This is a genomic window from Comamonas sp. MYb21, assembly GCF_037479395.1.
Classification (GTDB): Bacteria; Pseudomonadota; Gammaproteobacteria; order Burkholderiales; family Burkholderiaceae_C; genus Comamonas.
Window position 1 is genome coordinate 115,344 of the sequence record NZ_JBBGZC010000010.1, and the last position, 57,671, is coordinate 173,014.

51 protein-coding genes and 1 pseudogene (2 of these 52 cut by a window edge) are annotated in these 57,671 nt (G+C 60.0%); 25 read left to right on the forward strand and 27 right to left on the reverse strand.

Features of this window, described 5'->3' with window-relative positions; genetic code table 11:
* Positions 1-768, reverse strand: the 5' portion of a protein-coding gene (locus WH367_RS15900; protein ID WP_339536837.1) for an IclR family transcriptional regulator. It extends 72 nt beyond the left edge of the window; 768 of the gene's 840 nt are visible here — the first part of the coding sequence; its start codon is at positions 766-768; its stop codon lies beyond the left edge, outside the window.
* Positions 769-895: 127 nt separating this feature from the next.
* Here WH367_RS15900 and WH367_RS15905 point away from each other — a divergent pair, with 127 nt between their 5' ends.
* The 3 genes from WH367_RS15905 (at position 896) to WH367_RS15915 (ending at position 3,740) form a co-directional block, all read left to right on the forward strand.
* A complete protein-coding gene (locus WH367_RS15905) occupies positions 896-2,113 on the forward strand; it encodes a CaiB/BaiF CoA transferase family protein (RefSeq protein ID WP_339536838.1) in 1,218 nt (405 codons plus the stop codon).
* 163 nt (positions 2,114-2,276) lie between these two features.
* Positions 2,277-3,278, forward strand: coding sequence for a YhdH/YhfP family quinone oxidoreductase (locus WH367_RS15910; RefSeq protein ID WP_339536839.1), 1,002 nt, complete (start codon positions 2,277-2,279; stop codon positions 3,276-3,278).
* Between the two features lie 54 nt (positions 3,279-3,332).
* Positions 3,333-3,740 (forward strand): hypothetical protein, encoded by a 408-nt coding sequence (locus tag WH367_RS15915; protein WP_339536840.1) that lies wholly within the window; start codon positions 3,333-3,335, stop codon positions 3,738-3,740.
* Here the strand turns inward: WH367_RS15915 and WH367_RS15920 are convergent.
* Entirely contained in the window at positions 3,733-5,340 is a 1,608-nt protein-coding gene (locus WH367_RS15920) for a hypothetical protein (protein ID WP_339536841.1), read from the reverse strand. The two genes, WH367_RS15915 and WH367_RS15920, sit on opposite strands and share 8 nt — an antisense overlap.
* Between WH367_RS15920 and WH367_RS15925 the strand changes: the two genes are divergently transcribed.
* On the forward strand, positions 5,307-5,714 hold the full coding sequence (locus WH367_RS15925; RefSeq protein ID WP_339519241.1) for a hypothetical protein: 408 nt from the start codon (positions 5,307-5,309) through the stop codon (positions 5,712-5,714). The genes WH367_RS15920 and WH367_RS15925 overlap by 34 nt on opposite strands.
* Before the next feature lie 121 nt (positions 5,715-5,835).
* On the opposite strand, the gene WH367_RS15930 is transcribed toward WH367_RS15925, so the two are convergent.
* From WH367_RS15930 to WH367_RS15940, 3 genes are all read right to left on the reverse strand, one after another.
* Positions 5,836-6,792 carry a FecR family protein gene (locus tag WH367_RS15930; RefSeq protein ID WP_339536842.1) on the reverse strand — a complete coding sequence of 319 codons (957 nt, stop codon included), beginning with the start codon at positions 6,790-6,792 and terminating at the stop codon, positions 5,836-5,838.
* The gene (locus WH367_RS15935; RefSeq protein ID WP_339536843.1) at positions 6,792-7,295 is read right to left on the reverse strand and encodes a sigma-70 family RNA polymerase sigma factor; all 504 of its coding nucleotides are present in this window, start codon (positions 7,293-7,295) and stop codon (positions 6,792-6,794) included. The genes WH367_RS15930 and WH367_RS15935 overlap by 1 nt, the downstream gene beginning before the upstream one ends.
* Before the next feature lie 123 nt (positions 7,296-7,418).
* Positions 7,419-8,081 carry a TetR/AcrR family transcriptional regulator gene (locus tag WH367_RS15940; protein WP_021025560.1) on the reverse strand — a complete coding sequence of 221 codons (663 nt, stop codon included), beginning with the start codon at positions 8,079-8,081 and terminating at the stop codon, positions 7,419-7,421.
* A gap of 258 nt (positions 8,082-8,339) precedes the next feature.
* Between WH367_RS15940 and WH367_RS15945 the strand changes: the two genes are divergently transcribed.
* From WH367_RS15945 to WH367_RS15995, 11 genes are all read left to right on the forward strand, one after another.
* Positions 8,340-9,416, forward strand: coding sequence for an alcohol dehydrogenase (locus tag WH367_RS15945; protein ID WP_133858358.1), 1,077 nt, complete (start codon positions 8,340-8,342; stop codon positions 9,414-9,416).
* Between the two features lie 25 nt (positions 9,417-9,441).
* A complete protein-coding gene (locus WH367_RS15950; protein ID WP_339536844.1) occupies positions 9,442-10,872 on the forward strand; it encodes an NAD-dependent succinate-semialdehyde dehydrogenase in 1,431 nt (476 codons plus the stop codon).
* 67 nt (positions 10,873-10,939) lie between these two features.
* Positions 10,940-14,221: a carboxyl transferase domain-containing protein gene (locus tag WH367_RS15955; protein WP_339536845.1), complete on the forward strand. Its 3,282-nt coding sequence runs from the start codon at positions 10,940-10,942 to the stop codon at positions 14,219-14,221.
* Positions 14,222-14,292: 71 nt separating this feature from the next.
* Positions 14,293-15,918 (forward strand): AMP-binding protein, encoded by a 1,626-nt coding sequence (locus WH367_RS15960; protein ID WP_339536846.1) that lies wholly within the window; start codon positions 14,293-14,295, stop codon positions 15,916-15,918.
* Positions 15,915-17,729, forward strand: coding sequence for a class I adenylate-forming enzyme family protein (locus WH367_RS15965; protein WP_339536847.1), 1,815 nt, complete (start codon positions 15,915-15,917; stop codon positions 17,727-17,729). Before WH367_RS15960 ends, WH367_RS15965 begins: the two co-directional genes overlap by 4 nt.
* Before the next feature lie 155 nt (positions 17,730-17,884).
* Complete coding sequence (locus tag WH367_RS15970) at positions 17,885-19,096, forward strand: ABC transporter substrate-binding protein (RefSeq protein WP_339536848.1); 1,212 nt, start codon at positions 17,885-17,887, stop codon at positions 19,094-19,096.
* Positions 19,097-19,619: 523 nt separating this feature from the next.
* Complete coding sequence (locus WH367_RS15975) at positions 19,620-21,416, forward strand: hypothetical protein (protein ID WP_339536849.1); 1,797 nt, start codon at positions 19,620-19,622, stop codon at positions 21,414-21,416.
* A gap of 189 nt (positions 21,417-21,605) precedes the next feature.
* Positions 21,606-22,094 (forward strand): hypothetical protein, encoded by a 489-nt coding sequence (locus WH367_RS15980; protein WP_339536850.1) that lies wholly within the window; start codon positions 21,606-21,608, stop codon positions 22,092-22,094.
* A gap of 283 nt (positions 22,095-22,377) precedes the next feature.
* Positions 22,378-22,956, forward strand: coding sequence for an IPTL-CTERM sorting domain-containing protein (locus WH367_RS15985; RefSeq protein ID WP_339536851.1), 579 nt, complete (start codon positions 22,378-22,380; stop codon positions 22,954-22,956).
* A gap of 164 nt (positions 22,957-23,120) precedes the next feature.
* The gene (locus WH367_RS15990) at positions 23,121-23,981 is read left to right on the forward strand and encodes a hypothetical protein (protein ID WP_339536852.1); all 861 of its coding nucleotides are present in this window, start codon (positions 23,121-23,123) and stop codon (positions 23,979-23,981) included.
* A 180-nt stretch (positions 23,982-24,161) separates the two neighbouring features.
* Positions 24,162-24,770 (forward strand): hypothetical protein, encoded by a 609-nt coding sequence (locus WH367_RS15995; RefSeq protein WP_339536853.1) that lies wholly within the window; start codon positions 24,162-24,164, stop codon positions 24,768-24,770.
* A gap of 39 nt (positions 24,771-24,809) precedes the next feature.
* Here WH367_RS15995 and WH367_RS16000 read toward each other — a convergent pair whose 3' ends face one another.
* The 3 genes from WH367_RS16000 to WH367_RS16010 are packed head-to-tail and all read right to left on the reverse strand — an operon-like array spanning position 24,810 to position 29,400.
* Positions 24,810-25,910: a siderophore-interacting protein gene (locus WH367_RS16000; RefSeq protein ID WP_339536854.1), complete on the reverse strand. Its 1,101-nt coding sequence runs from the start codon at positions 25,908-25,910 to the stop codon at positions 24,810-24,812.
* The gene (locus tag WH367_RS16005) at positions 25,907-27,193 is read right to left on the reverse strand and encodes an MFS transporter (RefSeq protein ID WP_339536855.1); all 1,287 of its coding nucleotides are present in this window, start codon (positions 27,191-27,193) and stop codon (positions 25,907-25,909) included. Before WH367_RS16005 ends, WH367_RS16000 begins: the two co-directional genes overlap by 4 nt.
* Complete coding sequence (locus WH367_RS16010) at positions 27,193-29,400, reverse strand: TonB-dependent receptor (protein WP_339536856.1); 2,208 nt, start codon at positions 29,398-29,400, stop codon at positions 27,193-27,195. The genes WH367_RS16005 and WH367_RS16010 overlap by 1 nt, the downstream gene beginning before the upstream one ends.
* Before the next feature lie 152 nt (positions 29,401-29,552).
* Between WH367_RS16010 and WH367_RS16015 the strand changes: the two genes are divergently transcribed.
* From WH367_RS16015 to WH367_RS16030, 4 genes are all read left to right on the forward strand, one after another.
* Entirely contained in the window at positions 29,553-30,260 is a 708-nt protein-coding gene (locus WH367_RS16015) for a Crp/Fnr family transcriptional regulator (RefSeq protein WP_339536857.1), read from the forward strand.
* 788 nt (positions 30,261-31,048) lie between these two features.
* Positions 31,049-32,638, forward strand: coding sequence for a YfjI family protein (locus WH367_RS16020; protein WP_339536858.1), 1,590 nt, complete (start codon positions 31,049-31,051; stop codon positions 32,636-32,638).
* 324 nt (positions 32,639-32,962) lie between these two features.
* A complete protein-coding gene (locus tag WH367_RS16025) occupies positions 32,963-33,154 on the forward strand; it encodes a helix-turn-helix transcriptional regulator (protein WP_339536859.1) in 192 nt (63 codons plus the stop codon).
* Between the two features lie 251 nt (positions 33,155-33,405).
* A complete protein-coding gene (locus tag WH367_RS16030) occupies positions 33,406-34,059 on the forward strand; it encodes an inovirus Gp2 family protein (RefSeq protein ID WP_339536860.1) in 654 nt (217 codons plus the stop codon).
* A gap of 745 nt (positions 34,060-34,804) precedes the next feature.
* Here WH367_RS16030 and WH367_RS16035 read toward each other — a convergent pair.
* The 8 genes and pseudogenes from WH367_RS16035 to WH367_RS16070 form a co-directional block, all read right to left on the reverse strand.
* Positions 34,805-36,343, reverse strand: a complete 1,539-nt coding sequence (locus tag WH367_RS16035; protein ID WP_339536861.1) for an IS3 family transposase — start codon at positions 36,341-36,343, stop codon at positions 34,805-34,807.
* A 138-nt stretch (positions 36,344-36,481) separates the two neighbouring features.
* Positions 36,482-36,852: pseudogene (locus WH367_RS16040) on the reverse strand (transposase family protein); the annotation flags it as partial.
* Positions 36,853-37,018: 166 nt separating this feature from the next.
* Positions 37,019-37,699 carry an SDR family oxidoreductase gene (locus tag WH367_RS16045; protein WP_339536862.1) on the reverse strand — a complete coding sequence of 227 codons (681 nt, stop codon included), beginning with the start codon at positions 37,697-37,699 and terminating at the stop codon, positions 37,019-37,021.
* Positions 37,700-37,775: 76 nt separating this feature from the next.
* Positions 37,776-38,075, reverse strand: coding sequence for a putative quinol monooxygenase (locus WH367_RS16050; protein WP_339536863.1), 300 nt, complete (start codon positions 38,073-38,075; stop codon positions 37,776-37,778).
* A 3-nt stretch (positions 38,076-38,078) separates the two neighbouring features.
* Positions 38,079-39,098, reverse strand: a complete 1,020-nt coding sequence (locus WH367_RS16055; protein WP_339536864.1) for a zinc-binding alcohol dehydrogenase family protein — start codon at positions 39,096-39,098, stop codon at positions 38,079-38,081.
* Between the two features lie 43 nt (positions 39,099-39,141).
* A complete protein-coding gene (locus WH367_RS16060; protein WP_339536865.1) occupies positions 39,142-40,248 on the reverse strand; it encodes an alkene reductase in 1,107 nt (368 codons plus the stop codon).
* Between the two features lie 41 nt (positions 40,249-40,289).
* On the reverse strand, positions 40,290-40,793 hold the full coding sequence (locus tag WH367_RS16065) for a hypothetical protein (protein WP_339536866.1): 504 nt from the start codon (positions 40,791-40,793) through the stop codon (positions 40,290-40,292).
* Positions 40,794-40,831: 38 nt separating this feature from the next.
* Positions 40,832-41,260 (reverse strand): hypothetical protein, encoded by a 429-nt coding sequence (locus WH367_RS16070; RefSeq protein WP_339536867.1) that lies wholly within the window; start codon positions 41,258-41,260, stop codon positions 40,832-40,834.
* A gap of 20 nt (positions 41,261-41,280) precedes the next feature.
* Between WH367_RS16070 and WH367_RS16075 the strand changes: the two genes are divergently transcribed.
* The gene (locus tag WH367_RS16075; RefSeq protein ID WP_339536868.1) at positions 41,281-42,210 is read left to right on the forward strand and encodes a LysR family transcriptional regulator; all 930 of its coding nucleotides are present in this window, start codon (positions 41,281-41,283) and stop codon (positions 42,208-42,210) included.
* A 484-nt stretch (positions 42,211-42,694) separates the two neighbouring features.
* Here WH367_RS16075 and WH367_RS16080 read toward each other — a convergent pair whose 3' ends face one another.
* Both WH367_RS16080 and WH367_RS16085 read right to left on the reverse strand, forming a co-directional pair.
* Entirely contained in the window at positions 42,695-43,144 is a 450-nt protein-coding gene (locus WH367_RS16080; RefSeq protein ID WP_182343896.1) for a DUF7919 family protein, read from the reverse strand.
* Positions 43,145-43,793: 649 nt separating this feature from the next.
* A complete protein-coding gene (locus WH367_RS16085; RefSeq protein WP_339536869.1) occupies positions 43,794-44,180 on the reverse strand; it encodes a MerR family transcriptional regulator in 387 nt (128 codons plus the stop codon).
* Between the two features lie 68 nt (positions 44,181-44,248).
* On the opposite strand from WH367_RS16085, the gene WH367_RS16090 reads away from it, so the two are divergent.
* The 3 genes from WH367_RS16090 to WH367_RS16100 all read left to right on the forward strand — a co-directional run bounded on the left by WH367_RS16090 (position 44,249) and on the right by WH367_RS16100 (position 47,037).
* Positions 44,249-45,232 carry an aldo/keto reductase gene (locus WH367_RS16090; protein WP_339536870.1) on the forward strand — a complete coding sequence of 328 codons (984 nt, stop codon included), beginning with the start codon at positions 44,249-44,251 and terminating at the stop codon, positions 45,230-45,232.
* Between the two features lie 81 nt (positions 45,233-45,313).
* Positions 45,314-45,901, forward strand: coding sequence for a TetR/AcrR family transcriptional regulator (locus WH367_RS16095; RefSeq protein ID WP_339536871.1), 588 nt, complete (start codon positions 45,314-45,316; stop codon positions 45,899-45,901).
* 83 nt (positions 45,902-45,984) lie between these two features.
* Entirely contained in the window at positions 45,985-47,037 is a 1,053-nt protein-coding gene (locus WH367_RS16100) for an NAD-dependent epimerase/dehydratase family protein (RefSeq protein ID WP_339536872.1), read from the forward strand.
* 380 nt (positions 47,038-47,417) lie between these two features.
* On the opposite strand, the gene WH367_RS16105 is transcribed toward WH367_RS16100, so the two are convergent.
* Genes WH367_RS16105 through WH367_RS16115 form a run of 3 tightly spaced genes read right to left on the reverse strand, consistent with a single transcriptional unit; the run spans position 47,418 to position 51,540 of the window.
* Positions 47,418-48,950, reverse strand: a complete 1,533-nt coding sequence (locus WH367_RS16105; RefSeq protein WP_339536873.1) for an MFS transporter — start codon at positions 48,948-48,950, stop codon at positions 47,418-47,420.
* 11 nt (positions 48,951-48,961) lie between these two features.
* Entirely contained in the window at positions 48,962-50,098 is a 1,137-nt protein-coding gene (locus tag WH367_RS16110; protein WP_339536874.1) for an HlyD family secretion protein, read from the reverse strand.
* 2 nt (positions 50,099-50,100) lie between these two features.
* A complete protein-coding gene (locus WH367_RS16115) occupies positions 50,101-51,540 on the reverse strand; it encodes an efflux transporter outer membrane subunit (protein WP_339536875.1) in 1,440 nt (479 codons plus the stop codon).
* Between the two features lie 76 nt (positions 51,541-51,616).
* Here WH367_RS16115 and WH367_RS16120 point away from each other — a divergent pair, with 76 nt between their 5' ends.
* A complete protein-coding gene (locus WH367_RS16120) occupies positions 51,617-52,267 on the forward strand; it encodes a TetR/AcrR family transcriptional regulator C-terminal domain-containing protein (protein WP_339536876.1) in 651 nt (216 codons plus the stop codon).
* Positions 52,268-52,734: 467 nt separating this feature from the next.
* On the opposite strand, the gene WH367_RS16125 is transcribed toward WH367_RS16120, so the two are convergent.
* From WH367_RS16125 to WH367_RS16140, 4 genes are all read right to left on the reverse strand, one after another.
* On the reverse strand, positions 52,735-53,568 hold the full coding sequence (locus WH367_RS16125; RefSeq protein ID WP_339536877.1) for a hypothetical protein: 834 nt from the start codon (positions 53,566-53,568) through the stop codon (positions 52,735-52,737).
* Between the two features lie 92 nt (positions 53,569-53,660).
* Positions 53,661-54,689: a hypothetical protein gene (locus WH367_RS16130; RefSeq protein WP_339536878.1), complete on the reverse strand. Its 1,029-nt coding sequence runs from the start codon at positions 54,687-54,689 to the stop codon at positions 53,661-53,663.
* Between the two features lie 134 nt (positions 54,690-54,823).
* Entirely contained in the window at positions 54,824-55,750 is a 927-nt protein-coding gene (locus WH367_RS16135) for a DUF2628 domain-containing protein (protein WP_339536879.1), read from the reverse strand.
* A gap of 282 nt (positions 55,751-56,032) precedes the next feature.
* The gene (locus WH367_RS16140) at positions 56,033-56,338 is read right to left on the reverse strand and encodes a hypothetical protein (protein WP_339536880.1); all 306 of its coding nucleotides are present in this window, start codon (positions 56,336-56,338) and stop codon (positions 56,033-56,035) included.
* A 129-nt stretch (positions 56,339-56,467) separates the two neighbouring features.
* Between WH367_RS16140 and WH367_RS16145 the strand changes: the two genes are divergently transcribed.
* Positions 56,468-56,731, forward strand: a complete 264-nt coding sequence (locus tag WH367_RS16145; RefSeq protein WP_021027136.1) for a helix-turn-helix domain-containing protein — start codon at positions 56,468-56,470, stop codon at positions 56,729-56,731.
* Between the two features lie 86 nt (positions 56,732-56,817).
* On the opposite strand, the gene WH367_RS16150 is transcribed toward WH367_RS16145, so the two are convergent.
* Entirely contained in the window at positions 56,818-57,501 is a 684-nt protein-coding gene (locus WH367_RS16150; protein WP_339536881.1) for a hypothetical protein, read from the reverse strand.
* On the reverse strand, positions 57,494-57,671 hold the 3' end of the coding sequence (locus WH367_RS16155; RefSeq protein ID WP_339536882.1) for a recombination directionality factor. 1,010 nt of this gene lie beyond the right edge of the window; only the last 178 of its 1,188 coding nucleotides appear in the window; its start codon lies beyond the right edge, outside the window; it ends in the stop codon at positions 57,494-57,496. The genes WH367_RS16150 and WH367_RS16155 overlap by 8 nt, the downstream gene beginning before the upstream one ends.

Here is a 57,671-nt window from a genome sequence, read left to right on the forward strand (position 1 = left end):
CAGGTTCCTGGACGCCCGGTGGGTGGACAAGGTGCAGTTCAGCGCGACGGGCAAGCCGCCCAGGTGGGTGCGCACCGGCACGGCAATCGCATGGATCTCCTTGCGCCAGTCGCCCTTGGAGTGGCAGTAGCCCTCTTCTTGGAAACGCACTACATCGGCCTGCCAGTGGGGCAGTTGGGCGTCATACTCGGCACGGTCCTTGACCCGAAGGTAATTGACGATGGCGCGCTGCTCGGCCGCCGGGCAGGCCAGGATCAGCGCCCGGCCGATGGCGCTGGACAGCAGCGGGCGGGTGGAGCCGATATCGGGCAGGTGCTGGTTGGTGGAATCGGCCCGCACCGAGTCGATATAGACGACCTGGTCGCGGTCGCGTACGCCCATGTTGACGGTGCAGCCGGTGCTGCGGGCGAGCGACTCCATCAGCGGCTTGGCCGCCTGGCGCACGGCCATGCTGGCCAGCAGCGGGTGGCCCAGCGACAGCACGCCCGGGCCCAGCCGGTACTTTTGCAGCTGGCCGTCGCGGCTCAGATAGCCCAGCAAGGTGAGCGTATAGGTCAGCCTTGAAACGGTGGGCTTGGGCAGGCCGGTGCGGTCGGCAATCTCGCGGTTGCCCAGCACCGGGCTGGCCGGCGTAAACGCCCTCAGCACCTCCAGACCGCGCGCCAGGTTCATCGAGAACTGGCGGTCTTGCGTGAGGTCATGGGGGCTGACAAGCCCAGGCAGAGGGATGGTGTGCACGGCAGGTTTGGCGGTGGTTCGTGTGGTCATGATTGGGCGGCAGCCTTTCCAGGTCAATCGTTTGAGCCGAGTGTTTCGCTAAGCGAAACATGCTATTGCAGCTGCCCATCCGCTGTGGGACAAAGCGGCTATTGCGCTTACTGCACGAAGAGTTTTCATGACCCACCACAAGACCAAGACCAACCCAGGCTCGCTGGCCGGCGTACGCATCCTGGACATGGCCACGGTGCTGGCTGCGCCCAGTGGCGCGACCATGTGCGCCGACCATGGCGCCGATGTTGTCAAGCTGGAGCTGCCCGATGGCAACGATGCGCTGCGCCATATGCAACCCATCAAGGACGGATCGCCGCTGTGGTGGAAGGTGGCGAACCGGGGCAAGCGCGGCATCACCCTGGATGTGCGCAAGCCTCAGGGGCGCGCGCTGCTGCTGGCCATGCTGGCGCAGTTCGATGTGCTGGTGGAGAACTTTCGCACCGGCAGCCTGGACCGCTGGGGCCTGGACATTGCCACCCTGCACCGCGCCAACCCGCGCCTCATCGTGGTGCGGCTGACCGGCTTTGGCCAGACGGGGCCCTACAGCGCCCGCGCCGGCTTTGCGCGGGTGTTTGAGGCGATGAGCGGCTTCACCAACCTGACGGCCCCTGCAGGCGGCGCGCCGATGCACAGCAATTACCCGATCGGCGACTCGGTCGCCGGCATCTTCTGCGCGTTCTCGATCGCCGCAGAAATGGCCCGCCTGCGTGCCGACCCCGAGGCGCTGGGCGTGGAGGTGGACCTGTCTGCTACCGAGGCGCTGTTCCGCATTCTGGACCCGCTGCCCGTCGAGCATGAACAGCTGGGCCTGGCCCGGCGCGGCGAAGGCAATCTGGCCACCTACACGGCGCCATCCAACATGTACCGCAGTGCCGATGGTGTGTTCTTCTCGATGGTGGCGTCATCGCAGGCCGTCTGGCTGCGGCTGTGCAAGGCGATGGACAAGCCCCAGCTGGCAGACGACCCGCGCTTTGGCAGCCTGCCCCAGCGCGTGGCCCATGTGCATGCGCTCGATGCCATCGTCAGCGGCTGGTTTGCCGAGCATGGTTTTGCGCTGATCAGCCAGAAGCTGGAGGCCTGCGAGATTCCGTTCAGCAAGGTCTATGACATCGCCGATATCGAGGCGGACCCGCATTTTCAGGCGCGCGAGGCCATCATCCGCCTGGCCGATGCCGACCATGGCAGCCTGCCTGCGCCCTGCATTGTTCCGCGCATCATCGGCCGCGATATGCCGGTGCCCCGCACCGGCCCGGCGCTGGGCGAGCACAACGCCGAGGTCTATGCCGCCTTCGGCATCTCGGCCGATGAACTGGCCCAGCTGCGCGCGCAAGGCGTGGTCTGACCGTATTCCTCAATAGGTCGCTAACATGGCCCAGCAAACCGAAGGTTTGCGATTGAGACTAGGCGTCGCCGACTAGGCGTCGAGCCGCAGGCAGTACAGTAGTACGACAAGGTTCGGCAACGACGTATCAAGGGTTGTGTTAGCGACACTTCAGGAGAACTGCATGAACCGCTACCAGGCCATGGTCACGCGCAGCGCGGACAAAGCCATCCACTCACAGATAGAGACCCTGCAGCGCGGCGAACTCGCGCCCGGCGAGGTGCTGGTGCAGGCCCACTATGCGGGCGTCAACTACAAGGACTGTTTGTCGCTGCACGGCGCCGCCAGGATCATCACGCAGTTCCCCCGGGTGGCGGGGATCGAGATGGTGGGCGAAGTGCTTGAATCGCGCAGCGAACAGTTCCGGCCCGGGGACATGGTGCTCAGCCATGGTTTCGGGCGCGGCATTGATGTCGATGGTGGCTTTGCCGAACTGGTGCAGGCGCCCGCCGAGCACCTGCAAGCCCTGCCCGCAGGCCTGAGCGCCGAGCAGGTCGCCATCCTTGGTGTGCCCGGCTTTACTGCGGCAATGGCGCTGGAGCGCTTTGAAGAACTGGGCCTCCAGCCCGACAGCGGCCTGGTCGCCATCTCCGGCGCCGGCGGCGCCGTGGGCCGGCTGGCCCTCCATATGCTGCACCGGGCCGGCTACCGCAGCGCGGCGCTGACCCGCAACCCCAGCAACGAAGCGGCACTGCGCGCCCTCGGCGCCAGCGAGGTGATCGACATCAGCCAGGTGGTGGATTCCAAGCGCCCCATCGAAAAGCCGCAGTTCGCTGCCGGCATCGACAACGTGGGCGGCGCGGTGCTGTCATGGATGCTGCGGTCTCTGGCCGATGGCGGCCTGCTGGCCAGCGTGGGCAATGCCTCGGGCAATAGCTTTGACGGCAGCGTGCTGCCCTTCATCATGCGCCGCGCGCAGATGTTCGGCATTGTTGCCAACGCCCCTTGGCCGCAACGGCGCAGGCTGTGGGACAAGCTCGCGGGCGACTGGAAGCCGGACTTTGCCGCGCTGCTGCCCGATGTGCGCTTTATCGGGCTGGACGAGTTGCTGGGGCATGCGGCGCGGCAGTTGGAGGGGGCAACAAGTGGGCGCACGGTAGTGCGGTTTGGGGCTGCGGACGCATAAGCCCATACTGGGCCTCCGTAGAATGGCCGATTTCAATGAGTGCTTGGATCTGCGATGAAGGTGGTAGCGCGAAAGGTATTTCCGGACATTCAACTTCCAGCTGGCGAAACCGATGTTTTTGACATCCGTCGCCAGGCCGCATCGCTGGAAATCATCGTGAAAAGTCTGCTGGACGACACCGTCACGCTGCACATTTCGTTCCCACATTACGAAGCGCTGCTGGAGGCCGATGAAGGCAACCACAGCGCCTACTGGTGCAGCGGGCAATTCAAAGACAGCATCGTCTATGAAATTGCAGCGGGCGGCCTGCTCTCGCGGGAGCAGGCCATGCCAGGTTTGCTGACATCGGCTGCGGCACTTTCCGATGTTCGCGAATGGTTCATCGCCACCAGCGGAAGCTGCGTGTCGGTGGTTTCGACGGCGCAGCCTTCATGTCTCCTGAAGTCGCTGGGCACTAGTTAAGTGGTACATCTCCCAGACCGGTCAGATTGCCATGGCGGTCACGCAAACGGACGTAAGAGTTGGAAATGGCAAACGCATCTTGCAGCTCGATGGGACCCGAAGAACCCGACGTACCCGTGGCAGTGGGCCACTGGCATTCGCCTCGCAGCATCTGCGTGTTGAACTGGCACCGCACCGAGCCATCGTCGTTGGTCACAAACTCACCCTCCCTGCGATTGAGGGTGACGGTCAAAGGCCGTCCGGCATACGACAAGCCCGGGAAATACCACTCACCAAAGAATTGGTCTTCCAGCGACTGCCAGGGCTGCAGGGACAGACGGCGCATCCGTTTGGCGGACTCTCCCGGGAATTGCACCATCGCCTCGGCCAAGCTGCCAGCCGGCATGCCATACCCACCCGAGAGGCCCGAAACCTGTACCACGACCTCGCCTTCGTCCCGTACCAGCTCGCCACTGGACGCGGCACCGCCTACACTGCGCCCACCCCGAAACTGTTGCAAGCTAAAACGGGCACTGCTGATATTTCTCAGTTCTGGATCGGGCGCGAAGTCCCCCACCCCCATCGAGAAGGTGGGCAGTCCATCGGCCCGATAAGCGAATACCTGCATGACCATTTTTCCGCCCTGCACATCCAGGCTCACGCCACGCCCAGGCTTGCCCGTCAATTCATCCTCCATCACCCAGGTGCCATTGCTGGGCTGGTAGGCAGGCCGCTGCGCATAGCCAAAAGTGCCTGGCATAAACGATTCAAGCCCGTTGGCGCAGCAGCCGGTGATGGTTCCTCCGCGGTACGGATAATCCGCGCGCGTATTGATGCCCAATAACTGCAATGGCGCAGCACCTTCGGCTTGCAGGCTGACGGCGCCAGCAACTTGAGCGCCCAAGAGGCGGAACTGTGCCTCTTTCACCACGGGTGCTTGCGCAGCATCTGCAGCATTCGCAGCTACGCAGCGGATGCTGTCGCTTGGCGTAGTGAGGCTGCACTCCAGCGTCTCGCTCGTCTGGTCATCGGACAGCGTCAGACGCATGGGTTCGGTGGGACTGGTCTTGAGCATCGCGAACCAGCTCTTCTCGACCTGGCCCTGCGCATTCAATCCAAACCAACGCGCCATCCTTGAAGAAGTCTTCCACTGCTCAGTCTGGTAATAGGCGGCATCTGGCGCAGCAAAAATGAAGCGCTCTATGTCTTTCGCCGGCTCGCCAGGCAGTTGTATCGTTCCCTGCAAACCATTGCGAAAGCTGAGCGTTACATCACCAATGCTTTTGTCTTCTTGCGCATCGCGCGGCTCGCTGCCAAAACTGCGGCCGCCTTGGTAGCGCAGCAGCGGGGCTTTGACGGTGTCGCCTTCCATCTGGCCCGAGGCGGCGTAGAACGTGGCATCGCCATTTTTCTCGTAGCCAAATACCTGCATAAAGAAAGTATTGCCCTGCACATCGATGGCAAAACCTCGGCTTGGTTTGCCGTCTACTTCATCGCTGATGACCCAGGTGCCTGCCTGTGGCGTAAAACTGCGTGCTGCCCAGCTGGGAGATAGGGTCAGACTCAGTGCAGATACTGCGAGAATGGATGCAAGCTTTGGAATGCGCGTTTGGTGTGCCACTTTATCTCCCTGGATTGAATCATTTTCAGATGCACGTCATTTGTACTTATCACCTGGATGCCAGCGATGCGGACGAAGCTGGATTCCATGAATACCATTATGAGTATTACATCTTCCAATTCTCTGAAGGCGAAGAAAGCTTTTTTGCGCGCAGCTATACCGATGAGCCCCATGGGGCTCACTTTCTCAATGCGGAAAAAGCCGGTCGATCACGGCCATTGACGACCAAGGATTTAGGCGCACCACTTTTCCTGGAAGCACAGGCCTATTTAAGACAGGCGGGTAAAACTGAGCTGAGCTGGCTCAGTGGTAAAGGCAATGGTTATGAGCTACTGCAAAATCCGGTGATTCAGGACCCCATCAAACAGCAGTGATGCCTTCGCAAGCCCACAAAGACCAGCACAAATCACCGGTTGCAGATAAGCGATACCGACGTTTGGCGGCGCCAGTGAGTGCGCCGATTCAAAGCGATGGATGGCGCACCCAGCACCCCGATTAACGCCCCACCACCCTCACCACCCCATGCGCCAACCGCTCGATCCGCACCGGCAGCGACTGCGCCAGCAGCGCCAGGCTGGCGTCCGTGTCCTTGAGCGACAGGGCGCCCGATAGCCGCAGCTGGGCAACCGCAGGATCACACTGCAGCGGGCCCGCACGGTAGCGGGCGATCTCGTCCACAACGTCGGCCAACGGCATGTTCTTAGCCAGCAGCATGCCCTGCTCCCACAGCGCGGCGCTGGCTTGCACATCGGCTTGCGGGCCGATATGGCTGGTGCTGAAATCAGCGGTGTGGCCTTCTTGCAGCACTTGGGTGGCGCCCTGCTGGTTGGTGATGGCGACGGCGTGGCTAAAGACCGCCACGCGGCTGGTGCCCGCATCCACACGGCGCACGCTAAAGCGTGTGCCCAGCGCCTGCACGGTGCCTTGCCGTGTCTCCACGACAAAGGGGCGGTAGCTGGGCGATGGGTCGGCCTGCGTGGTCACCAAGATCTCGCCCCCGAGCAGCCGCACCCGGCGCTCCTTCGCGTTGAAATGGATGGCCACCGCGCTGGCGGTGTTGAGCGTCAAGGTGGAGCCATCGGGCAGCAGCATGGAGCGCGATTGCCCCACGGCGGTGGCCTGGTCGGCCATCCAGTCGCGCCAAGACAGCTCGCGCCAGGCCAACCAGCCGGCCGGGGCCGCCACCAGCAAGCCGCCCAGCCAGGCCAGACTCTTGCGCCGGTCGGGCCGCTGCACGGCGCTCAAGGTTTGCTGGCAGACCTCGGCAGGTACCTGGGCAAACACGCCCAGCATGGCTTCGGCCTTGTGCCAGGCGGCCTCATGCGCGGGGCTTTGGCTGCGCCATTGCTCAAAACGCGCCTGCTCCTTGGCCGTGGGCGTTTCGTAGCGCAGCACGATGAGCCAGTCGGCCGCTTCGCTCAGCAAGGTGTTTTGTGCGGCAACGCCGGCCATCACGCGGCCTCCAGGCACAGCAGCAAGGCCTTGTGGATATGGCGGCGCACGGTAATCACCGGCATGGCGACCTGGTCGGAGATCTGCTGCAAGCTCAGTCCATCGAGCTGCGCCAGCAAAAAAACCTGGCGCGTCTTGGGCGCCAGGCCTGCCAGCAGCCGGTCGATCTGCACCAAGGCTTCGATGACCTGCAGCTGGGTCTCGGGCGATGCCGCATGCGGCTCGGGCAAGGCCTGCAAGGTTTCCAGGTAGGCGCGCTCGATCTCGCGCCGGCGCCACAAATCGACGACCAGGCCCTTGGCCACATGGGTCAGGAAGGCGCGCGGCTCGTCAGCAGCGTCCACATTGCGGGGCGACACCATGAGCCGAATGAAGGTGTCATGGGCCAGGTCGGCCGCGTCGCCCGCATTGCCCAGACGGCGCCGCAGCCAGGACTGCAGCCAGGCGTGGTGGTTTTTGTAGAGCGCTTCGATGGGCGAAGCCGAGTATCCGGGAGATGCCATGCGATGTCCGCGCCCTGCTGCCACAGTGAATAGTTGAGAATGAATCTCAATTATATTCAAATGTAAAGACCGTCTTTACGCAGGACATTGGCGGCTGCCTGGCGCGCCAGCGGCGCGGGTAGATCAGCGCTGCGGCGCTGCCGGCACCGGCAGCACATACTGCCCCGTCCAGCCGACCAGGCGCAGCGCCATCTGCGTCATCTCCTGGCACAGCGCCTCGATGGACAGCTTGCCATTGGGCTGGTACCAGCGGTGCGTCCACTGCACCATGCCGCTGATCGCAAAGGCGGTCACCTTGGGGTTGCCGACCTGGAAAACGCCGGCCTCCACGCCGTTGACGATGAGCCGCGTCACCAGCGCATCAAAGCCGTGGTACTTGCTGCGGATATCGCTGATTTTTTCCGGGCTCAGGCTTTTTTCCTCTTCGAGCAGGATCACCGAGAAGGTGCTCAGCTCAATCTTGCGGCGCGTATAGGTGTCGATAAAAAACTCGAAGCGCCGCACCGGGTCCTTGTCCTCCAATTGCTCGCACTGGCTCACCGCCTCGTAAAGGCCGGCAAACACCTTGTCAAACAGGCGCTCGAGCAGCTCGTGCTTGGACTTGAAGCGCTTGTAGATAAAGGGCTTGGTCACGCCGATCGAGGCCGCAATCTCGTCGAGCGTCGCGCTCTTGAAGCCGCGCTTGTAGAACAACTCGGCGGCGGCATTGATGATCAAGGTGTCCTTGTATTCCTGGATCTGGTTTTTGGCATCGCCTGCGTTGGTGTCGGTGGGTTGAAGCTGCACTGCTGAATATCTCCTGGTGGGCGTGGGGGCTGCGGCGGTGGCGCGCGCCGGCACGCTGTACACATGGCCCCAGCATAGTGGAAAGGCGGGTGGTTTTGCACAAGATGCCAAGCAGCATCCATGCGTGAAATCCCCAATAGTACCAATCGATACTGATCAGTATCTTTGGGTTTTTCCAACGCTGAGCAGCCGCTCCAGGCCCATGCCGACGCGCCGCGCCAGCAGCCACAGAGCCCTTTGATTACAGGAGACAAGCGCATGTCGAACGCAACCGCCAGCCCTGGCGAACAGCTGAGTTACCAGGTCGTCGATTTTGGCCAACCGCTGCAACTGGCCCGCCGCGCCATCGCTGCGCCCCAAGGCAGCGAGGTGCTGGTGCGCATCAGCGCCTGCGGCGTCTGCCACAGCGATCTGCACATGGCCGAGGGCTTTTTTGACCTGGGCGATGGCCGCCACTTCGGCCTGGAAAAAGTGCTCAAGCCGCCGCGCACCCTGGGCCATGAAATCGTCGGCACCGTGGCCGCCAACGGGCCCGATGCCCAAGGCGCTCTGGGCCGCTCGGTGATCGTCTTCCCCTGGATTGGCTGCGGTCAGTGTGCGCTCTGCGCCCGGGGCGATGAACACATGTGCGCCCGCCCCGAGAGCCTGGGCACCACGCGCGATGGGGGCTTCAGCACCCATGTGCGCGTGCCCCACCCGCGCTACCTGATCGACCATGCCGGCATTGATGCCGCCTTTGCCGCCACCCTGGCCTGCTCGGGGCTGACGGCCTACTCGGCCCTGAAAAAAGTGGCGCCAGCGACCGAGCAAGCGCCGCTGGTCATCATCGGCGCGGGCGGCGTGGGCCTGGCGGCCGTGGCGCTGGCCAAGGCCTTGCATGGCCTGGGGCCCATCGTTGTCGATATCGACCCGGCCAAGCGCCAGGCTGCGCTGGATGCCGGCGCGAGCCGTGTGGTGGACCCGGCAGAAGCCGATGCCGCCAAGACCCTGGCGCGCTCGAGCGCCGAAGGCGTGTCGGCCGTGCTCGATTTTGTCGGCTCCACACGCACGTTCGAGTTTGCCAATGCCGTCGTCGGCAAGGGCGGCAAGATTCTTATCGTGGGCCTCTTTGGCGGCAGCGCCAGCATCCAGCTGCCGCTGATCCCCATGCGCGCCATCTCCATCGGCGGCTCCTATGTGGGCTCGCTCGCCGAGCTGCGCGAGCTGGTGGCACTGGCCCAGCAAGGGGTGCTGCCGTCCCTGCCGCTCAGCAGCCGCCCGCTGGGCGATGTACAGACCGTGCTGGACGAGCTGCGTGCCGGCAAGGTCACCGGCCGCGCCATCTTGCAAAGCTGAAGCCAGAAAGAACCAGGAGCACCGCATGAACTACCAAGTCCAATTGCTGATCGACGGCCAGTGGCGCGACAGCAGCAGCCAGGAATGGCTGGACATCACCAACCCCGCCGATGAAAGCACGATTGGCCGCGTGACCAAGGCCAGCCGCGCCGACCTGGATGCCGCGCTGGCCGCCGCCCAGACCGGCTTTGCCGCCTGGCGCAAAACCTCGGTGATGGAGCGCTCGACCTATCTGCGCAAGGCCGCCGCGCTGGTGCGCGAGCATGCCGAAGAGATGGCGCTGATGCTGGTGCATGAGCAAGGCAAGCGCCTGACCGAGGCGCGCATTGAGCTCTCGGGCGCCAGCGAGGTGCTGGAATGGTTTGCCGAAGAGGCACGCCGCTGCTACGGCAGCATGATCCCGCCGCGCTCGCCCGAGCTGCGCCAGTATGTACAGCATGAGCCGGTGGGCCCGGTGGCGGCGTTCACGCCCTGGAACTTCCCGATCAACCAGGCCGTGCGCAAGATTGCCGCCGCGCTGGCTGCCGGCTGCTCGATCATCGTCAAGGGCTCGGAAGAAACGCCGGTGGCCCTCGCCCGCTTTGTCCAGGTGCTGGAGCAAGCCGGCCTGCCCGCAGGCGTGCTGGGCCTGGTCTATGGCGTGCCAGGTGATATCTCCGAGCACCTGATTGCCTCGCCCGTGGTGCGCAAGATCTCGTTCACCGGCTCCACCTCGGTGGGCAAACTCTTGAGCGCGCAAGCGGGCGCCGCGATGAAGCGTGTGTCGATGGAGCTGGGCGGCCATGCGCCCGCCATCATTTGCGACGATGCCGACCTGGCGCGCAGCCTGAAGCTCCTGGGCGTGCAGAAGTTCTGGAACGCCGGCCAGGCCTGCATCTCGCCGTCGCGCTTTCTGGTGCAGGCGCCCCTGTATGACGAGGCCATTGCCGGCTTTCAGCGCATTGCCGAAGGCTATGTGATGGGCAATGGCCTGGACAAGGCCACCCGCATGGGCCCGCTGGCCAACCCGCGCCGTGTGGCCGCCATGCAGGCCCTGGTCGATGACGCGGTGGCCAAGGGCGCCCGCTTGGTGACGGGCGGCAAGGCGCCGGATGGCAAGGGCTACTTTTTTGCGCCCACCGTGCTGGCCGATGTGCCGCAGCACGCGCGCATCTTCAACGAAGAGCCCTTTGGCCCGATTGCCGCCTTTGCCCGCTTTGACAGCGATGCCCAGGCGCTGCAAGAGGCCAACCGCCTGCCCTGGGGCCTGGCCGCCTATGTGTTCACCGGCTCGGCTACGCGCGGCGAGTGGTTCAAGAACGAGATCGAAAGCGGCCTGGTCGGCATCAACTCGATCGCGATGGGCTACCCCGAGCAGCCGTTTGGCGGCGTCAAGGATTCGGGCTATGCCAGCGAAGGCGGCGCCGATGCGCTGGCCTTCTACCTCAGCAGCAAGTTTGTCAGCCAGACCATCTGAGCGCGCAGGCCCGCAGCCTGCGGGCCCCTTGCGCGGCGCACCGCGATTGAAGAGACAAGGGAGTTCCATGCACAAGGTATTGATCGCCAACCGGGGGGAGATTGCGGTGCGCATTGCGCGCACGGCCGCAGACCGGGGCATCGCAAGCGTTGCGGTCTACGCCAGCGACGATGCAGCCAGCCTGCACCGGCGCGCGGCCGACCACGCCCGCGCGCTGGGCGCCCAGGGCGCAGCCGCCTATCTGAACGGCGCGCACCTGATCGAGATTGCCCGCCAGGAGGGCTGCGACGCCATCCACCCCGGCTACGGCTTTTTGAGCGAGAACGCGGCCTTTGCGCAGGCCTGCATGGCAGCGGGCCTGCGCTTTATCGGCCCCTCGGTCCAGGCGCTGGAGACTTTTGGCGACAAGGCCCAGGCGCGCGCGCTGGCAGAGCGCGAACAGGTGCCGGTGGCGCAAGGCACCCACAGCGCCACCAGCCTGGCGCAGGCCCAGGCCTTCATGCAGCAGCTGGGCGGGCCGGTGATGCTCAAGGCGCTGGCAGGCGGCGGCGGGCGGGGCATGCGCGCGGTGATGGCCGTGGAAGACCTGGGCGCAGCCTTTGACCGCTGCAGCTCCGAAGCGCTGAGCGCCTTTGGCCGCAGCGATCTGTATGTGGAGCAGCTCATCGGCGGCGCCCGCCATATTGAGGTGCAGATCGTGGGCGACGGCAGCGGCGCGGTGCAGCACCTGTTTGAGCGCGATTGCACTTTGCAGCGCCGCCACCAAAAGCTGCTGGAGATTGCACCCAGCCCCTTTATCAGCGAAGCGCTGCGCGCGCAGCTCGTGCAGCACGCCTGCCGCCTGGGCGCCGCAATGCACTACCAAGGCCTGGGCACGGTGGAGTTCCTGGTCGACAGCCGCAGCGGCCAGTACATCTTTATCGAATGCAATCCGCGCCTGCAGGTGGAGCACACTATCACCGAGGCCATCACCGGGCTGGACCTGGTGGCGCTGCAGTTTGCGCTGGCCGATGGCGCCAGCCTGCAGGACCTGGGCCTGGACCAGGCAATGCCGCTGCCCCGCCAGTTGGCGCTGCAGGCGCGTGTGAACATGGAGAGCATGCAGCCCGATGCCCAGGCCCTGCCTACCGGCGGCACCCTGGCGCGCTTTGAGCCGCCCACCGGTCCGGGCGTGCGCGTGGACAGCTTTGGCTACGCCGGTTACGAGACCTCGGGCAACTACGACTCCCTGCTCGCCAAGGTCATCGTCAGCGGCCCCAGCCAGTTTGGCGTGCTCTGCGCCAAGGCCGAGCGCGCGCTGGCCGAGTTCCATATCCAGGGCCTGGAGACCAACCTGGACTACCTGCGTGCGCTGCTGCGCGATGCGCAGGTATTGCGCGGCGATATCGACACCACCTATGTGGAACGCCAAGGCCCGGCGCTGCATGCGGCGGCCACCGCGCTGGCAGCACAGCGCCAGGCTGACCCACAGAGCACCAGCCAGAACGCCGCACAGACCGGCACCAGCGACGAGCCCGCGTTGCCCGAAGGTGCCCATGCGGTGCGCGCTGCGATGCGCGGGCGGCTGATTGCGCTGGAGCGGGATGCCGATACGGTGCAGGCCAAGGGTGCCTCGGTGGCGGTGCTGGAGGCCATGAAGCTCGAGCACAGCGTGGACCTGGCCCAGGGCGGCCGCTTCGTGGCCCGCGCGGCGCTGCTGGGCGAGGTGGTGGCGGCGGGCACCCTGCTCGGCTGGGTGCTGCCCGATGCATCGGCCGATGCGCTGGCCGCAGAGCAGCAACAGGCCGACCTCGATGCGATCCGCCCCGACCTGGCCAAGGTGCTGCAGCGCCAGCAGGGCCTGATGGATGCGGCCCGCCCTGAAGCGGTGGCCAAGCGCCGGCGCCACGGCAAGAACACCGCACGCGAGAACCTGAAGCAGTTGCTCGATGCCGGCAGCCTGGTGGAATACGGCGGCCTGACCCTGGCCATGCAGCGCGGGCGCCGCAGCGAAGAAGAGCTGATTCGCCTCAGCCCCGCGGACGGCACCATCACCGGCCTGGGCCGCATCAACGGCCAGCAGTTTGGGCACGAGCAGTCGCGCTGCGCGGTGATGGCCTATGACTACACGGTGTTTGCCGGCACCCAGGGCTTTATGGCCCACCGCAAGATGGACCGCATCGTGCATACCAGCGAACGCCTGGGTCTGCCCTTTGTGCTGTTTGCCGAAGGCGGCGGCGGGAGGCCCGGTGACACTGACTATGTGGGCGTGTCGGGGCTGGAGTTCACGACCTTCACGCACATGGCACGGCTGTCGGGCAAGGTGCCCACCATCGGCGTGGTCTCGGGCCGCTGCTTTGCCGGCAATGCCGCCTTGCTGGGCTGCTGCGATGTGATCATTGCGACGCAGGATGCCAGCATCGGCATGGCCGGCCCGGCGATGATCGAAGGCGGTGGTCTGGGCGTGGTGGCGGCCGACGACGTAGGGCCCGTGGGCGTGCAGACACGCAATGGCGTGATCGACCTGCTGGCACGCGACGAGACGGAGGCGGTGACCCTGGCCCAGACCTACCTGGGCTTTGTACAGGGCAAGCTGCCGCCCGGCGCGCATGCCGACCAGCGCCTGCTGCGCGCGCTGGTGCCCGAGAACCGGGTCAAGGGCTACGACATCCGCGCTGTGGTGCAGACCTTGTTTGACAGCGGCAGTTTTCTGGAACTGCGCGAGCACTTTGGCCGCAGCGTCGTCACCGGCTTTGCCCGGCTGGAAGGCCAGGCCGTGGGCGTGCTGGCCAACGATGGCAGCCACCTGGGCGGCGCGCTCGATGCCAACAGCGCAGACAAGATATCGCGCTTTCTGGAGCTGTGCGACAACTACGGCCTGCCGGTCGTGTCGCTGTGCGATACGCCGGGCTTCATGGTGGGGCCCGAGAGCGAGAAGGCTGCAGCCGTGCGGCACTTTGCCCGCATCTTTGTGACGGCCAGCCATATCAAGGTACCCGTGCTGGCCATTGTGCTGCGCAAGGCCTATGGCCTGGGCGCGCAGGCCATGCTGGGCGGCAACCTGTTTGTGCCGGTGGCCACCGTGGCCTGGCCTACCGGTGAGCTGGGGCCCATGGGCATCGAAGGCTCGGTGCGCCTGGCCTACCGGCGCGAGTTGGAAGCGCTGGAGGACGCTGCCGAGAAGGCCGCCTACTTCCAGGCCAAGACCGATGAGATCTACGCCCAGGGCAAGGCGCTGAACGTGGCCAGCTACAACGAGATCGACGATGTGATCGACCCGGCGCAGACACGCAACTGGCTGGCCAGCATGCTCGCCAGCCTGCCAGCAGCCAGCCCAGGGCGGGCGGCCTCGGGGGTATCGCCCTGGTAGGCAACCCGCCCCCGCCTCAGCCAAACACTGCGACCGAGATCCCCAAAAACACCAGGACCGTAGGAGACACCATGAGCCCCATCGCATACCGGCAACAAGAAAAGCCCTTGCATGAGTACCTGCGCCAGCATGCGCGCACCCAGCCTGACAAGCCCGCCTTTATCTGGTACGGAACCGCCATCAGCTGGGCCCAGCTGGACCAGATGAGCGACACCTTTGCGCACCAGCTGCAGCAGCGCGGCGTGGCCAAGGGGGACCGGGTGGCCCTGTTCATGCAGAACTGCCCGCAGTACGTGATTGCGCATATCGGCATCCAGAAGCTCGGCGCGGTGGTGGGGCCCTGCAGCCCGCTGTTCAAGGGCCATGAGCTGGAGTACCAGCTCTCTGACCTGGGTGCCAAGGTGATCGTCGCAGCCGATGTGCTCTATGAGATCGTGCAGGCGGCGAGCCCCAAGACGGCGATTGACCATGTGTTCCTGACCCACTACGCCGACCTGCTGCCGGCCCAGCCGACGATCGACCTGCCCGCCGAGATCGGCACGCCCAAGCGCCATATCGATGGCACGACAGACTTTGTGGACTGCCTGCGCGCGCCCCTGCCCGCGCCCGATGTGGGCCCGCTGGACATGGACGATGTGGCGCTGATGACCTATACCTCAGGGACGACCGGCCTGCCCAAGGGGGCGATGCTGAGCTACCGCAACGCGCTGTTCAAGGCGCATGCCGCGGCCGACAACAACCCGATCCGCGATGACGACACCATGCTGGCCGTCGCTCCGCTCAACCACATTGCGGGCATGCTGATCGGCCTCAATGTCACGCTCTACACCGGCATCCGCTGCGTGCTGCTGTACCGCTTTGACCCCGTGCAGGTGCTGCAGGCGCTGGCGCGCTACCGGGTGACCTGGTGGTACAGCGTGGCGAGCATGAATGCGGCGGTGATGCAGGTTGACGCTGCGCACAGCTACGACCTCAGCGCGCTGCGCATCAACCCCAGCACCAGCTTTGGTATCACCATCAACCAGGCGCTGGCCGAGCAGTGGCGCGGCTTTGCGCCCAACTGCCAGTTGTTTGAGGTGACCTATGGCATGTCCGAAACCCACACCTGGGACACCTCGATGCCCGTCGATGCCATCAAATGGGGCGCGCACGGCATTCCGATCGACGGGGTGGAATGCCGCGTGATCGATGCAGCCACCGGCCAGGACCTGCCCGCCGGCCAGGTGGGCGAGCTGGTCTTGCGCAGCCCGGGCAACTTCAAGGGCTACTGGAACAAGCCCGAGGCGACGGCCAGCACCTTGAAGGACGGCTGGGTGCATACCGGCGATATGGCCAAGATCGACAGCGATGGCTACCTGACCTTTGCCGGCCGCTTCAAGGAGATGATCAAGGTCTCGGGCTACAGCGTCTTCCCGGAAGAGGTCGAGTCCATCATGACCAAGCACCCCTCGGTCGCGCAGGTGGCGGTGATCGGCATCGATGACCCAAACAAAGGCCAGGCGGTCAAGGCGGTGGTGATTGCCCGCAAGGGCGCGCCGGCAGTGAGCGCGCAGCAGCTGATCGACTGGTGCCGCGAGCAGATGTCGGTCTACAAGGCCCCGCGCGAGATCGAGTTTCGGGATGCGCTGCCGACGACGGGCACCGGCAAGGTACTGCGGCGCCTGCTGAAGGAGCCGCAGAAAGCGAGCGCCGCATGAGCACCGCCGCCCACCCCGTGGCCGCATTGGACAGGCAGGCACTGCTGGAGCTGTTGCAGCGCGATGGCGAACTGGTCACCGAGCGCCTGGCGCACTGGGCGCGTACCAAGGGTGACCAGCTCTTCTACCTGTATGGCGAAGACGATGTGCGCCTGAGCTATGCCGAGTTTGACCGCATCACCGATGCCATCGCTGGCAACCTGGCAGCTGCCGGTATCGGCCGGGGCATGCCGGTGTCGGTATTCATGCGCAACCAGCTCATCAGCGCCCTGGCGATGTTTGGCATCTGGAAGGCCGGCGCCATCTTTGCGCCGATCAATTTTGGGCTGACCGAGCGCCTGCTGGCCTACCAGATTGGCGACACCCAGCCGGTGATGCTGTTGGCCGAGCGCGCACTGGTGCCGGCGCTCAATGCGATCGGCGAAGAGCTAAGCCAGGTCGCGCCCTTGGCCCATGTCGTGGTCTACGACCCACCCGCTGGCAGCCACGATGCAGTGGCCGATGGTGTGGATTACAGCGGTCCGCACGCAGCGCTGGACTGGGCCGCGCTGCTGCAGCCCGCAGCCAAACCGGATGTGGCCCTGGCCTATGACGACCTGTGCAACATCATCTACACCTCGGGCACCACCGGGCCATCGAAAGGCGTGGTGCAGAGCCACCGCTGGATGAACCAGTACACCTTCCTGTTCCGCCAGATGCTCAATGGCCATGACGTGGTCTACAACGACTTGCCGATGTACCACGTGGGCGGCGCGGTGTTCAATGTGGTGCGGGCGGTGTGGGCCGGCAGTGGCCTGGCCTGCTGGGACCGCTTCAGCCCCAATGATTTCTGGCGCCGCATTGCGCTGAGCGGCGCCACCAGCGCGGTGCTGGTGGACACGATGATCTCCTGGCTGGCCAAGGCGCCGCCAGCGGCTACCGACCACCACAACAGCCTCAACAAGGTCTATATGCAGCCGCTGCCCCAGCGCCATGCGGAGATTGCGCGCCGCTTTGGTTTTGACTTTGTGACCGCCGGCTTTGGCCAGACGGAGTCGGGCATGTCCTGCTTCACGGTCATCGAAGAGACGGACGCCAGCTGCGAATCCCCGCCCGCCTACCGGCGCGGCCAGACGCGCGAGTCCATCCGAGCGCAGGTGGCGGCCCTGGGCCTGGAGCTGCTGGGCCCCGCGCAAGCGGGCCAGGTGGGCAAGGGCTACCTGGGCCATCCGAGCCTGTTTGTGGAGGCCGCCGTGCTGGACGAGCGCGATGGCGAGTGCCCTGTGGGCGTGGCGGGGCAGCTGGCTTTTCGGTCGAAGCTGCCCTATTACCTGCTGGTCGAATACCTGGGCAAGCCCCAGGCCACCGCCAAGGCCTTTCGCAATCTCTGGTTCCACACCGGCGACTCGGCGCTGCGCCATGCCGATGGCAGCCTGAGCTTTGTCGACCGCATGGGCGACCGCATCCGGGTGCGCGGCGAGAACATCTCGTCCTTCCATATCGAGGACATGGTCAACCAGTACCCGGCCGTCGAGATGACGGCCGCCTTTGCCATCCCTGCGCACGAGGGCGATGAGGACGATGTGGTGGTCTATGTGGTGGCGCGCGAGCAGCAGCTGATCGACCGCCAGGCGCTGCACGCCTGGTGCGACAGCAAGATGCCCAAGTTCATGCGGCCGCGCCATATCCGCGTGGTCGAGCAGTTCCCGCGCACGCTGACGCAAAAGATCGAGAAGTTCAAGCTCAAGGCGATGATCCTGGCCGAGCTGCAGGGCCAGCATGCCAACGAGACAGCGGCCACGCCACCCACCAAGGAGCGCCGCATGACCTGACACCTCCGCCCTGCCCCAGCTGGCTTTGTGCCAAACCCTTTGTGTGATCCGCTACGCCGTGCCCACCAGGCCCAACCCCTTGCCCTGAACCCTTTGACAGCGGGGCAAACCCACCTGGCCGTGGCCAACGATAAAAATACCAGGAGACCATTTCCATGAAGTTCAGAACCACTTGTTTGACGACCCTGCTTGCATCTGTTGGCCTGGCCTCTGGCGCATGGGCGCAGGGCATTTCCGACAACGCCGTGCGCATAGGGGTGATCAGCGACACCTCCAGCGCCTACGCCGATATTGGTGGCAAGGGCACGGTCGCGGCGGCCACGATGGCGATCAAGGATTTTGGCGGCACGGTGCTGGGCAAGCCCATCGAGCTGCTGTCGGTGGACCACCAGAACAAGGCCGACATTGGCGCCACCCGCGCCCGCGAGTGGTTTGACCGCGAGAACGTGGACATGGTCATCGGCCTGGGCAACACGGCGGTGCACAACGCAGTCGCCACCGTGGCCAAGGAAAAGAACAAGGTGCTGATCAACACCGAGGCAGGTTCGAGCTCGATCACCGGCGAGAACTGCGCGGCCAACATCGTGCACTACACCTACGACACCTATGCCACGGCCAACAGCACCGTCAAAGCGGTGACCGAAGGCGGCGCCAAGAGTTGGTACATCGTGGCGGTGGACTATGCCTTTGGCCAGGCACTGTCGAACGACATCACGGCCGCCGTCGACAAGAACGGCGGCAAGGTGATCGGCACGGTCAAGCACCCACTCAATGCGCCCGATTTCTCGTCCTACATGCTGACGGCGCAGGCCTCCAAGTCCGATGTGATTGCGCTGGCCAATGGCGTGAACGACACCATCAACTCCATCAAGAGCGCCCGCCAGTTCGGCATCACCGACAAGCAAAAGGTGGCCGCTGCGCTGATGTTCATCTCGGACGTGCATGCGCTGGGCCTGAAGACCGCCCAGGGCATGTATGCGACGACCGCCTTCTACTGGGACCGCACGCCCGAGAGCCGCGCCTGGTCGCAAAAGTACTTCAAGGCCATGAACAGGATGCCGACCATGGCCCAGGCCGGCACCTACTCGGCGGTGATGCACTACCTCAAGGCGGTCGAAGCGGCGGGCACCGACGAGACCGCTGCGGTAATGACCGCGATGAAGAAGATGCCTATCAAGGACTTTTTCAGCGACGACGGCAAGATCCGCGAGGACGGCCGCATGGTGCATGACATGTACCTGGTGCAGGTCAAAAAGCCCGAGGAGTCCAAGGCGCCCTGGGACTACTACAAGATCATCGCCACCATCCCGGGCGACCAGGCGTTCCGGCCGCTGTCCGAGGGTAAGTGTCCGCTGGTCAAGTCCTGAGCCCGCCACTTAGCCCAACTAGAGCCACCAACCCGATGGATACGATCTGGTCCATCGGGTCGTTTCATTTCTGCCCAGGGTTTATGACCATGTAAGTATCTAGTAATTTCCAGTGTTTATTTTCCTGCAAGGGTAAGCATTTTTCCGGTGCGTCATGCTCACAATTTAAACAATTGCAAATAAATTCAATAGTTTTGAGCAAATGTTTATTATTTATAGATTGTATTTGACATCTAAAGCCATAAAAAACATAGCATCGCAGCCATACAAATCAATAGATATCCCACAAACACCATTCATAGATTTACCAAACAACTATCAGAATAGATTAATTTAATATCAATAAAAATCACCAACAAGGGTGTTTAAACATTCATTGACAATACGCCACCGGCATTTGCAGAAAGGCTGTTTAGGATGTAATCCTTGAAAAAGGAGATTATCCATGTTATTAAATAACAAAATAAAAATATTCAAAACTGGATTAGCCATAATAGCTGCGGCCTCTCTGGGCCCGGTGGCTATGGCCGCATCGGGCGCTCCGCTTCCGCGCTGCGATGCCGGCGGGCAATCGTTCTATCTGACCCGCTACACCGGCCCGGCCGCCACCGGAACACCGCCCACGGCGGTGCTGGATCTGGCGACCGCCCCAGCGACCGGCGCAGTTGCCATTGCTCCGGTCTGGAGTGGTGCCGCAGCGCCCACCGTGTCTGCGCGAGAAATAGGACTGACGCCGCCCAATCCCCCCTTGCCTGCAGGCGCCTCCGTCGCCGGCGGCATGGGCAAGGATGGCTACATCTATACGATGCGCGCCGTAGACGGCGACAACAGCTGGGACAACAGCCCAGCGACTGGATGGACCGCTGGCGGATGGCGCAGCCATACCCGCTATTACGAGATGCTGCGCTATGGCCGCACTGGCGTGGACAACCTGGGCATCGTGAGCGGACTGGGGACCTACCAGACCGACCCCACCGATCCCAGCACCGTGGTCAGCGGTGCGATTGACCTGCGCCTGGGGCCCAATTTCAACGCCGCCGATATTGACCCCATCACCGGCATCATGTACCTGGCGAACTTCCAGACCGGCGGCGCACTCAACCGGGTCTTCAAGATCGATGTGACGCAGACCCCACCGCTCTATGTGGGCACCTTGAACCTGTCCAGCAATATTCCCGGAGACCAATCAGGCGACTTTGCCATTGATGCCAGTGGGCAGTGGGCCTATGGCATCGCCAGTACTAGAGGCACCTCTGGTACATCTCTCAGCTATCGCTTCAACCTTTCCTCTGGGGCTGTTGAAACACTGGCCTCCGTGCCACCGATACTGATCTTCTCAATACCTGTCAATGCCCCTTACGGTGCTGCAGCCCGCCTGCCCAATGCCACAGACAAACTGGCCTTCTATGGCCTGGGCACGCGCATCATGAGTATCCCTTCCGGCACGGTCGGCACTAACCAGAGCACCGCAGGTGCCACCAGTGGCGATGCCGCCGCCTGCCTGCCCAAGCTGACAGCGACCCTGGTCTGCACCCCCGATGCGCTGGTCGATGCGGCGGGCAATGTCTCCAACTGCACAGTCACCTTGGACCAGGCTGCGCCAGCGGGCGGCATGGCCATTGCCCTGACCCCACCAGCGGCCAACCCACGCTACACCAGCAGCTGCGGCAGCTCCATCGTGGTAGCAGCCGGGCAGACAACGGCCAGTTGCGCAATTACCGCTACCCCCAACACCACGCCCGGTGATGGCGATGTGACCGCAGCGCTGGCGTTGGCCACACCTGCAGCATCAGATGACTATGTGCTGGGTAGTCCTTCGGCGGCCGAGGTCCGCATCCGCAACGACGACGTCGACATCGCCATTACGCCCGTGGCCAACCTCAGCTGCACACCCAGCAGCTTGGTGGACGCTGCAGGCCAGGTTTCTACCTGCACCATCAGCCTGAATGCGCCCGCACCCGCCGGCGGTAGCAGCATCAGCCTCAGCCCGCCACCGGGCAGCAGCCGCTACACCAGCAGTTGCACCTCTCCGGTGCTCGTCGCGGCAGGGGCCACGCAGAGCAGCTGCACGATCACCGCGACACCCAATACCGTTGCAGGCGATGGCAGCGTCATCGCGTTGTTGCAGCTGTTGGCCGGGCCCGGTTATACGCTCGGGCCCGACAGCCAGGCCAGCGTGCAAGTCAACGACGACGACCTGCCTATCAATGTGGGCGATGCCAAGCGTGTCCCTACTTTGGATGCATGGGCACTGGCATTGATGGGCATGCTGCTGGCAATGGCAGGCGCGCTCTTTGCACGCAAGCGCCATCAGAGCTAGGCATCGGCCATCCAGACCACCGCCGCCAAAAGGGAGCCAGGCTCCCTTTTTTGTGCGGCGCATGGCAAGCGGCGCTACCGCATTTCTTCCATATCAGAGCGCAGTCACGGAGGACTCCCCGAGTCGGTGTTTAGACGAGGGCAGGGCGATTTACAGGGAGCCCCTGGCTGAGGAGATCCAATACAGGTCGTGGGCGGTGCCACCGCGTCTGCCTGCATTCCGCAAACCCTTGCCGTGACGCTGGCCGTGCAGGCGCCGCTCATCACCACCGCGCAGACGCAGGAGCTGAGTGGCATCGCAACGTCGGCGGCACCGGGCGGCGGCGTATCCACGCCCTTGCCCCCGGGCACCACCATCACCTTGCAACTCTCCGTCCCCGATGGATTTAGCGCCAGCCAGACCACCACCGTCATCGGCAGCAGTGGCGCGTATTCACTGACCTGGCCGGCTGGCCTGGCGCCCGGCAGCTACGAGATCATTGCCCTCCTCAGCGACCAGCCAGGCGTGCAATCGAGCGTGGGCAGCTTTACCGTGCAAGCGGTGGTCGTGCCGCCCCCTCCGCCACCACCGCCCACCACGCCACAGGCTGTGCCAGCGCTGGCTCCCTGGGCCACCATCGGCTTGGGAGCGTTGCTTGCCCTGCTGGGCAGGCAGCGCCTGCGCCGCCGTACAGGCTGATCCGATCCAAGGCCGCCTTCGGGCGGCTTTATTTATCTATCCGATGGATCATGACAACAATTAGCTGCATATCCATTTATTTTCAGAGAGAGTGCCTACCACGTCACAAGGACGAGCGCGAAGGTGCTTGGGGGGAGATGACAGCTAGGAAATGGCTTTTTTCTCAATAAACTGAGATTTAGACAACGAAATGCAGATTTTTCTTGAAAACCAGCATATATATGGATTGCTATTTTAGTTACATTTTGTTAACTTCGTCTCCTTTTACACCGAGGGAGACACCATGAACAAACTTTTGGCATCCGCCGCGCTGGCGCTCAGTTCTCTGGCGTTCACTGCCGCCGCCCAAGCCGCGCCGCTGCAGTGGACCTTGAAGGACGTGACCTTTGACGATGGCGGCACGGCCACCGGCTCTTTTGTGTATGACGCCGACAGCGACACCTACAGCAACGTGCAGCTGAGCACCACGGCAGGCAGTGTCGGAGGAGCCTCAGAATTTCGCAGCAAATGTGTCACGCCCCACTGCATCAACGCCTTGCCGGAGCTCATCTTTGTCGCCTCCAGCAACCAGAGTGACCTGACCAATGTGCCCTTCCTCGATATTGAACCGTCGGCACCTCTCACCAATACGCCGGGTACGGTCGAGCTGGTGTTTGGCATGTCCACCACCTGCGGCAATGCAGCCTGCTCCACCAATGGCCCCGGATTGCGCGCGTTCTTCAGTGGCCAGCTCGTTGGGATACCCTATATCGCTCCACCTGCTGCACCCACCAGCGTTCCGACGCTGAACCCATGGGGCCTGGCCGGACTCAGCATGCTATTGGCCGCATGGGCCTTGCTGTATCGCCGCCGCGCATCCTGATATAGGGCGGTTCCTTTTCCCCGGATATCCAGCCATCTGCACTGGTCCTTTACCCAGCCCTGCCTGCGAGTAAACCTCCAAGGGTGCCTCACGACACTCCCTGACATTCAGGCAAGCAATATGTAAGGATAAGTTGATAGAATGTAAAGATTAACAACGGGGATATGATGATTTTCAAGAAGATTGCATTGGTTGGCGCCTTGCTCGGCACTGGTTTGGCACAGGCCTTTGCGCCGCAAACAGGCACCTGGATTGTGACCAGCGAAGTCAATGGCAAGCCAGGCCGTGGCTTGGCAATTGATGTGCAGGACAATACCTTGGTTATGCAAATGTATGCATATGATGCCAGTGGTAACGCTACGTTCTATATGACCAGCGGCACCTTGGCGAATGACCGCTACTCTGCGCCCCTGAACAAATACCGTGGCGGCCGTTACCTGGGCAGCGGAGACCTGTCGGGCAAAGAAGACGGCAGTGCTGGCAACGTCTCGATCCGCTTTGAGTCGGGCACCAAGGGGTACATCACCCTGCCTGGCGAGACCGAGAAAGAGATCTCCCGCTTCAATTTCGCCTATGGCAATAATCCAGAAGGCCTCAAAGGAATCTGGATTTTCAGCCCACTCAATTCGCTGACGCCCACCTCGGACTTTTTCAGACTTGAAAAAGTGCAGGCCCCAACGGCCGATGGCAATGGCGTGATCACTACCGCTGCAGGCACTTTTGGCTGCGAATACCAAGTATCTGGAAGCGCTGCCGGAACGGTGATTTGTGCAAAGGTGAGTTCGGCTGGCAGGTTGCTCGGTGGCTACCAGTTCACCTACAGCGTGAACGAGGGTGAAGGCTATTACCTCAATAGCGCTGGCGTGCGCGCTTCCATCGCGACCATGCACCGCTTGGCCAATCGCGCAGATACGGGAACGGGTATTGTCCTCAAAACGGAAGCGAATGGCGACAGCGCGGCCCCGGAGGTGAGCCCAAAGCAACTGCGCCAGGCAATCGAAAGCGTGGCAGCGCAAGTGGAATAAGCGGCAGTACGCTGCGAGCAAACACCACCAAACCGCCCTTAGGCGGTTTTTTTATGGGCGATTTCGCCGCTGCAGACGTCTGCAGCTTTGGCCCCCCAAACGGCGCAGCCCATTTTTCACATCGCCAGGCTTGGCGAGCCACTAAACTGGCCCACTACCGATAAATCAGGACATGCTTTGATGCGGACACCTTATCTATTTGCCTGCCTGCCCTTAGCCTTGGCACTCATTGCCTGCCAGCAAGAGAAGCCCAAAGCCACAACGCAGGCAGCCACCAAACCCACATTTACGGCGCCAAGCGTGGATATAGCAACCCCCGACAAGGCGGTGAAAAGCTGGTGGGCCTTGGTGGATGCAAGGGCCAGCTTTAAACACCAAGAGTGCACACAAGCCCCTAATGCCGAGCAAGCAGCGCTGCGGCAAGCCCAGTTGCGCTTGAGCACTGGAGCCGTCAAGAGCTATCTGCAACAAGACCCCAACTGCACGTTGTATACCTACGATCGCAGAATCGATCGCGTAGATATGGAAACGGAATCCAGAGCCTTGGTTGTCGCTACGATCAAGAACATTACCCGCCCTAAAGAAGGACAGTCGATAGCGGGCAATTACGCAGAAGGTGGAACCGTCGGTGCCGAATACCGCTATGTGCTATCCCGCGAGGATGACGGCTGGCGTGTGGACGACATTTTCCAGTACGACGAGGTCAACAAGCTCATGGGACGTGACCCCTGGAAACAGGAATACAAGCGCAACTCGTCCGAGCTGTACCTGCTGATATTCAATCAGTAGCCAGCTGAGGAGAGATAGCGCCCCGATCTCGTCCGAAGCTTAGCGCCAATAGGTATGCACCAGCGACTTGATCTGCACCAAGGGCGGTAGCCGCGCCACACTGCGGCGCACCGCCTGCGTCAACGGCAGGCCGCCTGCAACCCAGAGCACCGTATCGTGCGGGTGCCAATCCTGCTGCGCCAGCCATTGCAGCACTTGCGCAATCTCCAGCTGTGACGCACCGGGCACGCCGCCACGCAGCCAGGTGACCTGCATGCCGGCAAACGCTGGCGCCAACGCGGCTTGCTCCTGGGCATCCGACACCCAGAGAAGCAAAGTGGTGGATTGGCACGCCAGCCGCGCCTGTGCAATGCGTGCCGCTGCGGGCAAGGCGCAAGCATCTGCCACCAGCACGCAATGCGGTGCTTGCGGCACCATGCCGCCGGCCGGGCTCAGCACGCCCACCTCGGAGCCCGGCTCGGCGCTGGCAGCCCAGACGGCACCAGGCCCGGCCATGTGCGGATCGGAATGGCCTGCGCCATGGTGGAGCAAGGCATCGACGTCCAGCCAGCCCTCTTCAGGATCCATCGCGCTGATCGTGTAGGTGCGGCGTGCCAATGCCGCTTTGCCGGCAGGCCAATGCAGGCGGTTGCCATCGGCCAGGGTCGGCCATGCCGGTGCCTGGCCGGGCTCGGGCAAGAGCATGCGCACATGCAAGCCACCGGGGGCAAAGGCGCTGATATCGCCCGCCGCCAGGCGGATGCGGCGCATGCGCGGCGACAGCGCCTGGTTGCTGAGGACACGCATCACCTGCAGCCTGGAGGTCGCAGGCGGGGCGTCGCCTTCCCAGACCAGCTCCCAACTGCCCTCCACCCAGGCCATCTGGTCGGCGAATTCGGCCAGGTGCTCGGCCAAAGACAGCTGCATCAATTCCCCCATGCGCGGCGCCACCGGTTGCAGCAGGCAATCAATGCCGCTGGCGCTGGTTTGCTGCAGCCTGGCCGTGCCCACATCGGCCAAGGCCAGCAACAAGGTGCCCGCTTGGGGCTGGCTCACGTCGATGCCCTCATCGCGCCAATGCTGCAGCAACCAGTCCACAAACGCGCCGGCTTGCGGCAGATGGATATGGGCCTTGCGTACGAGCGTCTGCGGCACCGTCATATGCGTCTCCCGGTATCGGCAACCACTTGCGCATGGCGCCGCAGCAACGCAGCGGTGGCCAGCCAGCAGCCCACCGCAATCGCCGTCGCAATCGCAAACAGTCCAGAGAACTCGAAGTGCTTGGCAATGAAGCCGCCCGCCATCGCGCTCAGCATATAGCTCAGCAACTCGGCACAGACAAAGATCGAAAAATCCGTACCCGGCTGCTGGCGGCTGGACGAGGCCATGAACAGCGCATACAGCGCCACCATCTCCATATAACGATGCACGCTCAAACCCACGGCGAGGACTGCCAACGATGTGGTGCCGCCCAGCCAGTGCAGCGAATGCGCCAGGAACAACGCAAAGGCCAGCACGCGCAAGGCACTCAAGCCCAGCAGCACCTGGCTGCGGCTGCGCTGCCGCAACCACTGGGCCGCCAGCCAACTGCCCAGCAAGCCGGCCAGCGCAGCGCCACTGCCGGCAATCACCCCCACTTCGCTCAAACTCAGGCCGCTGTGCAGCAGGTAGCTGCTTTCCATGGAGCGCAGCATGCCTTCACTGAGCCGATAAACGGCGGCCAGGCCCAGAATCGCCCAGACACCGGGGCGCGCAAAGAACTGCTTGATGCTGGGGCGCAGAGGCACTGTGGCAACGCCGCTTTGCGCATCGTCATCAAGGCCCACGGGCAAGCCCTCGTCCATCCACGGCAGCGCCAGCAGGGGCAGCAAAGACAGTCCGCCCATCAACAGCATGGTGGCTTGCCACCCCCACTGATCGACCAGCGCCATGGCCAAGGTGCCGCCCAGCAGCACACCACCGGCCACCGATGCGGCCTGGATCGCATTGCCCCGGCCCAGCTCATCGCTGCGCAGCTGCTGCGTGGCATAGCCGTCGGTGGCGATATCCTGCGTGGCGATGCTGAGCGCCAGGCACATGCCGATGCAAACAATCGTGGTGATGGACGCCTGCGGCCCCACCCAGGCCAGTGCGCCAATCGCCAGCACCGACTCCAGCTGGGTGCAGACGATCCAGCCCCGGCGGTGGCCCCAGCGCAAGGGGCGCAAGCGGTCCACCCAGGGCGCCCACAAAAACTTCAGCACCAGCGGCAGCATCAGGATGGACAGCATACCCACCTGCTGCAAAGGCATGCCGGCAGCGCGCAGTGCGGCGGGCACCGTCATGATCATCAGATACGACGGCACGCCCTGCGCAATATAGAGCGCCACCAGCACCGCCCAAAACTGCCAGGGGCGCTGCGCCGCGTTCAAGCTTGCGCCCTGGGTTTGCACACCTGCCGCCATCAGTATTCAACGCTGTAGTTCAGCGAGAAGGTGCGCCCGCGGCCATAGAACGCAAAGGTTTGCGGTGACACCACACCCACGCCGTACAAGGCCATCGCGCGCTGCGACCAGGTCGTCAGGTACTGCTTGTCCAGCAGGTTCTGGATACCGACGTTGAGGCGGCCGACCGGCAGCTTGACGCCACCCATCAGGTCCAGTACCGTGAAGCCATCGATCTTGCCCGCGCTGTCATCCTTGAGCCTGAACATGTGGGAGGCCTGCAGGCGCAGTTGCCAGGGGTTCGGGCTCCACTGCACATAGGTCGACAGCTTGGAGGGGCTCGCCGTCATGATGGACTGCTTGGCCCAGCTGCCGTTTTGCCGCGTCTCCGAGCGGATCCACAGTGCATTGCCACCCAGCGCCCAGTTCTTGGCAACGGCAACGTCCAGGCTGCCTTCCCAGCCGTAGTTGCGCCGCTTCTCATCGAGCACATTGATGGTCACATTGTTGTTGGCGTTGTTGAGCTGCAAGGTCTGGTCAGACCAGGCATAGAACAGCGCAGACTGCAGCTTGACAGTACCGCTGGCCTGCTTGAAGCCCCATTCCACTTGCCGCGTCTTGATGCCTTGCAGCGGAGAGCTTTTCGGATCGATGCCGCTGACCAGTTGCCAATGCGTGCCATTGGCCTGGTAGTTGCCCTGGCCATAGTACTTGCCTGGGTCCGGCAGCTCAAAGCCTTCGGCGTAGTTGAGCCAGGTGCTGCGCGCAGCATCGATCTGGTAGCGCGCCCCCAAGTTGAACAGGCTCACGTTGTAGCTGTTCTTGCCGCCAGGGATCGCATCGGCCGAGTTGCCACGGCCCAGCAGCATGTAGAGCTGCTGGGTGTAGCCCACAAAATCGTCCACCTGCAAGTCGGTGCGTTGGTAACGCAGGCCGCCGTTCAAAGTCCACTGCGGGTTCAGCTTCCATTCGGCCTGGGCAAAGGCTGCAGCGGTATTGACGCGGTAGCCCGGGTAGCGGCCGGTGCTGCCGATTTGCCGGTTGACCATACCGCCGCTGGCCAGCGCCTGCGCGGTATCGAACACGGTGGCACTGCCATCAAAGCTCTCGCGGTCCCAATCCAGGCCATAGCGCACACTCAGGTCGCCCCAGGACTTGGCCAGCGCGGCCTTCAGGCCCCAGGTGTCTGTGTTCTGGTGGGAGGCGGTCACAACGGAGCTGGGGAAAGGCGCAAAGTCCAGCTTCTCCTGCCGCCAGAAGGCCTGCAGATACAGGTCCTGGTCGCCCCAGACCTTGGCGGCATGGTAGTCGGCATTGAACATGGCCCGCTCGGTCTGCGGCATCACATCGCTGACAAAGCCGCCCCGCTGCTCCAAGAGCTCCGGCTTGCCACCCATGATGCCTGCCAGGTTGGGGCCGCCATACAGGTAGGAGGAACCATCAAAGCGATTGCGGTAGTACTGCGCGGTCAGGCCCAGGCTTTGCTCGGGGCTGATCTTGATCTGCACATTGCCCAGCACATCCACCCCCTTGGTGTTCTGGGCATCGGTCTGGGCAATGTCGGTGCGCACCGGCTTGCCCTTGCCGTCATAAAAACTGCCATTGTTTTGCAGCGCAATGCCCAGGCGCGCCTGCACCTGCTCATTGCCGCCGGCAATGGATTGGGCCAAGCGGAACTGGTGGTCGCGCGAGCCCTGGAAGCCGGAGGTGACCCCCACTTCGCTGCCCAGCTGCAGGCCAGCGGCGCTGCCTTTTTTGGTGATGATGTTGACAATACCGCCGGTGGCGCCGCCCCCATACAAGGCGCTGGCGCCTGACAGCACTTCGATACGGTCAATATTGAACGGGTCGATCGCATCGAGCTGCCGGGCCGTGCCGCGCGAGCTGTTGAGCGAGACGCCATCGACCATGACCAGCATGGTGCGCCCACGCAGGTTCTGGCCAAAATTGCTGCGCGACTGCCCGCCCAGGTCAATCCCCGGCACCAGCTGCCCCAGGGCCTCGGCCACACTTTTGCCAGCCGTCACTTGCTGCTGCAGTTGTTCGCTGTCGATGACCTGGGTGGTCTGCGCCAGCTCGCTGCGGATGCTGGGCGCGGCCGATGCCACCACATGCTGCACTGCCAAGTGGGTGTCTGCCTCGGCGCCTTCAGACTCTGCGGCCGCAGCCGCCATCTGTGCCTGCGCGCTGCTGGCCAATACCCCGATAGCCAGGCTGATGGGCGCCATCGCCCATCCACCACCCCATTTGTTCCGCTGAGCTGCGACCGACCGCCCCTGATTTTGCATAGCTACGCCTTTTGTTCTCTTACAACGACAGCGGAAAAGCTTAATTGGAAGAGAATGGGAAGTCTTTTCTCTTGAGAACAATTCTCATTTAAATGAAACCCAAGGCCGCATTTCTCAGCAAGGACCAGGTGCTCGGCCAGTGGCAGCATTGCATGTGGGCACACACGGTGAGCAAAGCACAGGCGCAAGAGTTGGTGCACGCCCATCTGCAGGTACGCCATGTGCATGCGGGCCAGTACCTGTGGAAGGCGGGCGACGTCCCCACGGGTTGGACCGGGGTCACGCGCGGCGCAGCCAAAATCTGCGTGCCCACGCCCGATGGCCGCTCCATCACCTTGTGCGGCTACGCCGGCAGCTGGTTTGGCGAAACCTATTTGCTACGCCCGCACATGGCCATGGACTGCGATGCCATCGCCTTGCATGACCTGACCATGCTGACATTGCCTGCCCACGCCTTCCAGGCGCTGCGCCAGCAATCTGCCACGTTCAGCCAGTTTTTGCTGGAACTGATGGCCGAGCGCAGCCACCAATTGATGCGCCTGCTGACTGCCAAGCAATGCCTGAGCGTCACCGGCCGGGTCGCGCAAAGCCTGGGCTCCCTCATCACACCGCTGAACTTTCCCTTCCCCGATGCCGGCTTGCTCAACATCACCCAAAGCGAGCTGGCCGACTTCTGCCAGGTCTCCCGCGCCCGCTTCAACGAGGCTTTGTTGGAGCTGGAAAAGCAAGATTTGCTGGAGGTGGGCTACCGTACGGTGCGGTTGAAAGATATTGAGGGTTTGAGGCGCTATGAGTACTGAGTTTGAGGGCGGTTGAATGAGACCCGTGTGATTCCGGTGTGATTTTCTGGACAACCAAAGACAACCGAATGGGCAAAAAATAACGCCACACAGAGGCATTCCTCTTGTGTGGCGTTGTGCTGTATGGTGGGCTGGCGTCAATTGAATGTTTCCATATGATCACCATAGAATCTTGACTCTAACAATTTATCACCATTCTTCATACCCCCACTTGTACCCCCACTTCTAAGCCATTAGAGCGTTGACTCTCAGCACCCCTGTCGAGCCACCGCCTATGAAGGCGCGTTAAATTTCACAGCCCCAACTCCAGCATCCACTAGAGCAACATATGGGATCCCAAAGTGGGTCGAAGATAGAAATGTACGACTACCCTCTCCACCAGGCCGAGAAACCGGAGTGAGACCACGTACGAAGACTGCATAGATTTTTGAAGTCGCTTCTGTATATCGGAGACAGGGGACTACCATTTCCGGGCCCAAAGGCCCTCCAATATGACGATGACAGCCGTGATTGACTATAACAGCCGTGATGCGACTCAAGAATGTTGATGTTGTACTCCAAGGATTTCGCGCCACCTTCAGAGACAGAGCAGGAGTGCAAACCAACTTTCCAAGAGAGGTCGTCGAGCAGGCTCTTACACACACCTTGGAGAGCAAAGTTGAGAAGCGCTGGAGACGCGCCGCCAGATGATGCGAGAATGGGCAAATACATTGATGCAAAGCACTAAGTTCATGTGTGCTCCATTTCGAGTACTTGTCTCACAAGAAAATATATCAATCTCGCAGCCTATGAATGAATCAAGCCTCTCTAGCTCCTTTGGAAACATCAATTTCATTACAAACCCTGACGTATTCCCTATAGGTTTTTTGCCGAAAAATCTGGCAGAGATTATTTATGAAGTTCAGTATAAAGTACAGGCTCCGATTGGACTCATTGCATCTTCAATGCTGTCGTCTATGGCGATCGCTTGCCAGGGTGCAATCAACGTCCAGGCACCAACAGGAGAAACAATTCCCACGAGTCTATTCGTAGTCACAATTGCTGAATCCGGCGAACGAAAAACGGGCACTGACAAAATATTCACCCAAGCCATTCGTGAATTTGAAGAGCAACAGAAGCAGCAGTATGCAGATCTATTGAAGACTTACCTGCGTGAAAAATACATCTGGGATCTTCAAAAGGAAGATTTGGATAAATCCATGCGGTATGCAATTAAAAATAATGAAGACCTCAGTTCTCTGCGCGATGCATTTGATGATCTCACAAAGAAAGAACCTCTACCCCCACGCCAACTACGCCTGCTGTATTCCAATGCAACCATAGGAGCTCTCTTAAAGAATCTATCGGAAAATTGGCCTGCAGGCACTATCCAATCCAGCGAAGGCCTGTCAGTATTGGAGAGTAGAACGTTTCAAAGCCTTGGGCCATTCAATGAACTGTGGGATGGAGACACCTATATCAACATTGATCGTATGGGCTCAGACAGCTATGAACTCCAGAATGCGCGTCTTAGTATTTCCTTGATGATGCAACACCAGCCGTTCAGCAATTTCCTCAGCAAAAAAGACTATTTGGCAGTCAACTCCGGCTTGCTTTCGCGATTCCTATTATCAATGCCTACCAGCATGCAGGGATCTAGGGTTGAACAGAAGAGATCAACCCAAGACAATGAATCCAATGCATTGAACAAATTCAAAGAAAGAATGCATTACTGGCTTAAAAAGAGCGCCGAAAGAATAAAATCCAATCAAGCATATGACAATCTAGATTTCAGTCCTGAAGCAGAAAACAATTACATCGCGCTTCGAACAAAAATCGAACAACTGATCAATCCCCAAAGGGAACTCCATGGACACAATGCACTGGCATCAAAGCTTGGAAACAACTTGGCAAGAATTGCTGCATTAATCCATGCATTTGATGCCACCGAAGAGACGATAAGTGCCAAGACACTTAATTCAGCTTGGTACATATTGCAATGGTATACAGCGCAACACCTCAAGTTCATCAAAACAGTGAAAAATGAACCTTCTGATGAAGACATGGGCAATGTACTGCTTCAGTGGCTGGAAAGACATAATTACCACGTGGGGCACCAGTTCCTCGTTCGCCATATCTATCAAAAAGCCACAAGCTCCATCCGGGGAAAAGAGAAAACACAACGGGCCATTGCCAACCTGGAGAGTCGAGGTTTGATCTATAACAACAAGAACGACACGCCTAAGAATATTATTTTACGAAGCAGCTTCCCACCAAATACGGGAATTAGCCCCCTCCCATCAAACCTCACAGCGCACCAAGAAGCATTTGGGGGTGGAGGACTGAGAAGCGATGACTTCGCCATGAATAACGTTATAAAACGGGAAAATGCCAAATAAATTGCCTAATTTTTAGTCTGCTATTTTTGCTACCTTTGCTACAGTAGCAAAATTATCTTTGCCACTTATGATGCCAAAATATCTAAAATCTGCCATACCTCAAACCCAGAATGCACTTCAGATCCGGTCTCCAGGGCCCAAGGAAATTCTTTGTTGGATGAATGCGGATGGCGAAGGTCCACATATGCATCACCGCAGATACATCTACTAGCTCACCTGAGAAATATCGCTATAAAGATGCCACCACCGTGTGAAGCAGAGAAATTTATTTATCGAAATTACTTCGCATTGACATATCCAATGTCTTAATCATTGGAACTCATCATGCGCGTATTAAAGCTGAAAGAAGTTTTGTTCAAAACAAGTCTCGGGAAAACAACTCTGTACATGCTCGTCAAAGACGAGACCTTCCCCAAGCCGATCCCTTTAGGATTGCGTGCAGTCGGCTGGATGGAGTCGGAAGTTGATACCTGGATTCAGAGCCGGATCTCGGCCAGAGATCAAAGCCTCAATTAATTATTTTCAAGAGTGAGCGCAAAAAAACAAAGGGCAGTCAATCGGCTGCCCTTTTTCATATTTTCTGAGAATTCTTATAAAAGCCTCTTTGATCCATTTATCTATTGCTGTATGTTTAAGTATTATTAATAAAAAGCAAAAAATGAGCAAAGGCCACCTCAGCGGACTTAATTTAAGCCTTTAATATTTAAAGATGGATATTTTCTATCAAACACCAAACGTATGCCTCAAACAACTTCAAAGCATACATCATGAAGCGCAATCCTTTCAATACAAACCATCACATCTCCACCGAGCCTACTTACGAGGGTTATGAGATCCAATTGAAGCACGGACTCGTCATCAAAGAGTACTTGGACAAAACTTTTAAAACTTTTCAAAAGGCATTGGATGAATATGGGCGCGTTTGCATGCTTCGTTTTGATTTACACGTACCTGATAGCTGCGATCAGATCACGAAGAATAGCAACCAATTGATGACCAAGTTCATCGCCTCACTCAAAGCGAAAATAAAACACTCCCAAGCTCAAAGCAGAAAGGAAGGCAACCGGGTTCACGGTACCGAGGTGCGATTCCTCTGGTGCAGAGAAGTTAGTAGCTTTGGTGGAGTTCACTATCACGTTGTCCTGCTCTTGAATCACGATGCGTATAGGTCCATTGGCAAGTTTGATCTTGAGAGCGATAACATGTACTCTCGAATTCATGAAGCATGGGGAAGTGCTTTGGGGATCTATCCAGAAGATCTTTTAGGTCTGATTCACATCCCCCCCAATCCAACATATTGCATTAGGAGGAATGATTCCAAGTCATTTCAAGACGCGTTTTATCGCGCAAGCTATTTGTGCAAAATGGAGACCAAAGACTACGAGCAAGGTATCCACTCTTTCGGGGGAAGTCGAACCTGAGCTGTATTTAAAGATTAGAGGGCATGTTTCTGAGCTACATAGAGCACTTGCCTTTATGTTGAAACCAACATTCAACAGATGGCATTACAGAGGCCAATTGCAGATTTTTTCCCTGAAAAATAAGGCCGGTTCAACTGTGAGCGCGACCGTGGCATGCGAAAGAAGTACAGGGCGGTTCAGTAATTGTTAAAAGGAGACAAAGGTATTGGGGGCATAGAGCATAAACATCGACTGCGAAAGATGACTTGCTTTATTCTTCCTGCACAAATGGCACCCAAGATCAATGTCTTCATCGCCCACGAGGTGCAAGAACCCGTCGATATGGATCTCCTGGGGAAGAAGTTCTGTGGACATCGCTCAGCGTGAATACGCATTGGAGATAGGTACTCGCATCAGCCCATTTGGCGCCGTCTGCCTGAAGGTCGAACAGATTCCGCGTAAGTTACACAGCCTCGGGCCAGCGATCTGGAGCGACTGCAGTCAAGGCCTACCAGCTGTCGTCATGGTGATGTAAGGCCCCATCCTGGGCGCCATAGGCACGAAATTCGACGACTCGTGCTGGCGTCAGGAATGAAGTACCTTCGCATTGCTCCCCGGTCAGTTGAGGTTCTCGCTCAGCATGGGCTGCTGCAAGGTGCGGATTCAACTGGTCAATGCAACACAATATCTGCCTAAGGTGTTAGCGCCGATGCAAATCTGATCAGCTAAACCACAAAGGGGGTGCGGATAAAAACTTGGACTGGTGTTATGCCGTAAGTCCGAGGCTCACCCGGTATTCGATGGGACTGAGTGAGCCAAGGGATATCTTGATCCGCTTTTCGTTGTACCAGCGAATGTAGTCGTCTACTACCTGAATGAACTGCGCAATGGTGACGCTCTTCCAGTCCCGAGGATAGAACAGTTCGTTCTTGAGGCGACCGAAGAAGCCTTCGCAAGCCGCATTGTCCGGAGAACAGGCCTTGCGGGACATCGAGCGGATGAGGTTGGCATCACTCATTCTCGATAGCCAGCCTGGCCAGCGGTAGTGGCCGCCGCGGTCGGAGTGGAGCACAGGCCGGTCAGCGGTGTCTGTCACCGTCTCGATGGCTGCATCCAGCATGGTATTGACCAGCTCCGCGTCAGGGCTCGTGCCAATGGTCCAGCTCACCACCATCCCGTCAAAGCAATCAATGATCGGCGAGAGATAGACCTTGCCGGCGGGGATCTGGAACTCTGTGATGTCCGTGAGCCACTTCTCGTTCGGTGCCGCCGCCCGGAAGTCTCGGTTGATGATGTTGTCGGGCGCGGGGCTGATCTCGCCAAGGTAGGACGCATACCGGCGCCGCTTGGGCTTGGCCACGATCAGGCTCTCTTGCTTCATCAAGCGCTGCACCACCTTCTCGGATATGGTGACATCTTGCCTGGTGAGCGAGGCCTGCAGCCTGCGGTAGCCGTAGCAGCGATGGTTCGACTCGAAGATCTCGGTGATGGACTGCCTTACTTCAAGGTACTTATCGCCCACCGCTGCACGGGCTCGATGGTAGAAGTACGAGCTCCGCGCAAGACCCAACTGAGCAAGAAGCTCTGGCAAGCCATAGTGCTCCTTGAGGGCGTCAATCAGCAGTGTCTTCTCCCGGTTGGACAGGAGCTGCAGATCGACACCCAGGCCTTTTTTTAACAGTTCATTGGCCTTGTTCAAGAGGTCTTGCTCGAGCCGCAATTGCCTGACCTCGAGCCGCAAAGCCTCAAGCTGACGCTCGAGCTCGTCGCGCTCTCGTACCTGAGGAGATTGATTGGTGTGTTTCATTGATGCGGGTGCCTCCCGTCCCAGAAGCTGGTTCTTCCAGTTGTACAACGTGGGCCTGCTCACGCCAAGCTTCTGGGCAACCACCTGCGCACTTGCCTCACGAGTGCACAGCTCGAGGACCGCCTGCTTCTTCAGTTGCGGCGGCCATGGTTCACAGACGGCCCTGCCGACAACACGCTGCCGGGACTCGGGGTCCAGCTCATCAATCCAGGCACGCAGCAAATCGCGGCACGGATAGCCCAACGCCTTGACCGTGGAGGCAATGCAGCGCCCCTGCGCGGCGTAGTGTTCGACAGCCTGCTCCTTCTGAATTTGAGAGTACTTCGGCTTCGAGCGCACGTAACCGGACGACAGGTCCAGGCGCCGCTCGTACTCCTCATGCCAGCTCTTCAAAGCGTTCTTCGTCGGGTAGCCCAGCTGGCGGATAGTCGTCCCGGTGCGCTTGCCCAGCTTGATGTAGAGCTCAACGGCTCGAATGCGATCTTCGTATGAATACATGAACTACCTCCTGGCAGTCCAAGTTTTCGTCCGCACCCCCTGCTGGTCAAGATTGCATCGGCCCTAACAGCAAAGGTTCGAGCGTAGACCGTTGCATCCACGAGCGATGTAGTCAAACATCTTGTAGTTAGCGGATAACTAGACCTGCCCCCTGTATACGTCCCAATCAACAGTGGAAGTCCAGGGTTTAAGGTTCATCAATGGAGTGGTGGCGGGTTGATGCAGCTCGGAGAAGCGAGCCGGTGGCATGCGTCCCAGGCTGCTGTGCGGCCTCATTTCGTTGTAGTCCGTGCGCTAGACAGCCGTTGCCACCCGGGGCTGGTGCAAGGTCTGGAACCAGCACTCGTTGAGGTGTTCGTCACGAAACTTGCCTTTGGAGCTCTCGATGTAGCCGTTTGCATTGGACGCCCCCGCTGGATCAGGATATGGCGAATGCCATGCGCTAGCGGCCAAGTCATAAATGCCCGGCTGGTGAACTCCGGTGCGTTGTCGGTTCGGACCGCCTTCGGCTACCCACGAAGCACTTTTTGAAGTTGGCAGTTTTACCGCCAGATACGTATGGAATGTGCACTGTCAGCCGGAATTCCCGCGCTGCCGGCAGCATGAAGGCGGCGATCAAAAACTGCAGGATAGGCACGGCCTGGATCTGCACTGACCGCCCGTCAGCGGGTGTGTTCAACCGATCTGCGCTCCGCCATCAATATCAATGATGGCACCAGTCATAAAGGGGTTGTCGATCGCGTACAGATAGCCGTTCGCCACGTCTTTGGCACGCCCGTGACGTCTCGCCGGCAGATGTGTCGCGGCACTCTCAAGCATGGCATGCCGTGCCTCATGCGACATCGCCGCATAAGCCTCCGTGTCGGTCAATCCGGGGCTGACAACATTAACGCGTAAGGGTGCCAACTCCTTGGCCAACACTTTCGCAACGGCTTCGAGCGCTGCGTTCATAGCCGTCTTGACATAGGTTCCGGCAGTTGCACGGCGCGACAGGAAGCCCGATGTCAGCGTGATCGTGCCGCCGGACCGTAAGTGCTTCGCGGCTTCTCGCGCTGCCGTGACGGTGCCCCAGAACTTGATGTCGAAGGCTGCCTTGGCTGCATCGATATCGACTTCGCCCAGCTTGCCGCCTGGTGCAGCCGAGCCCGCTGTTATGACCAAATGGTCGATGGGACCGAGGCGTTCGAAGTAGGTGGCGATGGCCCTTTCATCAGCGAGATCTAGCCCGTTCCGGCGGCTCACGACTTCCACGCGGCCAGGGCGCTCGGCCAGAGCCTGTGCGACTGCACGGCCGATGCCGGTGTGACCGCCTACAACGACTGAGACAGTCCTATCATTGAACTGATGGGTGTTCATGATTTCCTCAAAAATAGTTGTGACGGATCAGCCTCGGCAACAACAAGGCTGACTCGACAGCAGGTAAATCCGTTGGTTAGAGCACTTCTTTCAGGCCCACCAGTTGCAATGGGCATGACAGTAACTCGTCGAAACGGCGCTCGAATGCTTTGAAATAAGGCATGGAGAAATGTACGTCCAACGCTGCTTGGTCCCTGAATGACTCACGCATATAGAAGGTGCCCGGGGAGTCCGATCGCTCAAAAAGTGTGTAGTCCAGGCATCCGGGCTCTTGGCGGGTTAATGGCACCAATGCACGCAGCGCTTCGCGCAGAACGTCATGCTGGCCTACCTTCGCTTCAAGAATAGCCAGGTTGAAAATGGTCGTTGTCTGCATGGCTTAGCTCCAGTTTTCCAGCACTACCTTGCCGCGCGCCTTGCCCGATTCGATCAGGGCATGGGCGCGCTTGAGGTTGGTTGCATTAATGGTGCCGAAACGCTCGGCCAGCGTGGTGCGGATCAGGCCGGCATCGACCAATGCCGCAACTTCGTTGAGGAGGCGGTGTTGGCCGATCATGTCGTTAGTACTAAACAAGGCGCGGGTGAACATCAGTTCCCAGTGCACCGACACCGCCTTGCGCTTGAACTTCGTGATGTCCAGAGACTCAGGATCGTCAATCAGACCAAATTTCCCTTGGGGCGCGATCGCCTCAACGATCTGTGCAAAGTGCTGGTCGGTCTGCGTGAGACTCACGATATGGTCCACCAATGGAAAGCCGATACGTTTGAGTTCTTCGGCAATCGGCTTGCTGTGATCAATCACATGGTGGGCACCGAGTTCTTTGACCCAGGCCTGCGTTTCAGGCCGTGATGCAGTCCCAATGACGGTGAGGCTAGTCAGCCGCGTGGCCAACTGTGTGAGGATGGAGCCCACGCCGCCTGATGCACCGATGATTAGCAGAGTCTTCCGGCTAGGCTGTTTACCCGGCTCGATGCCGAGGCGGTCGAACAGCATTTCCCACGCAGTGATGGCGGTCAGAGGCAGGGCTGCAGCTTGTGCGAAGTCCAGAGACTTGGGCGCGTGGCCCACAATACGCTCGTCCACCAAGTGCAGCTCGCTGTTGGTGCCTGGACGCGCTATGGAGCCAGCGTACCACACATGGTCGCCCGGCGTGAACAGCGTGACATCGGGGCCAACGGCCTTTACGATGCCGCTGGCATCCCAGCCGAGCACCTTGTATGTTTGCCCTTCAGCGGGCGAACCGCTGGCGCGCACCTTGGTATCCACCGGATTAACGGATACGGCCTTGACCTCGACCAGCAGGTCGCGGCCGGTGGCTACTGGCTCTGGTAGAGTAATGTCGATCAGCGAATCGGGTTGGCTGATGGCCTGGGGCTTTTGATATCCAATGGCTTTCATGATCTTGCTTTCAAGGGTGAAGAATTGAAGAGAAGGTAGTGTTTCAGGCAGTAGTGAGGGCGGCGTAATCTGAGTAGCCGCGCGCATCGCCGCCAAAGAGCGCCTTCGCGTCGAATGCGGCCAGCGGCAGATTCGATGCGTAGCGCGCTGGCAGGTCCGGGTTGGCAATGAAAGGTCGGCCGAAGGCCACAAGGTCTGCCAAGCCGTTCATCAATATGGCTTCGGCGCGTGGCGCGTCGTACTTGCCTGCAACGATCACCTTGCCTTGGTATGCGCGGCGCAGTTCATGGCGAAAGTCTTCCGGAATCTTCGGGGCGTTGTCCCAATCTGCTTCCGAGAGATGGATATAGGCCAGGCCGATGTCATCGAGCTTCTTCGCCAGATTCAGGATGGTGGGAATGATTTCCGGGCAGTTCATGTTTCGTTGCGTAATGAAGGGCGCCAGTCGAATGCCAGTGCGCTCCGCACCGGCCTCGCTGGCCACAGCGGTCGCCACCTCTTGGGCAAAGCGCGTGCGCTGGGAGATACTGCCTCCATAGGCATCGGAGCGGTGATTGGAGGTGGTGCGTAGGAACTGATCGATCAGATAGCCGTTGCCGCCATGAATCTCCACGCCATCAAACCCTGCGCGCATCGCATTGGCCGCACCCCGACGGAAGTCGGCGATCACCTCCTGAATGTCGTGCGTGCTCAGTGCACGCGGCACCGGGCAATCGACCATGCGGCCAACACCATCGTCACCTACAACCCAGACCTGGGCTTCAGGCGACAGCGCCGATGGTGCAACCGGCAAGCCATCGGAATGGAAGCTGGCATGCGACATACGGCCCACGTGCCACAGCTGCAGCACCATGCGTCCGCCGGCGGCATGCACTGTATCCGTGACACGGCGCCAGCCATCCACCTGTGCTTCGGAATAGATACCGGGGGTAAAGCTGTAGCCCTGGCCCTGGCGAGAGATCTGTGTAGCTTCCGAGACTATCAAGCCGGCGCTGGCGCGTTGCGCGTAATATGTGGCCATCAATTTATTGGGCACGTCGCCTGGCTGGCTGGTACGGCTGCGCGTCATGGGGGCCATTACGATGCGGTTGGGCAGGTTGAGCGGTCCGAGCTCGAGAGGGCGAAACAGGGCTGTGGTGGCTATCGTCATGCGGTTCTTTCGTTGAACGGGGCAGGTATAAAGGTAGTTGGTCAAAAGTTGTCTGCTGACGGCGCGCTGCAAGTCGCGCTGTAGACATGGCTTGGGGGGCGGTCGGTGTCATCGGGCACATCGAGCTCGACCACAAAATTTCCGGGGAGCTGCACGAAGATTTGCGCGATGCTGTCTTCGGGAATGCGCGCGACCTTGAACGGAAAAGCAGTGGTCTGCAGTTGCGCGATGACGGTGGACGCCGGCTGTGTGCTCGTGAACGCGATGTGATTGAAGCGCAGCTCGCCAGCGTCGGCTGATAGCGACGTATCGTCGATCGCGTGCAAGATGGCTTGCTTGTCTTGGTAGAGCCAGCGTCCCGGGAAAGGAAACGGGGGTCGAAAGCCGGTCTGGAAGCCCATCACACCCTCGAACAGTCTGCGTAGCGCATGGTCTGCCCCCATTGACACGCTGAGATGGTCGAATCGCCATTCCGCTACAAAAGCATTGGTGGAGGCGCTCTCGTTGGAGGTGGCCGGAGGTTGGGGCTGGTTGTGGCTGAACATGGCTAAAGCGATTTCAAAAGAAATGAGACTGGCGCAGTTCAGACGTTGTTGACACTCACGTTAGGGCTAGAGTTAGCCTTGGCATGGCGCTCCTCCGCCATCAGCATCGAGCCGATAAGCATCCTCTTTCCCTCGAAGCGAGACAGATAGATTGTCTGGATCTGGCCGCCAATCACGGTTGCCAGAACGCAGGCGGTGATCAGATTTCCGACAGCGACGTCGCTGAAGCGCTGCGATCGGGCAACCCGCAAGAGGATGCCGGCGCTCCCAAAGTCGGCTATGCCGATGGCGAACTCCGATAGGGTCAGGTTCGCGAGGGCTATAGGCATGCGGGATGAAGAGCTGGATGCGGAAGAGGACATGTTGCAGATCCTGTGTTGGATGCCGCAATCTTCCAACAGTTGTTTCTTTTGAAAAATACCTCTAAGGTTGAAAGTATTTTCAAAGAATATTTGTAAATAAAGCATGCATTCCTGAAAATGCAGGGATGAAAGCACTGAACGACCTCGACATCTTTGTGCGCACTGCAGATAACGGCAGCCTGTCATCCACCGCGCGCGCACTCGACCTGACTCCGGCCGCAGCCAGCGCGGCGCTTAAGCGCTTGGAGGGAGAGTTGGGCGTGCCGCTGTTCTTACGCTCCACGCGCAGCATGCGCTTGACGCCGCACGGCGAGGTATTTCTGGATCAATGTCGCCCGGCTTTGGCGGCGCTCCAACAGGCCGGCGAGCAGCTTGCCGCTGGCGAACAGGCCTTGCGGGGAGTACTAAAGCTCTCTGCACCATCGGATTTCGGTCGCAACCTTTTGCTCCCTTGGCTAAACGAGTTTCAGGATTTACATCCTCATGTCGATATCAGGCTGCAGTTGTCTGATCGCATGGCCAACGTCTATAGCGAACCTGTAGATGCCGCCATTCGCTACGGCAAGCCTCCGGACTCCAATCTCGTTGCCTTGCCTCTGGCAGCCTGGAACCGCCGGGTGTTGTGCGCTGCCCCTTCCTATCTTGCCAAGCACGGTGCACCAGCCACGCCGCATGACCTGAGCGAACACGACTGCCTGTGCTTCATGTTTGGGGAAGATATCCATGACCGATGGCGTTTCTCTCTTGGAGATGCGCCCGAGATCAGCGTGCGGGTCAAGAGCGTTAATGTATCTAACGATGGAGATGCGGTCAGGCGCTGGGCGCTGCTGGGCAAAGGCATTGCTTACAAGGCTGGCTTCGACGTCGCCGCCGATCTGGCAATGGGACGGCTTCAATCCCTTTGTTCCCAATGGACGACCGAGGCGGCGCCACTGTTTCTGGTGGTGCCAAGCCGTCGCCAAGTGACGCCTCTGGTTCGGTGCCTGCGTGACTTTATCTCACGGCGTACGGCGAGCTACTCGGGTTCTCAAGAGGCTTGGTTCGTTCGCGCTTGAACTGAGGGTATTGCTAGCCTGGCTCAACGCCCCACTCCTGCGTTGGTTCGAGAGTCGAAATCAACAGCGTGATAAAGCCCCACCATAACGACGCAAACAGTTTGCGGAGGACCTCCACCTCAATTTCCAGCTCGCTGGAGAGCCCACCCAATACCTAGGCAGGTGGAGGTGTCAATGTCGTTGAAGACGCTGAATTCATTGACTGCTATCGATATTCACCGATGAATCCACGGAGGGCAGCTCTAAGCATTGAACGGGCATCGTATTCTTGGACGACGACTTCGCAGCGGTTGCTGCCACCCATGGTCTCATCGCGCGGGTTCGCTCACCACCGCATAGCGGTCATCCGCGCGCGAATGTTCAAGCCGAAGCGGTGACGGCTTTCACGCTAGCAGCAGACGCTGGCCATCAGGGCCATCCAAGTGACTGCTAGATGTCCGCTATCGCTGTGCATGAATAGGCGCTATCGACCCGTAGCAGCCATTCAATTGAACTGCTGATCTACCCACGCACTAAGACGCCTTGACGTAAGGTTGCGCCCTCCATTTGCCAATAGAGCTCTTTTGTATTCCATGGAATTCATCGTTGGACATGCATTGACTGCAGAAATGAATACTTCCGGCGGAACATACCAGTGCGTTGAGATGTAATGAACAATAGCCACAGGAGCCACGTAAATCTTGCCTTGGTATGGAACGAAGACGTTGTCAGAAAATTCGGGAGCGTCGTACTGGCATAGGCTGCAAGCATGCCTACCAGCAGCCACGACGGGTTGCCAAGGTTCTTTGCACAGCGATTTCAAGCGTTCAAGAAACTCGCGACTCACATGTCCATGCTCGATGTCCGAACTCAAATCAAGCCACCCGACAGCGACCAATTTCTCAGACGGCAACGGCAAATATGTGCATGGTTCCAAATCATCAATTCTGCTCATGCAAAAACTCCAACAGTCGGTTTGGCCAATTTGCAAGCGAGCATATCCGAAGCTAGAAAATCTCAGTTGAACTTCCGCTTCTGGCCGAATTGAGGCATCGTACCAGCAGCTCCAAGTGGCGGCGCATGACTGTTGCTGCTCGACCCAAAGCGGACATCGGTAAGTGACAAAAAGTGGGCTCAGCTCGTCATGAGCGCATTTGCCAGACTGGTGCCTTCTGCCTGCAGAGCCACAGTCTTGCTTTCAGTTGGCATTTACCACTCGGGCCAGCTTGAAGCGATTGACTTTTCCACGATATTGGCCATCAGCAAGGCGCCCCAATTGGGTGTTTTCCAGCGTTGTGCGGCCATCTACGACATAACGTGCGAAGCGCCATGCTGGGCAGATTTCCTGCGAACTGCGTGCCAGGAGCCAGCGCGAGAATAGCCGTCAAAGCGGTGACTTGGCTCGCTTCGGAAAAGTGCGCAGGCGTTAGCGATATGAGCCGAGCCAAAGCGGCAAAGGCAAACCACATGCCACCGAAGAAGCGGATGGATACGGAGAGGGTCTCGAACAGCAGAAGCCCCTGCCGTGCTTCCCAAGCAGGAGCTTCGCCGCTGAACCCTCGTTGATGCCCAAGTAGATGGTGCTGGCTCCAAACCAAGGAGCCTCAGCACGGGAACTGGGGCGCATCGCCAGGCTTGCCGGCTTCGACCCATGCCAGCTTCTCGGTCAAGAAGGTGAGAGCTGCATCGAGTGCTGCGCGCTGCGATTGCAACTTGTCTATCTGGTGTCGCAGGATCTGCCCCGTGCGCGCGGCGGACTTTGCACCCTGCCGGTACTCGCAGTTGAGCGCCGAGATCTCGCTCAAGGAATAGCCTAGCGATTTCTGCAGCTGAATCATCCGCACAGCGGTCACGTCATCGGCAGAGAACACCTGGTACGGATTGCTGCCACCCAGCACGCCGCGACGCGGCTTCAGCAGGCCCTTCCCCACATAGAAGCGGACCGTCTCGGGCGACAACCCCGCCTCCTTCGCAAACTCCGACAACAGCATGCCGTCTCCTTGACCACGTAGTTAACTACGTGCTTATAACAATGATTTTTCCACTTGGATCCAACGCCATGCAATCTTCCACCACAAAACTCCCTCGCGTTCATCTCGGTATAGACGGCCCACTCGTGGGCATACAGGGTCTAGGCTGCATGGGTATGAGCGAATTCTATGGCGCCACTGACACCGAAGAGGCACGCGCAACACTGGAACGGGCGCTCGCCTTGGGTGTGACGCTGTTCGATACCGCAGACATGTACGGTCTGGGCGCCAACGAATCGTTCCTCGCGCCGTTTGTGAAGGCCAACCGGCAGCGCGTGGTGATCGCCACCAAGTTCGGCTACACGCGTACGGTCGAGAGGCCCGATGACTGGAGCCTCAGCAATCGCCCTGACTACATCCGGCATGCGGTCGATCAATCGCTGCGGCGTCTTGGTATTGACACCATCGACCTCTACTACATGCACCGCCGCACAACTGACGTGCCCATGGAAGATTCAGTGGGCGCGATGGCGGATCTGGTGAAGGCCGGTAAAGTTCGGGCGCTCGGCTTGTGCGAGGTCAGTGCTGACGAGTTGCGTGCAGCGCATGCTGTCCATCCCATCGCCGCGTTGCAGTCTGAATGGTCGGTGTTTAGCCGCCAGATCGAGCAAGAGATCGCACCGCTGGCGGCATCGCTGGGTGTGGCGATCGTGCCATTCGCTCCATTGGGGCGCGGTATCCTGACCGGCGCTACGTTCGGCAAGCAGTTGGAAGCTGATGATTTCCGCCGACACTTCCCGCGCTTCCAGCCAGACAACCAGGCGTCGAACTCGAGGCTGGTGGCGAGGTTGGAAGCGCTTGCCAAAGCCCGTGGCATCTCGACGGCGCAATTGGCACTCGCCTGGCTGCAGACGCGCGCCAGGCAGTTCGACGTGACCGTCGTGCCTATTCCCGGCACGCGCCGTAGAGTGCGCCTTACCGAGAACGTGGCGGCTGCCTCCGTAGCATTGGATGAGCAGGAGATGTCGGCCATTGAGCCGCTGGCGGCGGCAGTTCAGGGCGTTTCGCTCTGAGCATGGAGCCCTGTCGCACATCTTGACGCTGCACCCCAAAATCAATTAATATCCGCCTGGTTGGAAATAAATTAATTGCTTATGGGACGCACGCGTGTAATAGATCAGGACAAGCTGCTGGACGCGGCAGAAGTCGTTGTGGCTCGGGACGGGCCTGCGAAGCTGACGCTGGAGTCCGTCGCCACCGAAGCCGGCGTTAGCAAGGCTAGCGTGCTGTACGACCACCGGTCCAAGCAGGCTCTGATCCAGGCCCTTGTTCAGCGGGCGCTGGTCCGGGACAACGCCTTCAACTCCGAAGCGGCGGAGCGTCTCGGCGAGATCGATTCCCGGACTGTCCGAGGGCGGATTGCAGCGGCCGCCGCTCCGCTGCCAACAGCACAACGTGCCGTTGCCCTGAGCCTCAGCGCCGCGCTGGTGCAGGACGCAAGTCTGCGCGAGTCGATGCAGGCGAATCAGGCTGCCGTCATCGACGCAATACAGAGTGACGCGGCGCAACCAAGGGGCGCGCTGCTTGCCTACTTGGCGCTGGAAGGGCTCAAGCTGTTGGAGAGCTTGGACTTCCACACATTTCCGAAGGCGGAGCGAGATCGCTTGCTGAGCGAGATCGAAGGGCTGGTCGACCAGCCTGTCGCGCTTGATTCATTCGTGAGACCTCAGCGGCCCCGCTGAGGCGCTCTACCCCATATCAATTCCCATCCCGCCCGGGCCGACAAGACGGCCCGCGGACTAACCACGTCAGTACGTATCGAGTCATGAACTCTGTTGTCCCTAAATTGCCTGAATCGCATCCCGCACGATTGCCAGCCCGCCTGTTCCTGACGGGGGGAAGCGGCTATGTCGGTCGCAACCTGATCCGCCACTTCGTCTCGCAAGGTGTCGAAGTCATCGCGCTGGCGCGCAGCCCCGCTGCACAGGACACGATTCGCGCGTCAGGGGCGAATCCGTTCGAGGGAGATCTGCTATCGGAGAATCTAGCCACCGGCATGGCGGGCTGCGATGCCCTGATTCACGCCGCAGCGGATACGGACCACGGCCTTTCCACGGACGCACAGTTTCAGACGAACGTCATAGGTACGCGCCACGTGTTCGCAGCTGCTGCGCGAGTAGGCGTGCGGCGGGCTGTGCACCTGAGCACTGAGTCAGTGCTCCTAGACGGAAGCCCACTGGTGGACGCCGAAGAAAGCCGATCCATCCCCACCAGACCGGTCGGCGGCTACTCCGCCACAAAAGCTCTGGCGGAACGCGAGGCGATTGCAGCTGCGCGGCACGGACTTGACGTCGTCATCGTCCGCCCGCGCTTCATCTGGGGACGCGACGACACGACAGCGCTTCCGCAACTGCTGCAGGCTGTGGATGCTGGCAAATTCGCCTGGATCGATGGTGGCCGCTATCGCACCTCGACGACGCACATCGGTAATCTGGTGCACGGTATCGAGCGCGCGCTGATCGCTGGCGAGACGGGCGCCTGCTACTTCATCACCGATGACGATACCGTGGAGTTTCGTGCGTTCATCAGCGCATTGCTACAGAGCCAGGGACGCTCTGTTCCGACCAAGGAGGTTCCGGGCTGGGTGGTACGGGCCGTGGCCAGCGTCTGCGAACGTCTGTCGGCACTGACCGGCGGACGGTGGCGCCCGCCGGTCACCCGGCAGGCACTGGCGCCCTCAGCCGTCGAGGTGACGTTGAACATCGACAAAGCTCGACGCGAACTGGGCTACCAGCCGCAGGTCTCGCGCGCGCAAGGGCTTGAGGAACTAACCCTGCAGGATCGAGGTGAAAGGGGCACGTGCCAAGGAATAAGCTGAAGTAGCCGATTCAATACGGCCGGATATTTCTTAGTTGCGTTGCCATCCTGATGGACGGCAACGACATGTGAGCAGGGAGAGTCTACGATCGTTAATTGCACATTGCAGGAGACCTGCTTCCAGCTCATTCGCGCAGGCCTGACGCAGTCAGCGGCTTCGCTTTGCAGGGCTGAATGCTATTAACGGTGTAGACCGAACCAAGGCATAACGGCCATGAGATGCAATGATGTCCGAACGCTGCGCTTGGACTGCCAGTGCTCATTCTGATGATGGCTGGGTCTCGCACACGGGACTCGTTCGTTCAGCCCAGCTACCGTGAACAGGTGCCGCCTGCTAGGCAGCAGTTGCCGACTCGGATCGCCCCGGGGAGGAACGCATGGTTACCCATGCACCGCCGGCAACAAGGGTGGCGCAATTCCATTCGGTGGCGATGGTCGCAGCAACATTGCTAGACTCACGGCAAGCACACTGCACCAAAACACGAGGTTGTAGCCACTGATCTGAGCAATCACATGGGATTCGCGTGACAGTACGCCCGCGATGCCATTCAGGCCAGTTTCCGCCCGCAAGAGGACGTTGGGCTCACCGGATGGCACGAAAGCGCTGAGAGACGCGTAGCTGTTGTCACCCGTCACACGAAGCCAGTGGCTCATGAAGGTTGCTGCGATGGCGGGCGTGATGACGCGAACGATGCCCAGATATGCGGCGAACTGAAGGCCGAGCTGTGGCTTTCCATTGGTCAGAAAGGTCACGAGCGAGCCGAGCAGGAAGAAGCATTCGCCCGCAGCCTGCGTGATGAGCAACGAGAGGAATTGATCTAGCCGCCAGTCGTTGCTGATGTGTGTGCCCAGCAACGCAGCTACGCCAATGATGCTGGCTCCTAGCATGACAAGTAGGCGAGGTTCGATCCGGCGCGCGACGTACATCGCGAGAGGGGTGAAACCGACGTAGGCGAGGAGGGACACCATGTTCGCCGTACCGGTCTGTAAGGGCTTGAGGTCGCCCATCTGCGCGAGGAAGGAGGGGATCAACACCAGATTGGGCGAGGCCAGCATGCCAAAAAGGCTGGAGATCATCAAGGCAACCACCATGTTCCGGTTGTGAAAGCCTGCAGGGCTGCCAAAGGCCTGGGGCCAGCGTAGTGCCCTCAGAATGGTCGCGGTCAAGAGCAGCGTACCGCCTGCGAGTGCGGCCATGACCAAACCTGAGTCGGCCCATCCCAGACGCTCTCCCGATTCGATGCCAGTGTAGAACAACACCAGTCCGCCGCAGAAGATCGCCATGCCGCCGGTGTCGGCTTGGCGCAGTTTCTGCCAGTCGATCTGCGAAAGCGGAATGGCTTTCCAGGCAATGGCAGCGATGAGCGGAGCGATTGCAACGCTCGCCCAGTAGATCGAATGCCAGTTCAGGTCTTCAAGCAGGATGCCAGAAGCCCCCACGCCACCGTCCAGCCCCGCCGACACGCGCAGACTGTAAGCAGCTAGCACCAGCATAGTAAGGCGCGGATGGGTGTGGCCCAGGGCCAGGGAGATGGTCAATGACGGATAGACGCCCAGACACAAGCCCATCATCCCATGCAGAAAATGCAACGTCGGGTAGTTGTGAACGAAGAGGGGCAGTACCAGCGCGCTGGAGGCCAGAACCAGGCTGGGAAACACTAGTAGGCGCATCGAGCCGACGACGCTGGCCAACCAAGGAACGAGTGTCATCGACACAATTTGCGCGCCATTCAGTACGGTGCTAAGCCAGGCTGCCTCAATCAGGTCCAGGCCGAACTGCCCGCGCAAATCAGGCAGCGCAACAGAGAACATTCGCCCCTGCAGAGTGCTGAGAATGGCACCAAGGAAGACGACTGCGACCGTGAGTTTGGGGCGCGGCCTATTGGCGTTGGAAAGCAATCCGTGCATTGCCATGTCGGTAACTCCTACTTCCGGTTGGCCAGCACTACGGTCGGAGACTCCGTGGCCTTCGCTAGCGCGTCAGCCGTTGTCGTCGTGCCCTGGGTGTCGATGCTGACCTCCACGGACATGCCTGAGCGCAGACGCTCAAGATCAGGCTGTCCTGGTTCCAACTCGATGCGTATAGGGATGCGTTGCACGACTTTGGTGAAATTTCCAGAAGCGTTGTCCGCAGGCAATAGCGAAGAGTCGGCGCCGCTCATGGGTGCTATCTCGCCGGCGTGCCCGCGGAAGCTGTGTCCTGGCAGCCCATCGACAGTGAATGTGGCCGGCTGGCCAGGTCGAATATGGGCCAACTGCGTCTCCTTGTAGTTGGCGATGATGTGGGGCCGCTGCGTCGGCAGCAGGCTCACGATCTGGGTGCCACCGGACACCAGGCTGCCCTGCTGTACATGCCGCTTGCCGAGCACACCGTCGAAAGGCGCAACGATGCGGGTGTAGGCCTGTTCGCGTCGAGCGCTTTCGAGTTCGGCTTGGGCCGCGCGCACGGTTGCAAAGCGCAGCTCTCGCTGACCTTCGAGCACGTCCAACGACCTGTTGGCTAGTTCCGCTTGTGCCAACGCTGCATCGCGTTGGCTGGTCGCATAGTCCAGCTCGGCTTGAGCGCTCTCGTAAACCTGGCGCGACAACACCCCTTCCTGCACCAACCCTGGCTGGCGTGCCGGATTGGTTTTATGCTGCTGCACACGCACCTGCGCAGCATGGACATTGGCCTGCGATTCCTTGATTTTCGCGTGCTGCTGCGCAACTTCACGAGCAAGGTTGTGCAATTGTGCCTGCGCCTTTGCGAGTTCCGCTTCGGCCGTGGCCACCTTCATCGCATAGTCGCCATCATCGATCAAGGCGATCAACTGGCCCGCACGGACCGGCTGGTAGTCGCCCACAGGCAGAGCCTTGATGTAGCCGCTGACTTTGGCGCTCATCACCACGGGGTCGGTTTTGACGAAGGCGTTTTGCGTGCTCTGGATGGTCCTGTTGCTGGTCCACTCGCCCCACTGCGAATTGGCCAGCAACACCAATGCAACGACCGCGACAGCACCCACCCAGGGCACAAGGCGGAAACCTAGCATGCGCGCGTCGGATGATTTTTCTTGTGTACTCATGGTCACATCTTTCGTTCGATGATGGTGGGTATGTCGTTGGCATCGAAGCCGCCGCCAAGTGCGCGCTGGAGTTCGACATCGAGGACGCGCGAACGCGCGTCCAGATCAAGTTGCTGTTGCTGCTCGTGCAGCCAGGTGTTCTGCGCGGCAAGCACGTTCAGGTAGTTGGAAAGCCCTGCAGCGTATTGGCGTCGAGCCAAATCAAAGGCTGTGCGACGTGCAGCAAGCGCTTCGCGCTGCGCGCTGGACTGCGGGGCAAGGGCATCGGCTGAGACGATTTGGTCTGCAACGTCGCGCACCGCCCCGAGCAAGGCCTTGTTGTAGCTCTCGACCGCGGCGTCCAATTCGGCCGTGCGTCCCTTTAGGCGTGCACGCAAACGGGCACCGTCGAAGATCGGAAGGCTGATAGCCGGTTCGATTCCGAAGTAGCGACTACTTGCATTGAGCCAGTCCGATAGGCCCACCGATCGCCCTTGGCGGCCTAGCCCAGCAAAGGCGCGCAAGCTGACGTTTGGATAAAAGTCGGCCTGGGCGACAAGCACCTCACCAGCTGCGACCTCGACACGCCAGCGCGCCGCCACGACATCGGGCCGCCGTCCAATCAGCTGGGCCGGCACCGCCTCGGGCGTCTCCATCTGCAGTGCGGCAAGCGGGCGCGGTGTCGCACTGGAGAGCGCATCGATAGACACGCCCACAAGCATGGCCATCACATGCCGCTGCAGCTGTATCTGTTCATCCAGCCTGGCGATGTCGCGCTGGGTAGCAGGCAGATCGCTTTGAGCTTGCGTGCGCTCCAACTGGGTGTCCAGACCGGCCTGGATACGTCGCTCGACGATTCGCAGTGTCTGGCTGCGAAGCACGAGCCCTTCCTGCGCAAGCGCGCGCGCGGCAATAAGCCGGGCCAGTTCAATCCACGCCTTGACGATGCTGCTGGCAAGCGCGGTTCTTGCGGCCTGCGCCTCCGCGGCGCGCGCGGCCATCTCGCCAACAGCGGCACTTAGCGCTGCGTGCTGGCCGCCCCAGAAGTCGAAGGTGTACTGGGCCTCGGCATGCACTGCAATGCTGCTACCTGCGTTGCCCGCTAAAGGGGCAGATGCGTCGTAAGCCTGCGCATAGCGCTGGCGTCGTGCTTGCACTGCGCTGCTGAACCGGGGCGATATCTTGGCGTCCGTTTGCTCTGCGACGGCCGCTGCCTGTTCCATTCGCAAGCGCGCCATATGCAGGTCAGGACTTTGGCTCAGGGCCTGCTCCACCAGCTTGTCGAGGCTTGGGTCCTGGTAGCGTCGCCACCATGGGTCCGATGGCCACCGCACCTCAACATTGCGGGCACCAATTTTGTCGGGCGTCATGAGCGTCGATCCAGCGTGCTTGTCCAACCCGGCCATGTCGGCGCAGCCCACAAGGCAGGCGACCAAAAGGCAGTTCAGAAATGTCTTTGTCATGTTAATCTAACACTGTTAGTTTTTCAGAATGTTAAACTAACACCGTTAGATTTTCAAGCAAGATTGCGAGGAAGCAGTGAAAACGCCCAGAGTTCAGCGCGAACAGATCGTGGAGGCAGCGCTTGCGTTGCTGGAACAGGACGGCTTGGATGGCTTGAGCATGCGCAAGCTCGCGCAGACGCTGGACATGCAGGCAGCATCTCTGTATTGGCACTTCGCGAGCAAGCAAGCGCTCGTCGACGCCATGGCGGACAACTTGATCGGTGATGTGGCCCGCACGCTGCAAGGTCACCATGCCTGGGATGAGGGCGTCCGGATGGTTGCGAGGGAGTTCCGGCAAGCTCTGCTCAAGCACCGCGACGGCGCCCGAGTGTTTGCGGGCACCTATGTGGTGACGGACAACGTGCTGCGTACCAATGAGGCACTTATTTCCGGGTTTGGCCAAGCGGGAGCTGACCCGGACACCGCCGCGCAGCTTACTCTGAGCCTGACTTATTTCGTTCTAGGTTTGGTGATGGAAGAGCAAGCGTTGGGGCCAGGCAGCACAGCGGACCTAGGCGCCCGCAATCAGGCCTTCATGAAATTAGCTCTGGCCCAGTACCCCGGGAACTGGGCTGCGCGCAATGCAATCTCGTCGGTGGATTTCAACGAGCGCTTCGAGATGGGCCTTGCGTTGCTGATCGCGGGGGTTGAACCTTTTCTGAAATTGCGGAAGAAGGCAAAGTGAAGCGCCATCGGACTCGGTGGGCATCTTCCACGTGAGCTTGAGGCGATGAAGGCCATAAGATTATCCCGATGGCGAAAATGGGTCTGCCACCGAGCACATTCACGGCACCGACTGACCGAGACGGCCGCAATGCATAGCTATGAAGATAACAAGTGCATGACTGCAATTGGTCGATCGCACCACTTCTACAAATGCAAAAGCAGACACTCGGCAGAGGCAGACTTCTGTGTCTGCTTTGAGGTGTAGAGCAGACTTCCTGGAAACTCTTGGCGCAATGACCGCTTTTGATATCAGCAGTCAGTAGCATCACTAGAGCCGAAGGGCCGCGACCAGCCTGAAGCTGGCATCGCGACTGAAGTGTGGATGAAATGGTTTCTAGACGCCTCCTCTTCACACCACCCCTTTAGGGGTGAATTTTCACAATAATTTTTCCCGCTGAATTTGCATGTGTTTCAAACACGTCAGATTCAACGCCCGAGCACACCCACAAAAGACGCCATGCCAATCCCCTGCATGTAGTCCAAGATTCTGCTCTCCTGCGCTTGCGATGCAAGGCTGAGCATGCGATGCGGCTGGTTGTACTTCATCAGCGTTTGCTCTCGTCCCTTGGCGTCTTTAGCCTGTATCTCACCATAAGTGATCACTGGCTGCCCATCAGCATTAACTATCCACTGAAAAATTTCTGACGTGCCTTGGTAGACGGGATGCCGTGCCATCGCATCTTTTCTCAGAAGCTCTGGATCATTCCGTTTTTGAGTGGTTAGGATGTCGTCTTCAGCGCTTTGTAGCCCTCGTTTGGCTTCGCGCCGACTCCTCTCTAAGCCGCGTTCATATTCTTCGATTTCGAACCGAAGGCCCATAATTTGGTCCCGTTGCAAAGATCGCTGCTCAGGTAGCACCTGGATCCGCTCAATTGCTCGCTGCGCGCGTTCGATCAGATTTCTTTCATACGGAAAATCTTCTTCAATTCGCTTCGCCGCGCTTTCGCGATCTTCCACAGCGCTGATGACAGATTGTTCTGCAGCCTTCGTGATGCGCTGCAGATAGTCCTCTCTCATTTCTTTCTGAAAGTCTTCACCATCGATGATGGTGCATTTGTACTGAACCACCACGCGGCCCTTTTCGTCCTTGAAACTATCCCAATGGATACTTTTGCACAGTGGCCGCTTGCTCAGACCGTTGGCAACTGTCGTGGTGCGAGCACCATCGATATAACTGGACTTGACGATGTCAACGGGGCTCTTGCTGCAAGCAGAAAGAGCGATGGCAGAGCAAGCAACAACGAAGGAGAGATTTTTCATAGGTATGTGAGAGGTGAATGTGGCCGCTGTCGCGGCCCATGGAGCGAAGCCTTAGAGAGACGTCTGAAAGGGATAGCTGGCATGCCTGAGACTCATCCGGCCTCCCACGCACTTCGATAGGTCACCGTCGAGCCGGGCGGTATCGCATTGCCTGGCACAGGCACGATGCGGTAGGCGCACCCATAGCCCTTGAAGTCCTGATCCTCGGGTCCATGGATGGAAACCTCGTTCGCTTTTAGGCCTGCAGCGCGTAGCCGTTTGTCGTAGTCCATATCGCACTGTCCTGCTGGATGCGGGACCACCACCATGCCAATGGGGAGAGTCGATGTTCCTGCTTGCGACTCACTCTTCGCTGCCGCCTCTGCCGTTGGACACTTAGGGAACTCCAATTCATCCCCAAAGCTGAAGAACTCGGGTCTGACAGTGCGCAGCGCCTGCGCTGCTACATCCCGGTACTTCTGTGGCTGGCAGTTGAATCCCAGATCTCTCACCACCCAGTCTTCGGATTCCTTGGCCACCATGGCGTCAGCCCACTGCCCTGCTGCCACCATGGCCTGATCGGCTGCCAGTTCGGCAGTGAGCATTACCTGCCTGAACTGCAATGCCCTACTCCCTTGCACTACCAGGTAGATACTGGGAACATAGGCATTGCCGCAGTCCCGGAGACAGTCTGCTAGGTACTGCCCTGAGCCCATAGCTTCATCGAACGCCCCAAAGGTCAGTGCATTGAGTGGTTGCGGCTGTGACATGCCCAGCACCCCACCAACATCCATATCACACCCGGGCGAGAGTGCCACCTGGACCGAGCGTATGGCCTTGTCCTGTTGATCGCTCCCCAGCACCAGTTGACAGCCTTGGACCATGTAGTAATGCTGGTGGTCTTCGGACCGAACGGCAGGCCCTGCCCTTTGCTGTACATAGGCCAAATTCATGCCGATGGCATCCCAGGAGATCAGTTGGGTGAGCAAGTCCGGCGTCGCTGGCGCTGGCTCTTTGGTGCCCTGGGAGCCAAAGACCGATTGGGCGCGCTCCACCAAGGAAGAAATGCGATCTCGTGCACGGTCCGTGCACCCCACCAGGGCTACCGCCATGAGCAGCGCGCCGCATGTTGTCAGTTTCATATGGAAGTCAGAGATGGATATTGGTGGTCAAAGGAGCCCAGCGATCTAACGCACCGCGGAAGATGGGAATCGGAGAACCATGGAAGTCGCACCGGTTGATGCGATCCACCAGGGCGGTTCGCTGGATCAAGGGATCAACCTTCCGCAATCACGCCGATCATTCCGAGAAGTACGAACAGCGCGGCCACAAAGCCGACTGCTGCACCGATATTGGTGCCACCCTGGCGAGCCAGTTCGATGCGGGCCTGCTCGGGTGCATGGGATGCGAGGATCTGGTCCACCCGTTGATTCACATGCTGCTGGTACCAGGCATTGCCCTTGAGGCCAAAGCCGATCGCAATGCCAAGATTGATGCTGCTCGTAATGGAGCTGGGAACGCCAATGACAAGTTCTGCAATCAGCTCAGCAGCCACTACGCCAATGAAGATCCAGGAGTAGAGGTACATCTTGCGATACCCCATCCAGCCAAAGCCCACCAGAAAGGCAGCCCAATTCCAGGACCACTGGTGCTTGCGCTGCGACGCTTTCTTCCACTTGTGCTCAATGTAACCATGGTTCTTGCCAACAAAGATCTGGATGGCCTCCTGGCGGGACGACGATGAAGCTGTTGCAGATCGTGGTTGCATCGCCGGTGCAGGGGTGACAGCTGGAGGTGCAGCAGGAGCCGATGCAGGAGTGGATACCGCTGCGGGTGCTTGTATGGCGTCAGCAGCAACTCCAGAAGCAATTTGCACTCCAACCCCACCAGCAGAAACGGACGGCGATGAAGATGTCGGAGTAGGAGCAGCAGCCGAGAGAACAGGCACCACATCAAAGTCCAACGGTGCTTCCTGAGGAACCAGCTGGATGATGCATTGGGCGCCCGTGCTCTCAACGGCCCACTTGTATTTGTCAGCAACGTCTGCTGTCACATCCTTCTTGACCACACAGGATGGTTGCGACAGCAAGCGCCCTGCCTGCTCGGGCGTGCACTTGAAGAGGGTCGCGAGCTTTTGCGCCACCTGGTGGGTATCTGCTGCAGGGTGCTTCCCGCTCAGGACAACGTTGTATTTCTCTTGCATTTGTGACTCTTCCTCTTGTCATTATTGGTGGCACCGTAGAAGGACATAACCAACAGCGGTCTGACCTCTACAGCCTAAAAAGTGAAGCAAACTCATCAAATCAGAACGCACCAAGGCCAAGGCTGAAGCAAGCAGTGCATCCGTTCAGCGGCCTGTCAGGGGTGATTCAGTAGATGTGCGCCAGTGACGAGACTGGCAATGAAACTGCGACGCAAGGGCTGGCAGATGGAAGTCGAAAGGCAAATACCGGCTGCTCCGTCATATCGATGCCCCTACCCATGATCAACTCAAATCAGAGCCGCAGTGCTTGCACTTCCTGGCCTTGGCTATGATGGGTTCTGCGCAATAGGGACAGTCTTTAGTGGCTTGTGCCATGGGCTGAGCGATGGCGTGTGGGCCGCCTGGCTGTGGTTGTGTGCGCCCCAGGCCTCCAAAGATCATCTGGAACCAGAACTTCCAGAGCTTGATGAAGCCCCACACCAGAATGGGCAGAAAGATGATCAGGCCCAGGACGATGCCTCCCGCTCCACCACCTGCCACGGCAATATTGGGCATCAACACCCAAGGCAACAGACGCTCCAAGCGCATGCGCGCACTCCTTTTCTTGGTATTTGGTACTCGGAGATGCCCCGCTGATGCCGGATTGGGTTTCTTCTTGCATCAATATGTGAAGCAAACTCCGTAGATGTAAATGTATCAGAAACGGATGCTTGAGGGGTGTCTGCCAAACCCACTCCCCCTACTCATCTTCCTGATCCCGACAACCTGCGCGATGTGTTTGCGTATTGGGTGCGCCTCAAGCGTGTCGAGAAAGGCTGGTCGCAGGAGCGCCTGGCGCTCGAATGCGAATTGGACAGGACGTACGTGTCGGCTGTGGAGCGGTCTCGTTGGAATGTGTCGCTGGCCAATATCGAGCGCATCGCGCAAGCGCTGGATGTGAAGGCCTGGACATTGATCAAGCCGCCGGAGACGCACCGTTAGCACGAGCATTGCTAAATTCGCAAAAGAAAAAAGAGGATCAGAAAGGATGAACCCAGCGTTGGCCGGGCTCATCCTTTTTTCTTTTCTCAGGTCGTATGCCGAGAGCGTTTCGGCACGATGGTCACAACCTCAGCACATCGGCCTTGCAATCGTGCTCCGTCGAGAGAGCAGAGAATGCATTGTCCAAGCGCATCCCACGACACACGAGCACCAAACCCGCTGCCCCATGGCGCATTCCATTCGCGACTGACGACCAGTGCGGCCCTGATGGTATGACGGGGCTGCGCCGTGCTTCGCTCTTCTGTGTCAGGCAGCGCCATCATCTCAACACCAACCACCCAGGCCCAGCAAGCTGCATGCTCTAACTTGCCATGCTGCCTGCGCTGCAAAACCAGTTTGAGCAGTGCACAGCCGCCACTTTCCAGAACGACTCCTAGACGGCTCATCAAGTCGGCTCCGATGGCCTTGGAACTCCAGATCTCAACCCCCGGAAACAGTCCTTTCCTCCTGAGGCGTCCGTCTGCGTGTGTGCTCAATGAAGAAAATGCAGCAATAGTGCGTAAAGGCCGTTGCGTCATCACTGCTGCAATTCTTCTCAGGGACCACCCCAGCCCTTCCTGATCCGATGTCCTGTCGCGATCAGCATCAGGAAGCATACGGCTCCAGTGCCTGCGCCCCGATGCAATGACCACCCGGTATTCCCACGGTCCATCAAACCGGAGGCCACGCATGTAGTGATGAACAAGCCCTTGGGCAGATTTCTCACTCATGGGATTGCTCCCGAACTACTGGATAACGACGAGCCTTGTGGACGACGGATGCTTCGCTTCTGATATCGTTTGCAGCTGTCGCATTAGGCGGATAGAACTCCTGCACGATCTCCACTGCTTCGGCCTCCAGCTCCTCAAACAGCCCCAGCGCATAGCCCTCATTGGCCGCT

Excerpts from the sequence above, each read along its gene's own strand:
- WH367_RS15905 (WP_339536838.1), top strand. The coding sequence starts at position 896 with ATGACCCACCACAAGACCAAGACCAACCCAGGCTCGCTGGCCGGCGTA.
- WH367_RS15910 (WP_339536839.1), top strand. The coding sequence starts at position 2,277 with ATGAACCGCTACCAGGCCATGGTCACGCGCAGCGCGGACAAAGCCATC.
- WH367_RS15915 (WP_339536840.1), top strand. The coding sequence starts at position 3,333 with ATGAAGGTGGTAGCGCGAAAGGTATTTCCGGACATTCAACTTCCAGCT.
- WH367_RS15925 (WP_339519241.1), top strand. The coding sequence starts at position 5,307 with ATGCAAGCTTTGGAATGCGCGTTTGGTGTGCCACTTTATCTCCCTGGA.
- WH367_RS15930 (WP_339536842.1), bottom strand. The coding sequence starts at position 6,792 with ATGGCCGGCGTTGCCGCACAAAACACCTTGCTGAGCGAAGCGGCCGAC.
- WH367_RS15935 (WP_339536843.1), bottom strand. The coding sequence starts at position 7,295 with ATGGCATCTCCCGGATACTCGGCTTCGCCCATCGAAGCGCTCTACAAA.
- WH367_RS15945 (WP_133858358.1), top strand. The coding sequence starts at position 8,340 with ATGTCGAACGCAACCGCCAGCCCTGGCGAACAGCTGAGTTACCAGGTC.
- WH367_RS15950 (WP_339536844.1), top strand. The coding sequence starts at position 9,442 with ATGAACTACCAAGTCCAATTGCTGATCGACGGCCAGTGGCGCGACAGC.
- WH367_RS15955 (WP_339536845.1), top strand. The coding sequence starts at position 10,940 with ATGCACAAGGTATTGATCGCCAACCGGGGGGAGATTGCGGTGCGCATT.
- WH367_RS15960 (WP_339536846.1), top strand. The coding sequence starts at position 14,293 with ATGAGCCCCATCGCATACCGGCAACAAGAAAAGCCCTTGCATGAGTAC.
- WH367_RS15965 (WP_339536847.1), top strand. The coding sequence starts at position 15,915 with ATGAGCACCGCCGCCCACCCCGTGGCCGCATTGGACAGGCAGGCACTG.
- WH367_RS15970 (WP_339536848.1), top strand. The coding sequence starts at position 17,885 with ATGAAGTTCAGAACCACTTGTTTGACGACCCTGCTTGCATCTGTTGGC.
- WH367_RS15975 (WP_339536849.1), top strand. The coding sequence starts at position 19,620 with ATGGCCGCATCGGGCGCTCCGCTTCCGCGCTGCGATGCCGGCGGGCAA.
- WH367_RS15985 (WP_339536851.1), top strand. The coding sequence starts at position 22,378 with ATGAACAAACTTTTGGCATCCGCCGCGCTGGCGCTCAGTTCTCTGGCG.
- WH367_RS15990 (WP_339536852.1), top strand. The coding sequence starts at position 23,121 with ATGATGATTTTCAAGAAGATTGCATTGGTTGGCGCCTTGCTCGGCACT.
- WH367_RS15995 (WP_339536853.1), top strand. The coding sequence starts at position 24,162 with ATGCGGACACCTTATCTATTTGCCTGCCTGCCCTTAGCCTTGGCACTC.
- WH367_RS16000 (WP_339536854.1), bottom strand. The coding sequence starts at position 25,910 with ATGACGGTGCCGCAGACGCTCGTACGCAAGGCCCATATCCATCTGCCG.
- WH367_RS16005 (WP_339536855.1), bottom strand. The coding sequence starts at position 27,193 with ATGGCGGCAGGTGTGCAAACCCAGGGCGCAAGCTTGAACGCGGCGCAG.
- WH367_RS16010 (WP_339536856.1), bottom strand. The coding sequence starts at position 29,400 with ATGGCGCCCATCAGCCTGGCTATCGGGGTATTGGCCAGCAGCGCGCAG.
- WH367_RS16015 (WP_339536857.1), top strand. The coding sequence starts at position 29,553 with ATGAAACCCAAGGCCGCATTTCTCAGCAAGGACCAGGTGCTCGGCCAG.
- WH367_RS16020 (WP_339536858.1), top strand. The coding sequence starts at position 31,049 with ATGAATGAATCAAGCCTCTCTAGCTCCTTTGGAAACATCAATTTCATT.
- WH367_RS16025 (WP_339536859.1), top strand. The coding sequence starts at position 32,963 with ATGCGCGTATTAAAGCTGAAAGAAGTTTTGTTCAAAACAAGTCTCGGG.
- WH367_RS16030 (WP_339536860.1), top strand. The coding sequence starts at position 33,406 with ATGAAGCGCAATCCTTTCAATACAAACCATCACATCTCCACCGAGCCT.
- WH367_RS16035 (WP_339536861.1), bottom strand. The coding sequence starts at position 36,343 with ATGTATTCATACGAAGATCGCATTCGAGCCGTTGAGCTCTACATCAAG.
- WH367_RS16045 (WP_339536862.1), bottom strand. The coding sequence starts at position 37,699 with ATGAACACCCATCAGTTCAATGATAGGACTGTCTCAGTCGTTGTAGGC.
- WH367_RS16050 (WP_339536863.1), bottom strand. The coding sequence starts at position 38,075 with ATGCAGACAACGACCATTTTCAACCTGGCTATTCTTGAAGCGAAGGTA.
- WH367_RS16055 (WP_339536864.1), bottom strand. The coding sequence starts at position 39,098 with ATGAAAGCCATTGGATATCAAAAGCCCCAGGCCATCAGCCAACCCGAT.
- WH367_RS16060 (WP_339536865.1), bottom strand. The coding sequence starts at position 40,248 with ATGACGATAGCCACCACAGCCCTGTTTCGCCCTCTCGAGCTCGGACCG.
- WH367_RS16065 (WP_339536866.1), bottom strand. The coding sequence starts at position 40,793 with ATGTTCAGCCACAACCAGCCCCAACCTCCGGCCACCTCCAACGAGAGC.
- WH367_RS16070 (WP_339536867.1), bottom strand. The coding sequence starts at position 41,260 with ATGCTTTATTTACAAATATTCTTTGAAAATACTTTCAACCTTAGAGGT.
- WH367_RS16075 (WP_339536868.1), top strand. The coding sequence starts at position 41,281 with ATGAAAGCACTGAACGACCTCGACATCTTTGTGCGCACTGCAGATAAC.
- WH367_RS16080 (WP_182343896.1), bottom strand. The coding sequence starts at position 43,144 with ATGAGCAGAATTGATGATTTGGAACCATGCACATATTTGCCGTTGCCG.
- WH367_RS16085 (WP_339536869.1), bottom strand. The coding sequence starts at position 44,180 with ATGCTGTTGTCGGAGTTTGCGAAGGAGGCGGGGTTGTCGCCCGAGACG.
- WH367_RS16090 (WP_339536870.1), top strand. The coding sequence starts at position 44,249 with ATGCAATCTTCCACCACAAAACTCCCTCGCGTTCATCTCGGTATAGAC.
- WH367_RS16095 (WP_339536871.1), top strand. The coding sequence starts at position 45,314 with ATGGGACGCACGCGTGTAATAGATCAGGACAAGCTGCTGGACGCGGCA.
- WH367_RS16100 (WP_339536872.1), top strand. The coding sequence starts at position 45,985 with ATGAACTCTGTTGTCCCTAAATTGCCTGAATCGCATCCCGCACGATTG.
- WH367_RS16105 (WP_339536873.1), bottom strand. The coding sequence starts at position 48,950 with ATGGCAATGCACGGATTGCTTTCCAACGCCAATAGGCCGCGCCCCAAA.
- WH367_RS16110 (WP_339536874.1), bottom strand. The coding sequence starts at position 50,098 with ATGAGTACACAAGAAAAATCATCCGACGCGCGCATGCTAGGTTTCCGC.
- WH367_RS16115 (WP_339536875.1), bottom strand. The coding sequence starts at position 51,540 with ATGACAAAGACATTTCTGAACTGCCTTTTGGTCGCCTGCCTTGTGGGC.
- WH367_RS16125 (WP_339536877.1), bottom strand. The coding sequence starts at position 53,568 with ATGAAAAATCTCTCCTTCGTTGTTGCTTGCTCTGCCATCGCTCTTTCT.
- WH367_RS16130 (WP_339536878.1), bottom strand. The coding sequence starts at position 54,689 with ATGAAACTGACAACATGCGGCGCGCTGCTCATGGCGGTAGCCCTGGTG.
- WH367_RS16135 (WP_339536879.1), bottom strand. The coding sequence starts at position 55,750 with ATGCAAGAGAAATACAACGTTGTCCTGAGCGGGAAGCACCCTGCAGCA.
- WH367_RS16140 (WP_339536880.1), bottom strand. The coding sequence starts at position 56,338 with ATGCGCTTGGAGCGTCTGTTGCCTTGGGTGTTGATGCCCAATATTGCC.
- WH367_RS16150 (WP_339536881.1), bottom strand. The coding sequence starts at position 57,501 with ATGAGTGAGAAATCTGCCCAAGGGCTTGTTCATCACTACATGCGTGGC.